Below are 55,190 nucleotides of genomic sequence, written 5' to 3' on the forward strand. Positions count from 1 at the left end.
GACCAGCAAGTTGACGTCGCTGGCAGCTCGGGCGGCGGCCGCCACTGAAGCGGGGTCGGTGATGTCTAGCGGCAGGACCTCCACGCCGGGGAGTGTGATGAGTTCGGGACGGCGGGCGGTGGCGTACACCTTGGCGGCGCCGCGATCGAGCAGTTGCGCGGCGAAGTGGCGGCCGAGGCCGCGGTTGGCCCCGGTGACCAGGGCAATCGCTCCGGAAATGTGCATGGCGGTACGCTAAAAGTTGACATTGATGTCAAAGGCAAAGAATTGTGGCGGTGATCACTTTGCGAATCGGGGAACTGGCCGCTCGTTCAGGTGTGAGCACGCGGTCACTGCGCTATTACGAGCAGCAGCGGCTGCTGCATTCCGAGCGCAGCCGCACGGGTCAGCGTCACTACCCGAAGATGGCCGTTGACCGGGTCAGGCTCATCCAGCTTCTCTTTGCAGCGAACCTGTCCAGCCGGACGATCGCCGAGCTGTTGCCCTGCGCCGGCGCCAAGATCACCCCTGCGGAGGCCGGGGCCCGGTTGGCCGCCGAACGAGAACGGATTGACGCGCAGATCGCCCAACTTGCCACAGCCCGCGCCCAACTTGACGAAGTAATCGCCCTCATCGGAAAGTCAATGGTTGGCTGCGACTACGAAGCCGCCGTCAACGAAGTGGACTGAACCACCGCGAGCGAGGGAACGTGGTCGCAACCGCGCTTTCTTCTCGTGGTGAAGAGCCGGGCCGCGACCCGGGTGGCATGCCGCGTTTCCATTCAAGATCGATATACTCTTCTGCCGCCGACAGGGCGTGCCGACGGACCATGTCGTCAGGGTCAGTGGCCGCTCAAGGGGGCAAGGTCTTCGGCGGCGGCTATCGCGGTGAGCTGCACCGGCGGCGGCCATGGCGGCCGCAGCCCACTTGCTGACCCGGCCGCCGCTGCTCGACGACGCCTTCGCCGAGACGCGCGCGAATTGGGTCTCCACCGCGCGCCCGTCATCGCCGCGAACTCGATCTTCGGGCCGGCGGCACCCGCGGTGTGAGCACACCGAGGCGAAGCGCCTGATCTCCCACGCGATCAAGCCTAGGCCGGACGCTGGCGTCTCGTCCGGCAGATTCTTGGCGTGTGTCGAGTTGGTTGGTGGTCGTTCGTTTGGGAATTGACGGCTCGCGAGCGGGGCGGGCTGCGCAGACCGAGGAGCATTCCATGCGTTCGATCACGGTGACGATGAGTGTCACGCTCGACGGTGTCGTGCAGAGCCCGGGCCGGGCTGACGAGGACACTCGCGGGGGATTCATGCACGGCGGCTGGGGCCAGGGGTACTGGGACGGTGTGATGGCCCGGGAGATGGGTATGGGTATGAGCGCGCCGGGTGACATGCTGCTGGGCCGCCGCACCTGGCAGGATTTCGTCACGGCTTGGGGACGCGCGAGTGATGGCAACCCGTTCAGCACGCACATGAACGCGGCGACCAAGTATGTCGTGTCCAGGAGTCTGGTGGACGTCGATGCGTGGCAGAACTCGGTGTTGTTGCGTGGGGACGCGGTCGAGACGGTGACCGAGCTCAAGGTTGAGTCGGACAGGGATCTGTCGATCATCGGGAGTGCATCGCTGGTGCGCACCTTGCACGCCGCCGGGCTGGTCGACCAGTACACGCTGGTGATCCACCCGATGACCTTGGGCAGCGGCAGTCGGCTGTTCGAAGGCCCGGCGCCGCGGACCGGGTTTCAGCTCACGCGTAGCGTTACGACCACCACCGGCGTGATCATCGCCCGCTACGCCCGCATGTGAGGGCGCCGTACCTGCTTCGGCAGTCGCCCACCGACGCCCGCAAGATCAGGTACGTAAGTAGCCGCCATCCGTGCGGTGCTGGCGGCAAGATCAGGTGCACGCTCTTGCCTTGAGTTGCGCGTGCGCGGTTGCGCAGCGGTCAACTGTTCGGCCAGGTTCGACAACGACTTCGTCGTCCACCGTAACGGCGACATCGGATCATCCTGCTCGTCCGGTTCGACAACGCCAACAGCGTTGGCACCAGCGCCGGATCCATCCTTCACTCCAACGCGGCCGGACGTCGACCTGGTCGTGCGCGACGACGGCCGTGGAGGAGAGCAGCTCAGCGGCGGGGCCGGGTAGCTCCAACCCGTGTGGGCGGCCTGGTGCGGTTGCTCGGCGAGTGCCGTTTCGGTGGAGGCGGTAACGGTGCCGGCGCGGCCGGGGTTATCTCGATCCATGGCCGGGCGGACAGGTCGAGTAGTCCGCAGTCGCCGTAGTCGGTGACCCGCCGGAAAGAGGTGCCGCAGCGGGAGCAGTGTCCGTACTCGACCGTGATGCCGCTGGGGTGGGTGCTGGTCCGCTCACCGCGGACCGGCCCGTCGCACCAACCACGTGTGCTGCGATGTTTCATCGTTGTCGAGGGTAGGTGTCCTCGAACAAGATCGCATCGTAGATGTCGCACCGCCCCCATGGCGTGCAGATGCCGGGTCACGGTTGCCCAGTCCGGCTTGGTCAGCGCCGAGCCCCATGCGGATCACGCCCCGCACCCACCGGTGACCGCTCGTTGGCGACGCCGAGCTGCAACGCGCCGACGATGTCTGGTCCTGGTACTCCTGCTTGGAGTCGGGGGAGGCTGGCGATCGGTACCGACGCACTGGCTTGGGAGCCGGGAAGGTTCGGCAAAGCCTCGGAGAAGGCAGACCGGTCGGTGACCCTGTATGGCTGTCTTGGGTGGCTGTGCTTGAGGGCGTCGCTGTTCGGCGATAGGGGTACTGGCGGTCACAACCGAGGCCTGCGGTTGCTGGTGTGTGTCGATTCAGCTCAGCAGATCGGGGTGGTGTTCCGGGAAACTCGACGGGGTCGACTACTCCATCGACCTATCGGGCAGGAACGCGAGCAAGCTCCGTACCCTGTTGTCCGCCTACCAGGATGCCGGTACTCGTCTTGGCCGGGCGGGGGCGCCCACACCGGGACGGCGGGCAACGGCCGACCGGCGCCGCGCCGGTGGCCGGGAGGAGAACAAAGCCATCCGGAAGTGGGCTGCCACACAGGGTAAAGAACTGTCGGACCGAGGCCGGATTCCCGCGGCCATCGTGGACGAATATTACGCTTCCGCCAGATAGTGGCTCAGCTGGAGTGTGAGGTCTGGTCGCCTAGCGACAGCCGTGCAGCTTGTACGGCGGTGACCACGACTGAGTGCCAGGAGGCTGAGCCGCCGCCACACCGCTCGGCCCGTCAAGTGGCGCCAGGGACCGCACAAGTCCGGTTCCTTACCTTGCGAGGACCGGTGTGGCCTAGATCGGTCGGGTGATCCTCTCGCCGGCGGCGGTCGCGACGATCCGTGACGAAGCTGCACAGGCGGTCGACGGTGGATGCCGGCGGGGTCCCCGCCCGCCGACTCGGCGAAATCGCGACTGCTCGTCGTCTTCGCAGCCGTCGGGGTAGGCGGACACCGCGAACGACGGGTGGGAGCCGCGCCCGGTAGCGGCACCATGATGCCAGCCACCTCACCACCCACGCGAACCACGCAGCATCAGCGTCTTCGCGGTAGAACTGCCAGGCTCCGGACGGATACGATCTTGCCAGCCGGGTAGTCGACATCGCAAAACACGGCCACGCCACCATCAAACAGCCGACTGTCGATGACAGCGCGCGGGCTTGACCTGCCTCCGCCGGCCAGAACAGGACCGCTACCGGCCCTGACCTCAACGTCGCCACGCTGGCCGCAGCCAGCTCGCGCCCATTCGGTCGAAGACGTTGTACCCAGCAGGACTCGCCGGCCCGATCGACCGCAACCGAGCAGCATCCCCGGTGCCAGGACCCTCGCCGAGACCGGCCTCTCCGTCCCAGACCTTACCGATGGCGGCTTCCGGTCATGATGCAGCAGGCCGACAGTCCGGACCCGAAGGCACGCCGTCGTGGACGGCCGCCTACCGCAACCTACTCCTGGCCCCTGGCCCGCCCGGCTCGTTGAGCTTCCGGGACCGCGCGTGGGGGTTGACCGTGTGATGACATCTGGGGCTGCATCGTATCGATCAATCTCGGCCATGCCGTCGCCGACTACATCGCCCAACACCACTTCCAGCCGCGCAGGTGACAACACCCGCACCAGATAGCGCAGAACGTGTCCACGCTCAACCGCCACACCCCACCATCCATCCATCCAAATCCAAGGCCAGTCCCGACGCGGTGCTGATGGGTGATCGGGGGTCGGCGGGCACGGCCGGGTCGGCCTCGAACGGGCAGTGTGCTGCCTCGATGGCCCGCCTTGGTCGGGCGGTCATGGGCTGGCCCGCCGGATGATGCGACCGCCGGTCCACGCGGCGGTCAACATCACTCGCGTGCCACGGCCCATGATCTTTACCGGGCGCGAGCGTAGCGGAAAGCTTCCACGTCCGAGTCGAGATGCTCATGCCTGGGCGCAACATTCGATCATAGTCGATGAGAGTGCGTCGGGAGCTTGGTACAAATCGTGCCGCCGCCTAGCTCAGGCATGGCGCGGCTGATAATACTGGCGAACCCCGGCCCGCGGGTCCCACCCGGCGGTGGCCAGCTCTCCGGCCAGCAGCTGAGTGCCAAGTATGAAGCCCAGGGCAAGCCGGTTGCGGTCGGCGCCGCCCCTGCTGGTGTTCGCGGTGGTACAGCGGGTCTGACACGCTATGTTGACGCGCCGGCGGCCGGCCTGCCCCGGGCACGGGCTCACTTCTGCGTCATGGCCGCCCGGTGCTCCTCGCTCAGCTGGATGATCTGGACATAGTTGCCGTCCGGGTCGATCGCGGTCGCGAAGAGGCTGCCGTCACGGTCTTCGATCTCGGCCAGCCAGGCCCCGCCCAGCTCGTCGACGCGCGTCACAGCCGCTCGCGCGTCCGGCACCTCGAAGTTGAGGATCACCCGGCCGGGTTCGGGGTTCTTGTCGCCCACGTCGGCGCGGCTGTCGATCATCAAATTGAACGCGTCGAACCGAAGCACCCGGTACTGGTCCATCTCGGTGCTCTCCTGCGGCTCCAGCGCGGCGACGTACCAGGACCGCAGCCGATCTGGGTCCGCGCTGGCCAGCAGCATGCTGTTCAGGCTGGTGCCCGTCATGGTTCCTCCTCATCGTATGGGTGTCACTAGTACAGACGAGCCAGCGAGGCGAAAGTCATCGCCTGGAACGAGCAGGTTGTCGGTTCGGCACGGGGCGGTCCCTACGCCGAGCGAGTCCGACGTGGATAGGCACGGCTTCGCGGCTCGTGCGAATGATAGGTGCGAATGATAGGTGCGGGTGGTGGGTCTGCACCGGAGTCGCCGTAGTCACTTTCCGCCGACCGGCGCCGGGGGGGCGGAACCACCGGAATGACGCCAAACCCGGGCCGCGGCTGGCCAAATCGGTGGCTCGCCGCAGAGGCTGACCCGCGTCTCAACCGGTAACCCCACCCGCACGGGTACGCTTCTGCCATGCTCTCGGGAAAGGAGAAGTCGATGGAGCAGCCGACCGCCAACCTCATCGCGCTGAACCCACAACCGCTGCCGCCCGACGCCACGATCAACCTCGTGGCGCTGAACCCACAACCGCTGCCGCCCGATGCGACGATCGAGATCCTGACGCTCAACCCCCAGCCGCTGCCTCCAGAACTGACGATCAATCTCGTCGCACTCAATCCGCAGCCGCTCCCACCGGGAGCGCGCATCAGACTGGTGGCCCTGAACCCACAACCGCTGCCGCCCAAGGCCACGATCAACTTTGTCACTATCAGCCCGCAGCCGATACCAGCGAGCGGCCTTCTCGACTTTATGGCAATCGAGACCCGAACCTACTGAACACGCACCGTCTCTCTCTCGCAATGGCGATGATGGCGGCGCCGCTGGCGTCGCAGGAGTTGTCCGAGATTAAGGCGGATGGGACAAGGTCCGTAGCCAGGCCGATTGCAAAGTCGGTTGATCTATAACGCATCCCAGCACACCGGGAGCACGGACGCCGGCTCCGAAGCCAACCGGGTCGTCAAAGCCATCGCCCGCGCCGCCTACGGGTTCCGCAGCCTGGTCAGCCAGCGCCCAGCGCCTATGAACCCGAACCGTCATGACCAGGAAGGCCCGTGGGGCACCCTCAACCCCGTTGCTGACACGGCGTGGAGCCCATCCGGTAGGGCCGCGGTGGTCCGCGGTCCGGACTACGGTCGGGCGCATGATTCCCGACATCCACATCGTGTTCGACTGCGCCGATCCGGACCGGCTGGCTCGTTTCTGGATGGTGGCGCTACCTGGCTACGACTTCCCGCACGGCCCACCGGACGGCTTCACCACCTGGCAGGAGTGGGCCGACGCGAACCAGATCCCCGAGCAGCAGCGCAACGCCGGCCGCACCCTGGTTGACAAGCAGGGCCACCGTCCCGACATCTTCTTCCTACGCGTTCCAGAGGGGAAACCTGACCCCACCGAGCGGGTCTAGTCGGTTCGCGTAGCGCTTGGCCCCTGCACTTGGGCCTGCCGTGCACGACCTCGCGAACTTCGGCCCGGACATAGTCGTGAAGTCTTGAGCCGGATGCTACGCCTTTCCAGCCATCGTGCCGCAGATTCCCGTACGCAGGCTCGACTCCACCAGGTGCAGGGTGGTCGGGTCCAGGCTCCAGGCCGCCGCGACCTGCATGACGGTCTGTTCGCTGACGTCCTGGCACTTCCGTGCCCGATCTCCTCCAAGAACACGCTCGGTCCCTGCGCATCACGAGTGCAGTCAGGAGCATCATGGCCCCACGGGAGTCGTCCTGCTTATCTAGGGTGACCTGGTGGCTTCGAAACCCGTGACAACCGTCCTGTTCGACTTCGCTTGGACCCTGTTCGCCAGAGACCCTAACCGCTGGGTCGGCAGCGCCGCGGCATTGATCGGCCGGGAGGTGGCCGCCGGTGACGCTCAGCGCATCGCCGCGGATTTCGCTGAGTTGTTGCGGACAACGGCCACGGACCCTGCTCATATTGCCCGCGACTTGGACCCGCAGGTGTGGGACCGGGCGATTCTGGCTGTCCTGCGGCAGATCCGTGGGGTGGACCTGCCGTTTGCGCGAGCCCTGCACCAAACGCACGCCGAAGCACTCGAGCCGTACGCGGACACGTCATCCACTCTCGCCGCCCTGAGCGCCCGCGGTATTCGCCTTGGCGTGGTGAGCAACATTGGCTGGGATATTCGCAAATGCTTTGCCCGGCACGGGCTTGACCGCTACATCGATGCATTCGTACTTTCCTACGAGGTCGGCTTCGTCAAACCCGATGTACAGATCTGGCGCACCGCACTCGATGCCCTGGAGGCACAGCCAGATCGGACGCTGATGGTCGGCGACCATCCCAGCGGCGACGGCGGTTCCGTGGCCGCCGGCATACCGGCCCTGGTGCTACCGATGACGAGTTCGCCGGCCCAGCTTCGCGGATTCGATCACGTGCTGACGTTGGCCGGAATTTGAAACTGGTTCGGTTCTTGGTTTGTCAAGGTTGCCCTATGCACTTCGCAATAGATGTCTGATTCTTCCTATATGACCCCGAACCGAAGACCACAAAGAACCGGGTCCACCTCGATGTGAAGGCCGGCGGCGCGGTGCCCGATGCAGAGCGCCGGGTCCGGATCGAGGCAGTCGGGGACCAGCTCGTAGCTGCTGGCGGGTCGATCTACCGCCGCGTCGACAACGACGAAGGATTCTGGCTGATCATGCAGGACCCGGAAGGCAACGAGTTTTGCGTCAACTGATCGAACCGGTGCCCCTCACACCCGGGCCGACAAGCTCATGGGCTGCGAGAACCCCTTCCCCACCAAGCTCGTGGAGCCTCTATAAGCACCTGGTACGCAGGTCGTGTCTAGGTCGACCTGCCGAAGGAGATCACGTTGCTCGCGTCCTTCGAAGTTTCCCCCCGGGACCGCGACCACGAAACGGCTCTGCGCCGGGGCAGAGGCGGGGTGAGGTCAGTCCCGCCTTCAAGGCGTTCGTCGAGGGGTGGCTGAAGCGGTACCTGTATGACCCCCCGAAGGGCTCCGAGCGCGCGAGCGCGGTTGCCACTGCGCTCGATCTGCCGATCGAGACCGGCGGGACGGTGAGTGCCTTCGGCTACGTCATCGACTACCTCGACAGGGGCGACGAGGAGTTGCTCGACGTCGTGCACCAGACGATCCTCGTGCTCAACGACGGGACCGTCGTTTTCCGGCCGCCGCCGCCGCACGAGGAGGTCGAGCGCCAGCTCGCCTACGCCCGCTCGATCTGGATGGCAACGGAGCGTGGTCTGGTGAGGCGAGCTGAGCCAACGGCCCACGAGTCATACGTCCTCGCGTCGTCTCCGTCCGATGTGGCCAGCGTGGAGCTGGCGAAGGCATGGGACAAGGCGTACGACCGCGATGGTGACCCGTCCGATGCTTGGGACCATGCGATCAAGGCGGTGGAGGCGATCCTGCTGCCGATCGTCGTGCCGAAGCAGGACCAGGCGAAGATCGGCCAAGTCGTCGGTGAGCTTGGTAGCAAAGGGGACAAATGGGATGTCGGCTTGCTGTTCAACCAGACCGACCCTGCGAAGACACCGCCTTTCCGGCCGGTGGAGGCACTAGTCGGGATGCTTCGCCTCGTCTACCCCAACCCTGACCGACACGCCGCAAGGACCGCCGCGAGCCCACGGCGGAGGAGGGCCGGATCGTCGTGCAGGTGGCGACAACGATCGTTCAATGGGCGCGTGAGGACCTGATCGTGAGGAGGTGAATGAATCGTTACTGGATCCGGCAGCGGCAGGGCGGACAGGTTAACGGCGTCACCTTCGAATCGAGGTGTTCGCCTTATTCACGGTGGCTGGTCTGGTCTGCGTCAAGCCCGGACAACGCACACGCTGCTCCACCCGATGACCGTGTCTATCCGCCGCCGTAGTCTCGCCCGGGACGCCTAACTCCGCGGACCGTCGCGCCCACGGCGGTGGCCGGGACGTTGCCGGTGCTGCCCGCTTGGCGTGCCGTACGAGAGCACCGGCCTGTTCGGCTCGTACGTATCGCGTTGCGCCACCTGCGCGAGGTTGACGCCGACCTGCGGCGCTGAGCCGCCGGTAACCCGGGGTTTGCCGGCCGTTCTAGGTTCGATGACGATGGATCGGGTACGGCAGTTCCACGGTGACCGGCTGCGCGGCTGGGAGGTGCCGGCGGACCTGCGCCGGCTCGTGGAGCTCAGTCGAGGCGCCGCCAGTCCGGCCAGGCGGGCCGTTCTGCTGACGTGAGCGCGTCCAGCATCACGTGCTCCATCTGGTCTGGTGTCAGCTCTGCGTGCCCGTCGCCGCCCGGCGGGTAGGCGCTCCAGCTGCGGTCTTCGACGTCGGACATCACCACGGCGACCGGGTTGCGGCGGTCGGTGACCGCCGCGATGACGCCCCACGGCCGGCGGATGTGCACCTGGTGGTCCAGGTCGGGGTCGAGTTGGCGTAGCCACCGCTGTACCGTCTGCGCGTCGGTCAGCGGCACCCGCTCGGTGTGCACCCGAAACAGGCCCGCGCCGGTGAGCCGCTCCGCTACGTCCTGAGGCGGTTTACGCCGGCGCAGCCAGTCCCGCAGCCATCCCATGCCACTTCCTCGATCAGGGGTCGAGCCAGTGATGCCCCGGATCGGGGGGACGGCAAACGCCGGGCTACGCCGCTCTCCGGACAGGCGGCGACGAATGCCGCAGCTCCGGTCGTGGCCGGCGGGCAGTCGGCGGTGGGTCCTGTGTACGTCCTGCGCCGCGTCGGTTAGGCGGACAATGGCGGAATGCCAGCGTCCCGCCACGGGGAATCCGGCGTGCGACGCTGCTGCTGCTCGAGGCCGAGGATGTCCGGCACGGCCTCGTCGCCGGGATCACCGAAAGTCTGGCCGACCGCCCGGAGCTGGCCCGGTCGATCCAGTCCGCGCTGGACGACCGCGGCGTCCGCGCCGAGATCCGCGCCGTGCTCGAATCCGCACCCGTACGCGCGGTGATCTGGCAGGCGACGGAGAACCAGTTCCAGGGCCGGCGTTGGGCGCTCATCCGACACGCCGTGGTTCTGCTCGTGCGGCATCGGCACGCCCCGGCGCCTGGCGTGGGGCTTGAAGCGGCACGGGGTCCTGCGGGAGCTGCGGCGTCAACCCGACCGGAAGGGTCTGGTCGCCTGAGCGGGCCGCGGGCCGCTTGCCATGCTGCGTTCGTCGTCCTCCTGCCGATCCTGCTGCTGCGGCTCGACGGGCACGCGGCTGCGCTCCCGCTAGGCCCAGTGGTGCTAATCGAGCGCTTCGCCCGTCCGCCGCGCGACGCTGCCAGCCACGCCGAAACGCACGGAGCGAGGACGCTCAACTGCCGATGAGCGCGCGTTGCTAGGCAGTGGCCAGGGCGCGGCCCGGTGTCGTCGGACTTCGTCGACGTAGCCCGTCTTGCATACACTCCGTCCGTGACGGAGAAGCTTCCGACCTTCCCGTGGAACGACGGTGAGGGCGAAGAAGGCTGGTTCGAGGGAATCGATCTTTCCTTCGATACGTGGAAGCACGACGAGCACATGCCGTTCGACGACGCGGAGATGGTGTGGCAGGAACTCCTCGACCGGCTGGAGGAGGAAGACGTCAACTTGACCCCTGAGCAACGGCGAACCGTGCGCCCCATCTTCGACAGGCTCTGGGCAAACTATAAGGTCTTGTAGGACGGACGAAGCCCATGGATCTGACCCTCGGCCTTGCCGAGCACCCCGGGCGTCCTTCGAGATCATCGTCAGGCCAATCCGCCTCCATCGCTGACACCGGGAAACGCCCGGATCTGCCGCATCCGGGTGGTTCCTCGTAAGTCGTCAGGCAATGCTGGTGATCGCTCTTGCTCGGCCGGCCCGCCGCTCAACCGCCAGTGCGGCGCCCGGCAGTCGTCGGCGAGGAATCGGTGGGGCTGCCCGGATCAGTCTTGGTATGGCAGTGGAACGGGTGTCGCTTGCCGGCCACATCGCGATGGTCGTGGCGATGGTGGCGGGGCGGGGTTGTCGCGGGTTGGTTGCAGTCGGGCCTGTTCACGGTGGTCGCGTTCTGGTTCGCGCTGCGAGTGGTGGCGGTGCGGGCTGGCAGGCGCACCACGCGGCGCTCGCGGCGGCGATGGCGTGGATGACGGCGGTGCCCGGCCACCATGGGCATGGCACTGGTGGTGCGGCGGCGTTCGTGGCCGGGTACGCCGCGGCAGCGTCGCTGGTGTGGCTGGTGGTCGCGGTGCGGTGGGGCCGGCCGGCGGCGCTGGCGCACGCCGCGATGGCTGCTGCGATGACGGTGATGTCGGCGGATCAGCCTAGCGGGTATGCGCCATTCTCCGGCCCTCAATGGGAGCCGTTGGCCGAGCATTAACTAATCCCCAGTTCAAGGCCTCTGACGTCGGCGCCAGCTTGCTTAAATCCTTTTGTGCGGTATTGCCCCTCCTGCACGTCTGACTCTGAGACCACTTCCTCGCCCACGGGCGCGCAACGTGGCAAGGTGGGCAGCAACGGGGGCATGGAGTCGAGTGTGATCAATGGCCCAAGTCGTCGGCGCGTACGCGCGTGCTGGGCTCGGCCTTTGCAGCCCCAGCTTCACGCAGCGGCCGATACCGTTGACCGTTGTCACCGGCCATTGCTTGCACCGGGAAGCACGGCTGGCGCGGCGTGTTCCTGATAGAGCTGACGAATGTTGAAGGGGTCGACTGGTTGAGTATGCCTTTGTAGCTGTGCCAGAGTGTCCCTTCGATCAGGATTGCGGCGCGTTTGGCGCGGGTCAGGCCGACGTAGAAGCTGGATCGGGCTTGTTCGTAGTCGCTGTCTTTGGTGAGGATCCAGTCGTTGTTTGTTCGGTTCCAGCGTTTGCGCGGGATGAGGCCGTCGATGAGGCCTGGGAGGATGACGTAGTCCATTCCCGCCTTTTGGCGGCGTGGTAGGTCGTGAGGGTGATCTTGCCGGTACGGAGGGCGCCGGCGATGTCGCCGATGGTCAATGTGTGGTGCTCAGCCGCCTGCTTCAAATCTTCGATGGCGTTGCGGTCACGCCGCTGCGGACTCTGCCGGCCGAGCTGGGTTAGACCGAGGGCTTCGTCGAGGCCGTGGAGCCAGCTGGATAGGTCCGCTTCGGGTGGCGTGGCGCGTAGTCCGCGGGCGAGTAGTTGGGCGGTCGGTCGGCGCTGCGGCACGGGAAGTTCGAAGTTGCCGTTGGCGGTGGCCGCGGTCGCGGTCCGCTGGTCGACCACTGGACCCGGGAGAGCCCGCTCAGGGCTCACCTGGTGCCCGACTGCAACCACTACACGATCCTGACCGACCCGGCTGCCGCCGGTCACATCGCCCGGGCGCTGACGTCGTCTCCTTAGCCGGGGAGACAGCTCAGCGCCGACCTGCGGAACTCGTCGACCATGGTGTTTTCCTCGACGGGGCGGGTCAACATCACGGCCTGGCACGGCGGGAGGTCGTCGATCGGGATCGAGGTCAGGTCGGGGCGGAGGAGGCCGCTCTGGTCGCTGCGCGGATGCATGATCACGGCCTTGCCGCACGCGACCACCTCGAACTTGTCCTGCACGGTGTGCACGGCCGGGCCCACCGGGCGCCGGCCGCCGTCCGGACGCTCCGGCCACCAGAAGGCCCGCCACTCCGCAGACGCGCCGGGCATCGGGAACTCCACCAGCGGTTCGTCGGCGAAGTCGGCCAAGGTAACGGACGTGCGCCCGGCCAGCCGGTGCGTGGTGGGAACCACGAGCAGCCGGGGGTCCTCGTACAGCACCGTCACGCGGTAACCCTCCATCGGGAACACGAACGGCTGCCAGGCGATCACCACGTCGACCCGGTGCTCTGCGAGGCACCGGGTGTCCTCCCACGTCAGGTAGCGGGTGTGGATCTCCGCGTCGGGGTGGCGCTCGCGCAGGTCGCGCACCGCCGGGGTGATCGGCAGGCCGGGCATGTAGCCGATGGTGATCGTTCCCGACGTCGCGGCGGCCCGGACGTTCGTGACGGCGTGGCGGGCGGCCCCGAGCAGCTCGTTCGCCTGCACGAGGAAGGCGCGGCCGGCCGGCGTGAGCTGGCTGCCGTGTGCGGTGCGGTCGAACAGCCGCACACCGAGCTGCTCCTCGAGCCGCTGGATCTGACGACTCAGCGACGGTTGCGCGACGCGCAGCTCGGCGGCGGCCCGGCCGATGTGCTGATGAACGGCCACGACCGTGAAGTACCGCACCAGTCGGAGGTCGAGGTCCGCCATGCACACATGATAGGGAGAGTCAGTAGGTCACTACAGCCTTGAACCGGACGTCGCCGTTGGCGACCCTGTCGTACGCCTCGGCCACGCGATCCTTGGGGAAGAGCTCGATCATCGGCTTGACGGCGCCGCGTGCGACGAAGTCGAGCGCCTCGACGAGGTACTCGTAGCCGTTGTGGGCGGAGCCGATGATCTGGTGGCTGTTCGACACCAGTGGCAGCGCGGGCAGCGTCAGCTCGTCGGTGGCGATGCCCATCATGACGACCTTGCCCCACGGACGCAGGCCGTCCATCGCGCTGGCGAGCGCCGCGTGGTTGCTGCCCGTGTACATGATCAGATCAGCGCCGCCGGCGGCCTTGAGCCCCGCGCCGTCGGCGACGACCTTGTCAGCGCCGAGCTGCCGCGCAAGGTCCTCCTTGTCGGGGCTGTGGGTCACCGCGGTGACGTGGTAACCCGCGGCCGTCGCGTACTGGATCGCGAGGTGACCGAGTCCGCCGATGCCGACCACGGCGACCCGACCGGACGGCTTGACCTCCGCCCGGCGCAGGCCGGCCCAGACGGTGAAGCCGGCACACAGGGTCGGCGCCGCGAGCTCGTACGAGACCCCGTCGGGCAGCAGTACGGTCCCATCGACGTCGGCGACGATGTACTCCGCGTGCGCGCCGTCGACGTTGACGCCGGTGAGGATCGGGGCCGCGCAGTTCGCGGCGGTGACGAAGCTGTTCGGGTGCTGCTCACGGCAGAAATCACACCTACCGCACCGCTTCTGCACCATCGGGAGGCCGACGCGGTCGCCGATCGCGCGCTGGGTGACACCGGCGCCCACGGCCACCACCTCGCCGACGCCTTCGTGCCCGAGCACCAGGGGGAACTCGCGGAACGACAACGTGCCGTTCGCCATCCACACGTCCGTGCCGCAGATCGCGCAGGCGTGGACGCGCACCAGCACCTGGTTGGGGCCGGCCTCCGGCCGGTCCACGTTCTGTAGTTCCCACGGGGCGTTCACCTTCGGAACGACGACCGCCTGCATCTGGGTAGCCATGTCCACTCCTCCTCGGCTCGAGAGATCACGGCTTGACGCTACGAACGGCCGGACTCAGGCGTCCAAGACCTGTTCCGCATCCCCTTCATGCCTGTCCTGCATGGTGTTCCCGGTTCCGCGGAGGAGGACACGCACGATGCACATCACTCCCGTACCTGCCGGCGCGACGCCGCGCGTCAGGCCCGCGATGAGGGCCGAGCTTGATCTGACGCACGGATAAGTAGCCGCGATCCGCTCGTCACCGAAGGTGACCGGGGGGAAGTTGCCGGCACCGGGTCCGCTGATGCCTTCGGAGAGGCGCTCTGGGCAGCGGAACCGGCCCATCGATCGGGTGTGAGAGGGTGGTTCATGCCCTTGAGCGCGTATCACGTCAGGACTTCGATCGCCGTGTCCGATATACAGAAGGCGATTGGGTTCTACGAAGGCAAGCTGGGCTTGCAGGTGCTGGAGTCCGGCCCCAGCGCCCACATCGCCGACGGCAGCCGTGTCTATGGTTCCGGTGGCGGGCCAGCGTTGAACGTGTATCAGTCGGACACTGCCGGGAAGACCGCGGCAACGCTGGCGACGTGGTATGTCGACGACATCGACCGGGTCGTCGACGAGCTTGTCTCGTCCGGTGTCGAGTTCGTCCGCTACGACCAGTTCGAACACGACGCCAAGGGGATCACTGCCCGGGCCGGCGGTGGACGTATCGCCTGGTTCCAGGACCCAGACGGCAATACCTTCGCCCTCGAAGCCGACGTCTGAGTCCCAGCCGGGGACGCGATGCAGGGGGCAGCAGGTGCTGCGGGACTGTGACCGCTGGCCACCGGTTCAGGCTGTGGACCGATGCCCGGCCCGTGGGGCATAGGCATCGACTTCCGGCAAGGCCTGATGCGGGCAGGAATCCGGCCGCCGGGACCGATCCGCCAACCGCGCCGAACCCTGCTCGGCATACCGGCTCAGCCAGGTGTGCACGCTCTGCCGAGACACCCCGCGAGTGTCAAGCATCAGCCGCGACCGGACACCCCTTGTGGTCAGCGACGGTGGTCGATAGCCTGCCTGGGTCTGGTCCGGTTCACCGTTCACGGGGGGTTGCGGTGGATTCACTGCCGTCGACGCGCGCTGTATCGTTCCACATTGGACCGACTGGTCGCCGATGGGTGCGCGATGTCGCCATGGTTGCCGTGCTGGTGCTGATTGGTTCGTTGGTGCAGCCAGGAGGCCCGGCGACCGCGGCACCGACTGACGTCGCGGCCCGCGGACCCGCGCGTGTGTCGGCGGACGGCGATGCCCCGCCGTCGGTGGTAGAGGACTTCTCGTACCCGGGCGCCGAGCAGATCCTGGCGCAGCACGGCCTGCGGGTGTCCAAGGGCGACGGGCACATCCTGTTCGTGACGTCGCGGCCGTTCGGCGAGCAGCAATGCGCGACCGGTGAAATACAGGTCGAGAAGTGGTTGGACGAGGCGCCGTTCGGTGTCTACTACTGCTTCCGGACGATCGGATCGCAGGGCTACCTGTCGTTGGAGGTGCCGGGCACGTTCGGGGTGCGGGGTGGCAGTGTGTCGCTGCGCGCCACGGCGGAGCTGCCAGACGGGCAGCGGACGTACGAGGTTGACCCGAACGAGTTCGTGGCGATCAGTCCGGGCACGGGCGACGAGCCGCCGGAAGCGGTGTTGGTGGAGCTGCGGCTGACCGGCACGGCGCCGCCCGCCGCCACCGGCGGGGGGCCGGTCGTGACCGGCGACCGGTACCGGCCGGTGGCCAGGATCGAGGGCGGCGGCTTGGCGTGCACGGGCGTCCTGGTCCACCCGGAGTGGGTCCTCACCGCGAAGCGCTGCTTCGAGACCGGCGGCCAGGGCGCGGCGGCGGGTCCCCCGGCCGCGGCGACGACGGCGGTCGTCGGGCGGTTGGATCTGGCCTCCACGGAGGGGCACGCCACGACCGTCGTCGACCTTGTTCCGCGCCTGGACCGGGACGTACTGCTCGCCAGGCTCGCGACGCCGGCGGCGCAGGTGCCGGTCGCCACGCTCGGGCCCGCGCCGGTGATCGGCGAGACGCTGCGGGGCGCGGGCTTCGGCCGTACGGCGACCGAATGGGCACCGGGCACGCTGCACGCCCCGGCACTTACCGTCCAAGCGGTCGCGGCGACGTCGGTCGACGTCGGTGTGGCCGATCCGGCTCAGCCGGGCACGTGCAAGGGCGACGCCGGCGGACCGGCCTTCCGGGAGTTGACGGGCGGAACGTTCGAGCTGGTCGCCGTCCATAGTGGATCCTGGCAGGGCGGTTGCCTGGCCGAGACTGAGTCCCGCCGGGAGGCGGTCGAGGCCCGCGTCGACGATCTGGCCGGTTGGATCCGGCAGACCACGGCTGCCCAGCCGCAGGGGGTCGACCGGCTCACGATGGGTGAGTTCACCGCCGACGACAACGACGACCTGCTGGGCACCGACCCGGCGACCGGGCGGCTCTGGCTCTTCCCCGGCACGACTGAGAGCCGGCGGTTCGCCGAACGCGTGGAGATCGGCCGCAGCGGTTGGAACGTGATGACCACGCTGACGGCCGGACGCTTCAATCACGACGAGTACGACGATCTGGTCGCTCTGGACGGCAACACGGGGAAGCTGTGGCTGTATCCGGGCTTGGCGTCCGGCACGGGATTGGGCGCCCGGGTGGAGATCGGTCGCAGCGGTTGGGCCGTCATGAGTGAGCTGGCGGCGGGCCGGTTCAATCACGACGCGTACGAGGACCTGGTCGCTCTGGACGGGGACACAGGGAAGCTGTGGCTCTATCCAGGGACCGCCGCGGGTACGGGGCTCAACACGCTCGGCGCCCGGGTGGAAATCGGTCGCAGCGGTTGGGCCGTGATGAGCGAGCTGACCGCGGGCGCCTTCAACCAGGACGCCCGCGACGATCTGATCGCGCTGGACCGCACCACGGGCAAGCTGTGGCGGTACCCGGGAACGGCCTCGGGTACGGGGCTGAACACGCTTGGCGCCCGGGTGGAGATCGGCCTGAGCGGCTGGGCGGTGATGACGGAACTGGCGGCCGGCCGGATCGATGCCGGTGGCACCCACGACCTGCTTGCCTTCGACGGAAACGCCGGTCGGCTGTGGCTCTATCCGGGCGCCGGCGGCACCGGCCTCAACACCCTCGGCGCGCGCCTGCCGATGAACTGACCGGGCAGACGGATGCTGGGTGGGGATCGGCGGCGCAGACACTCACCGTAACGGCTGTCCCCCAGAGGGTAAACACGCTAATCGGATATGCCGTCCAATTTAGACGCTCGGGGCAGCGTCCTGCCGGTGTCGTCCTCTAGCTTCATGGATGCGTTCCCTTCTATGTGACGCACGGGGGCTTCACCATGGGATCGGTCTGCCCTCCCTGCCCACAGTGGACGGTCGCGTCGGTGCTGCGCGGGGGAGATTGAGATGCGGTTCGTGTTCCGGCAGGTATGGATGGCTGGCCTGCTGGCCTGGGTCGTGGCGGTCGTCGGGGCGTTGACGCCGGCCCCGGCGTTCGGCATCGCCGGCGGCACCGCGGCGGCCCAGGGGGCGTATGACTTCGTGGCGGACGTCAAGATCGGCGACGTGCGTGGTTGTTCCGGTGTGCTCATCGACCCGGAGTGGATCGTCACGGCGGCGAGCTGTTTCGGCGAGGCGGGGCAGCCGGTCCCCTCCGGCCCTCCGGCGCAGCCCACCACGGTCACCGTCGGCCGCGCCGACCTGCTGGTCGGCTCCGGTGGGCAGGTGCGCACCGTGATCGACATCGTGCCACGGACCGACCGCGACGTGGCACTGGCCCGGTTGGCCAAGCCGGTGATCGACGTCGCACCGGCGAAGATCGGCACCACGGCGCCGGCGGTGGGCGACGTGCTGCGGGTAGCCGGGTTCGGGCGCACCGCCACCGAGTGGGTGCCCGACAGGTTGAGCACCGCCCCGTTCACCGTGCAGGGCACCACGTCGACCACTGTGGACATTGCCGGCACCGGCGCCGCGCCGCCGGGCGTCTGCCGGGGCGACGCGGGCGGCCCGGCGCTGCGGGAGGTCGCCGGCGGGGTCGAGGTCGTCGCGCTCAGCAGCACGACCTGGCAGGGTGGTTGCTTCAACGAGACCGAGACCCGCAACGGCGCGACGGAGGTCCGGCTCGACGACATCAAGCCGTGGATACAGCAGGCGATCCGGGGCGGCGACTTCGTGCGGCTGGCGACCAGCGCGTCGGTGCTCGACACCCGCATCGGTCTCGGGGCGCCGGCCGGCCTTCGCGCTGGCGGCAGCGTCACGAGCTTCCAGGTGACCGGGGTGGGCGGAGTGCCGGCCACCGGCGTGCGAGCGGTGCTGGTCGACGTGACGGCCGTGCAGCCGGTCAACGCCACCTACCTGACGCTGTTTCCGGAGGGCACGAGCCGCCCCATCCCGCTGTCGATGGTCAACACGGCGCCGGGCCAGGTCATCTCCAACACGGCCGTCGTCCCGCTGCGGGCCGGCGGCAAGCTCTCCGTCTACAACGCCTCTGGCAACACCCATATCACCGTCGACGTGCAGGGCTACTACACGGCGCCGTTCGGCACGACCGGCGGCGGGTTCGTCCCGGTCGCGCACAGCCGGCTCGTCGACACGCGCACCAGTGGCGGCGCGCTCCCCAGCGGGGCGAGCCGCACGTTCACGCTGACCGGCGGCGCCGTGCCGGCCGGTGCCGCCGCCGTTTTCCTCGACGTGATCGTCACCGGCTCGACCGGACACGGCTGGCTCGGGGCGCGTGCACCGACCGACGGCGAAAAGAGCGTCATGGACTACCTGCCCGGCACGTTCGCGCACGGCCTGGCGGTCCGGCTCGACTCGGCCGGGCGGGCCACGTTCACCAACCACGGCGGCTCGTCGATCCATCTGGTGCTCACCGCCGAGGGCTACTACACAGCTAGCCAGACCACGGGTTGGGGGCTGAGGGCCATGGCGGGCACCCGGGTCCTCGACACCCGCCTCAGCCCCGGCGCCCCGGTGGCGGCAAACGCCGTCGTCGACGTCCCGCTCAGCGTGCCGGCCGGCTCGGCGGCAGTACTCAACCTCACCGTCGTCAACAACACCGCGGGCGGCTTCCTGCGCGCCTGGCCGGCGGGGGCCGCGGAGCCCGTGCCGTCGCTCGTCAACTATCCCGATCCGGCCACCAGCGCCCGGTCCGGGTTGGCCGTGGTCCAGGTCGGCACCGGCGGCACGGTGCGGATCAAGAACACGAGCCCGGGCACCGCGCACATCCTTGCCGACCTGCAGGCGTGGTTCGCGCCGCCGATCCAATGACCGTCGATTCCACAAGCTGATACACACCGGGGGAGACCGTGAAGGCAAGCATGCGGTTAAGGGTCAGAGGTGTCCTGTCCGCGGCGGTGGTCGCTGTGGTCGGTGCGGGGTTGTTGGTCGCACCCGGCCGGGCCGAGGCGGCGCTGTCCGCCGACACCAACCGGCGCCTGGCGGTCGAGGCAATGCTGTCCGGCGGTCCCTCGGTGCGGCGGGCGGCCGAGGTCGCGCTACTCGGTTCCGAGCAGGATCTCCAGTCCTTCCTCGACACCGGCCGGGCAGCCGCCCAGCAGGCCGACGAGCGGGCGGCGGCGCAGGTGCTGGCCGGTCTCGACGGTCCCGCGACCCGCGAGGCCGCGCTGCGGGCACTCGACGGCTCCCCCGAAGGGCTCCGCACTTTCGTCAACAGCGGATGGAAGCAGTCCTGGAGCGCTGACGAGCGGCTGCGCGTCTTCCGGGCCTGGGAGTCCGGCGGCCCGCACACAAAGGCGGCAGCCACCGCGGCTTTGGCCGGCACGGCGGAAGACTGGTCGCGGTTCCTGGCCTCCGGCCGCAAGGTCGCCGAGCTGGCAGACGACCGGCTGGCCGCCACGACCATGCTCACGGGCGGTGCCAACAACAGCGGCCCGGTGCTCGACGCCGCGGCACAGCGTGCGCTGGCCGGCACGGCGCAGGAGTTACGCGAGTTCCTGGTCTACGGGCAGTTCGTGGCCCGCGCCCGCGACCAGGAGCTGGCGTCCATCCGGAGCCTGACCGAGCAGGCCAAGCAGGCCGGTGAGATCACCTCCCGCGAGTCGCTGGCAGCGGCGGAGGCGTCGGCCCGCGCGGTGAACGCGTCGCTGGAGGCGAAGAAGGCGGCACAGACCGCGGCCGCGGAGGCCCGCGCGGCCGGCGGCGCCGCGGCGAAGGCGTCGGCGGCGGCCGGTCGGGCCGCGGACGCGGCGGCCGGCGCGGCGCAGGCGGCGCGGGAGGCGGTGGCTGCCTCCAATGCGGCGATGCGCGCGGCGCGGATCGCGGCCGACGGGGCACGGCGGGCGACGGCCGCGGCGTCGCTGACCGCGCAGGCGGCCTCGCGGGCACAGCGCGCGGCGGCGGACGCCCGTACCGACGCGGGCAAGGCGGCCGCGGCGCGGGCGGCGGCGGAGGCGGCCCGAGACGCGGCGCGCAAGGCGCGCGAGCTGCAAGAGGTCCGAGCGGAGCGGGACCGCGCCCTGGCCCAGGCGAAGGCGGCGACCGACGCGGCCCGCAGCGCCAGCGCCAACGCCGACGCGGCCGCCGCGGCGGCCGATGACGCGAGCCGGCAGGCGGGTGTATCGCAGGCGCAGGCACAGCGGGCGCGTAACGCGGCGGCCACCGCGCAACGGGAGGCGGCCGCCGCCGCGCGGGCGGCCAACCGGGCGTACTCGCTGGCGCAGGCCGCCGCGCAGGCGTCGGACGAGGCTTTCCGGTTCGCTGAGCAGGCGGCTACGCACGCCGAGCGGGCGGCCGCGGCGGCGGACACCGCAGCCGAGCAGGCGGGCATCGCGGAGAAGGCGGCGGAGGAGTCGGCCAAGCACGCGGCCGCCGCCGTAGACGCCGCCAACGTCGCCGTGTCGGCGGCCAACCAGGCTGTGACGCTGGAGCAGCTGGCCCGCCAGGAAGACGAGGCGCGGCTCGCCGAGTACACCGAACAGGGCGTCAAGGCGGCACAGGACGCCCTCGCCGCCGAGCAGGCCGCCGACGCGGACGCCGGCGAGTACACCGCGTGGAACCGTAAGCTGCTTTGGGACACCGAGGAGGAACAGCGGGTCGACCCGGCCACGCGGGTCCTCCTTGACCAGGCCACGGCGGCCGGCGCGTCGACCGAGGTGGTGCTCGACCAGGGCCGGCGGGCGGCGTTGGCGCTGCTTTCCACCGGCGGCGACTGGACCAAGGAAGCGGCCCGGGAAGCACTGGCCGGCGGCGAGGTCGAGCTGCGGTCGTGGCTGACTGACGGGCGGCGTTTCGCGGTCGCCCAGGACAACCGGTCCCGACTGTGGCACCTGGTCGACACGCTGCCGGACGGGCCGGAGAAGACGGCGGCGCAGACCGCGCTCGCCGGTGACGACGCCGCGGTGGCCACGTTCCTGCGCACCCGCAACTACACGGGCAAAGCGGCCAACGACCGGCGCGCGATCTACACCATCCTCGGCGCCAACCCCGGCCCCAACCTGAAGGCCGCCGCCGAGCGGGCGCTGGCCGGCACGCCCGCCGACGCGCACCAGTTCCTGCGCAGCGGCCAGCACGTGGCACGCACCGCGGACGAGCGCCTCGAGGCGTTCCGCGTGATCGACAGCGGTGGCCCGGAGGTCAAGGCCGCCGGTCAGGTCGCGCTCGCCGGCCCCGCGTCGTACGTGTCGTACTTCCTGGCCGCCGGGCGCTACCAGGCCGCACAGCGTGACCTGGAGCAGGCCACGCACGTGGAGTCGGTCCGGGCGCTGATTCGCCAGACTCAGCAGTACGCCCAGACCGCCCTCGCCGACGCCGCCGAGGCCAACCGGGTGGCGGCGGTGGCCCGTAACGCCGCCGAAGAGGCGCGGCAGTGGGCCAACCAGGCGGCCGCCTCGGCCAACCAGGCGGCCCAGCACGCGGCGGCCGCGCAGGCGTCGGCAGCCGCCGCCAAGCGCTCGGCGGACGAGGCGGCGCAGTCGGCGGCGGTCGCCCGAAACGCGGCCAACGCGGCCCAGGCCAGCGCGAACTCCGCCGCGCGGTCCGCGGCCACCGCATCCGCGGCCGCACAGCGTGCCAGCGCCGACGCCAAGGCCGCGCAGGAGGCCAAGCGGGCCGCGCGTGAGGCGGCCAACGCGGCGGGCCGGGACGCCGTGGCGGCCAACATGGCGGCCAAGGAGGCGGCCGACATCTACGCCGCCAGGCTCCGCGAGTGGGAGCAGCGGCAGCGCAGCACCGAGCCGGGCAGCGGTCCGGGCGGCACCGGCACCGCCAACGACGCCCACCGCACCTGGGGATGCCTTGTGCAGCCCACGTCGATGACCTCCGAGTGCCTGAAGGTCTACGGCGACTTCGCGCAGACGCTGATCAACCCGGCCCGGTGCTCCTCGCCGGCCAACAGCGCCTCGCCCGGCTGCCAGATGCTCGACGACATCCTGACGTTCGTCGAGGAAAACCCGGACCTCGTCCTCGACATGCTCCAGCTCGTGCTCATGGCGTGCGGCTTGGTCCCCGGCGCCGGCGAGGTGTGCGACGGCATCGACGCCGCGATCTCGTTCGGCCGAGGCGATTGGGTCGGCGGGCTGCTCTCGATCGGCGCGATGGTCCCGTTCCTCGGCTGGGTCGCCACCGCGGCCAAGGGCGGCCGGATGGCCGACAAGCTGCGCGGCGCCGTCAACCTCGCCGAAGACCTGGCCCGGGCCTGCAAGCGTCCCAGCAGCTTCGTGCCGGGCACCCCGGTACTGCTGGCCGGCGGACGCACCGTGCCCATCGAGAAAGTCAGCGCCGGCGACCGGGTCGTCGCCACTCAGCCGGTCGTGGGCGTCACCGCGGCGAAGTCCACGACGGCGACACGCAGCAGCTACGGCGCCAAGACCATCGTCGACATCCGTATCGACGTCGACGGCGGCCGGGGCTCCCGCACCGCGACCCTGTCGGCCACCGACAGCCACCAGTTCTGGGTGCCGCAGCTCCGCTCCTGGGTGCCGGCGGCCACGCTCCTAGCCGGCGTCCGGGTCGGCGGCGCGGGCGGCACGTCCGTGGGGATCGTCGCGGTTACCACCCGCCAGGTCACCACCCGCGTCCACAACTTGACGGTGGCCGACTACCACACGTACTACGTGGTGGCCGGCGGCACCGCGGTCCTGACCCACAACGAAGACCCGCCTTGCGTGGCCATTCCGGGCGCGACCCGCCTGAGCGACGCGGAGCAGGCGACCGCGGGCCGGCTGCTCAACGACCGCTCCTTCACCGGCCGCAAGCTGCACGAGTCGACCGACGACGCGTACGACTACGTCGACGACTACCGTCGCACCTACGATGCGTTCGGGCAGCCCGGTGCCTACGAGCACTGGAATCCGCAGCAGTACTTCGACCAGTTCCGCCGGCACATCGACAAGCAAGGGCTCGACTTCGTCGTGCTGGATGTGACCGGTGCGAACTCGAGCCAACTCGACGAGATCTTCACGTTCTTCGACTCGTTGAGTCGGGCAGAGCAAAACAAGATCAAGCTCGTGGGAGACTGACATGGCTGGCTCGATCGGCGTCTCCGACACCGTCACCTGGTACACGAACGGCTGGGGCTACCGCCAGCTCATCGACGAGGCGATACGCGTCGCCCCGCCGGAGCGTCGCGAGCAGATCGAGTACTACCGGGTCCAGCCGGGGCTGACGCTGTCGCTGCTGCCGGAGGCCGATCGCGTGCCGGTCGCCACCACGCTGCTACGTGCCGCACAAGAGCTGATCAGCAAGCACGAGCACAGCGGCGACGAGTACCAGCGCGGCTACGCGCAAAAGCTTCGCGATCTCGTGGCCAAGTTGACCGACGAGGTCGTGCGTATGCAGGCCGGTGAATAACGTGGGCGGGGGAGCACGGTGACGAAGCGGAAGATCATGCCATGGCTTGGCGCGGCGACGGTGGTGGCCGCCTCCGTGCTCGTCCTGCCCGGCGCCGGTTCGGCGGCCCGGGAGGTGGCCGATACGCAAACCCCGGCCGTGGAAGACTTCACCCACCCGGGCGCCGAGCGGATCCTGGCCGAGCACGGCCTGAAGGTCTTCAAGGGCGACGGGCACATCGTCTTTGTCACCTCGCGCACCTATGACGAGGGACAATGTGCCACCGGCCAGATCCAGGTCGAAAAGGCACTCGAAGCCGAGCCGTACGGCGTCTACTACTGCTTCCGCACGCGGGGCACGGCGGGTTTTCTGACGCTCGAGGTGCCCGCCACGTTCGGCATCCGCGGCGGTGACAAGCCGATCGAGGCGACCGCCGAGCTGCCGGACGGCGAACGCACGTGGGAGGTGCCGCCAAACGCGTTCGTCGCGGTCGAGCCGGGCTCCGGCGGCGAGATTCCTCAGGCCGTACTCGTCGAGCTGCGGTTGGCTGCGGGCTAATCGGCACAGCTGCCGACGGTGCTGTGCTCGATGACATCGATGACCGCTTAGAGGAATCTCCCAGCAGCGACACTGAATCGGACCAAGAGATCTCGCGGCTGCCGAGGGTGGCCCGGTTGGGTCTCAGCATTCGTCGCGCCGGTTGGGACCAGGTCCCGGGGTGGCCGGATGATGTCGAGGGCTTCAAGACGTGGCCCACCCTCAGGACATTAGGTCGACCAGCGCGTCGCCGCGCTGGGTGCGGCGCAGCCTGACCTCGCGGCCGTGGCGCCCGCGTGCGAGCAGAGTGATGAAGGGTTGGCCCGGGTTGGTGCGCGATCTCGCCGAATTCGGTAGGCGCGAGAGGGTCGGGTTGCCGTGTCGTTGTCTTGTGGCGTGAGGTTGGCCCTGTAATCGACTTTAGGGCCGGATCATATCGATCAAGTTCGTTGCATTGTTGGTGTGATGGTTCCCTGTTACGGTCGCTTCAGCGCCGGTCGAGATAGACCGATCTTGGCGATTCGGGGTTCGGTGGTAGTGATCGGCATGCCAGCCTGGGGAGGTCAGTCATGGCAGGTCAGGATCGGTCGCGCCGCTGCGCTCGTGGGGTGGCGGTCGCCGCGATGCTCGCGCTGGTGGTGCCGGTCGCGGTCGCGTCGCCGGTAGGTCCGGTGTCCGCTTCGGGTGCTTCGGTCAACGCGGCCGTGGTGTGGGATGGGTATGCGCAGACGGCGATTTGGGATGTTGCCGGTCAGCAGCCGGCGCAGGTGGCGGGGCGCAGTTTCGCGATGGTCAGTGGTGCGGTCTACGACGCGGTGAACGCGATCGCCGGGACGCCGTATCAGCCGTACCTGGTCGCGCCGCGGGCCTGGGGGTTCGAGTCCACGGACGCCGCGGTCGGTGCCGCCGCGCACCGGGTGCTGCAGGCCCTGTTCCCCGAGCAGCAGCAGCGGCTACAGGCGCAGTACGAGCTGTGGCTGGCCGGGATCGCGGACGGCCGGGCCAAACGGGGCGGGATCGCGGTCGGTGAGCAGGCCGCGGCCGCGATGATCGCGGCACGGCAGGATGATGGGGCGTTCGGGGACCAGATGTGGTCGGTCGGCACCGAGCCGGGCGAGTGGCGGCCCACCCCGCCGGCTTTCGCCAATTCCGGGGCTTGGTTCGCTTACATGAAACCGTTCCTGATCCCCAATCCGGCGATGTTCCGTACGCAGGGGCCGCCCGCGTTGTCCAGCCGCGCCTACGCCCGTGACCTCAACGAGATCCAGCGGGTCGGCTCGGCGACCAGCACGACCCGGACCGCCGACCAGACCGACGCCGCACGATGGTGGCACGACCGAAAGTCCCCCAACTGGGAGATCAAACGGCAGCTGGCCACCAGCCAACGGCTGAGCGTGCTGCAGACCGCACGCATGTTCGCCATGGACGACATCACCGCCACGGACGCCGCCGTCGCTTGCAACAACGACCGGGAACACTTCAGCTTCTGGCGGCCGGTAACCGCTGTCCAACTGGCCGACACCGACGGCAACCCGCGTACTCAGGCGGACCCGAATTGGACGCCACTGCTGGTCACCCCGGCCCAGCCCGACTACCCGTCCGGAAACACCTGCGGCACCAGCGCCCGGATGGCCGCCTACCGGTTGTTCTTCGGCACCGACCGGATCCCGTTCAGCGCCGACAGCGTCGACACCGGCACCACAAGGCACTTTCGCAGCTTCTCCCAAGCCACCGCCGAAGTCATCGAAGCACGCATCTGGGGCGGCATCCACTTCCGCACCGCCGACGTCAACGGCGCCGAACTCGGCCAGGCCGTCGCTGACTATATCGCCCAACACCACTTCCAGCCGCACAGGTGAGTACACCGCACGAGAGATAGCGCAGAACGCGTCCACGCTCAACCGCCACCCCACCATCCATCCAAATCCGAGGCCAGCCCCCGACGCGGCGCTCGATGAAGGTGCTGAGCCGCGGGCCGTCCAGGGCCGGGTCCCGCCAGTTCGGCGGCAGCATCTCCCGCAGCCGCTCGACCGTTGCCAGCAACGGCCGGAACGCGTCCAACGGGGCAGCATGGCCTTGATCTGGGCGCTCCAGGCCTGCGAGATCCCGTCGAACGGCGACCACAGCGACGGCGTGAACGGGTAGTTGAACTTGAAGGCCGCCGTGAACTTCGGTAGGAACCGGACGGCTGCCGGCATCTCGCAGGCATCCGTCTCCATCAGCGGCGCGTCATGGGCACCGGGCGGCGGTCTAGTGGTTCACTCTCGGCCATGTACGGGCATGCGGCTATGGATCGGCGCCGGTCTATTGATCTTGGGCGCCCTGCTGTTTGTAGATCGGTTGGTGCCGTCCGCCAACGTGCCGCATCTGATCGCGATGTGGTGGCCCATCGTGCTGGTTCTGTTTGGAGTTGGCGGCTTGATCCGACTTGCCTCGCACCGACCGGCGTTGCTGGTGCCCCTGGCGATGACCATCCTCGGTGGTGCGCTGGCGCTGCGGACGACGGGTGTCGTTCCGTCATCGATGGACCGGTTCATCTTGCCGCTTCTGGCGTGCATGGCTGGGGCGGGGTTTCTAGGGTTTGCGGCAGCCAACAGACGCAAGGCGGCGGACTCCCCGGTGGCTGGGCGAATGACATCGATCGCCGAATCGCGGAAGATTTCGTGGCCGCACCACGAGAGGTCACTGGCCCAGTTGGTGTCGGTGCTAAGCGGATGTGCGGTCGAGCTACCCAAGCCAGACGGGTTGAAAGAGGCCAGGCTTGAGATCACGGCGTTCGGCAGCGCGGTTGACGTCGTCGTGCCTCAAGGTTGGCGCATCGAGATGAGCAGCCGGAACATCCTCGGCCGGAGCCGTAATCGGCTTTCGACCGTGGAGACCGACCCTTCGAAGCCGATTCTGATAGTGGAGAGTCTGGTGATCGGATCAGGTGTCACGTTGATCCGACCATGATCATTGATGATACAGTCCGACGTCCGTGTCGGTGCGTGAGTACTTGATCTCGGCGCTCGGGATCGTCGCACGCTCCCACAAGGTCGTCAACGTCTCGTTGAGCTCCCGTTCCTCACTGAGGTTCTGCGGCAGATCGATGTGCATGAGCTGTAGCAGCTTGAGTCGATGCACATCGAATGCGGCGCAGACCGCAGTCCCGTAGACCCCAGCGGCTGCCACTGCAGCCCGGTACGCGATTGCTGCAAGCAGGATCATGACGGCAGGCGTGAGCAGCCACCAGCCATGCCTGAGGAGGAGGACGGCCGATGCCAATGCGGAGACCCCCAGACTTAAGCACAGGCGCGCCGCCGTGTCGAGTTGGTTGCGCGCCTCGGCCACCTGTTTGAGCGTCTGTTCCGGCAGCGCCTCGAAGAGCCGGGGCCAGGCCACGTTCGGCGGTGTTGCCGGTGTCACGGGCTTATGCATCTGTTTATCCGGCGGTCGATGGCCCCAACGTTGGATTCCTGCCGGTCGGCGTTGTGGTCGGCTGAGAAGGACTGCTGTGTCGCAGCCAGGTAGGGGAGAGGTCGTGGTTGTCGGACCTGTTCCGCCGAGCAGTTGGGGTGGGCCGGCGCCTGGGCGACCTGCTCGGGATCGACCTGACCGGGATTCGGCTCGACGGACTGCGTTGGTCCGCCGCAGCCGATGGCCTTCCGCCAACTGGCACGACCAGGCCCTGTGGGACTCGACCGAGATGCCTACGCATATACCTGTGTCGAAGCGATGGCAACGATTACAGCGAATTCTCTCCACAGTAGACAAAGCCCGCCGGAGCCTGGAGCAGTGTGCACTGCTCCAGGCTCCGGCGGGCAATCCGGCGGTGTCGGTTCAGCCGAACTGGTCGGTGTGTTCGCAGCCGAGGACCAGCGTCGCGCCTGCGACCGTGTCGGTGGGCTGCTCGATCTCGTCCCAGGCGAGCATTTCTGCGGTACGCGGGTCGAAGATGAGCACGTTCTCGATCTCGCCGTTGTCGAGGCTCACCGCCACACCCTTGCGGCCGGCGCGGTCGGTGGCCTCACCTCGCCAGACGACACCCGGCGTCTTCGCGAGGATGCGCAGCAGTTCGGCCCGCGTGGCGAGGGGAACCGGGTAGTTGCTGGACCAGTCGCGCACCGTGCGGAACGGGTTCTGGTCGTCGATGCGCTTGGCGATCTCGGCCGGGTCGGTCGGCAGCGGCGGTTTCGCTCGGTCTCGCTCGGCCGCTGGCGGGGCGTCGACGTCCTCGACCGTCGTGTGGGTGGCGGTCGGCTCGACCGGATGCCTCTGGAAGTACCGATACGACTCCTCGTTCGGATACACCGTCGGCAGAACGGTGGTGCGGATCCGGGCGGAGCCGTCGGGGGCGCTCCACTCCCGCCTCTCACTGGGGATGATCCGCTGTGCCTTGCCGTTGGGCAGGTCGTCGAAGACGGCGTTCCACCCGATGGTGTGTACAAAGGTGTACTTGCCCGTGGTGGTGTCGCACCGGCCGGGTGCCAGTTGCGCGGCGAGGGCACGCAGCTGGTCGCCCGCGGCGGGTGGCCGCTGGTCGATCTGGAACCCTACGGGCCGGATAACGGGCCCGAGCGTTGGCGTCGGTACAACCGTCCGGGTGGGCGTCGGTCCGGTCGTCTCGCCGGCCGTGACGCTGGACGGATCCGCGCCGGTCAGTCCGCTGGCGACCAGGCCGGTCGCGACGAGACCAGCGGCGGCGACCCCGGCCGCGACCGGGACGAGGATGCGGCGGCGCCGGACGCCGGACGGTGCCACGATGGCGGCGGTCGCCTCGGCGAGGGCGATGATGTCGGCGGCCTGCGCGCGCGGCGGGGGGATCCGCACGCCACGCGCCGGATCCGTCGGGCCGAGGAGCGCCTTGGTGCTGCTGGTGTCAAACATGGTTGTTCCTTCTCTGCTGTCGTTCCAGATGCTTCGATACCGGCACGCGAGCGGCCGGCGTGGTCGGCGCTTCGATGGCGCGGGCCAACCGCCCCCGCGCGCGGTGCAACCGGACGGCCGCGGTGGCTCGGCTGCAACCGAGGACGGCGGCGGCCTCGGCGAGCGAAAGCTCCTCCCAACCGATCAGGCGCAGCAACTCCTGGTCGGCCTCCGAGAGGGTGGCCAGCGCCCGGCGAATATCGGTCAGCCGATCGGCCACGCTGTGCTCGTCGACCGCGATGGACAGTTGCTCCTCGTCTACCCGCACCGGCGTGGCTTGACGAGCACGCCAATGGTTCGCAAGCACGCGGCGCGCCACGCCGTACAACCAAGGCAGCTGACGATCGGGCACCTCGGCACGGCGGCGCCAAGCGATGACAAAAACCTCCTGCGCCAACTCCGCCGCGGCGTCCGGGTCAGCGAGCCGACGCAGCACGTAACGAGCGACCTGCGGATAGTGAGCGGAATATGAGGCGGTGAACCAGCCTTCGCCGCGCTCTCGCAGCACGGGCATAGACTCTCCTGACTATCGTCAACGGGTACACCGTTACTTGTGTCGCCAACTCGCCGACGATTACACCAGTCGTGCTGTGTAACGGACTCCTGTCCTGTCCACGATCCATGTGTTGCAAGATGGGGCGTACCTGCGGCACAGCACCGCAGACCCGGCTCCCGCCCCGAGCACCGACACGGTGGAGATCGTCGCTACCGAGCACGAGGATCACCGCAAGCCCGACGGCACGGGGTTGGATGACGATGGCCGACCTGGAGGGCAACCTGTTCTGCGTCGAGCGCAGCGCCGTCGAGCGGGCGTAGGCGGTCCTCGTCCTATAGCCCTTGGCTGTTGTGTTGATCGGAATCGCGCACGACGGCCGACCCGGACGCCCTCTCATGCCGATGTGCGCGCACTGAACTGCGGAAGACACTGCGACCGTTCACGCAGTTGATGATCGAGTAACCTGCTGTGCATGACGGACCCGACCAATGTCCACCCGGTGCGCACCGTACGTGTCGGTGACCGGAGCGCCGACATTGATGAGATGCTGGCACCACTGGTCGAGGCGTTGTGGCGTAACGGGTTTCAGACGTTCACCAGCTGCCAGGACGCCGGTGAGAGCAACGCGGACTGGGTGGACCTGTTGCCTCACATGGCTGCATACGTGGAGTCCCGCAAGGGATGGGCTTTCATCGACCTTCCGATCCAGGACGGCCTCCGGTTCCTGACCGCTGTCGCGCAGGCCGGCCCACGCGACGCGTTTTACGTAAGGATGACTCACTGGGCTGCCCCGCATGCCTGGGACGTCAGTGTCAAACCGATGGACCTGGCGATGTTCGACGAGACGATAGCGTCGAGTTTCGCGATGCGGTTGATGCAGGTCTGCTTTCCTGTCTCGGACCTGCCTGAGATCCATCGGCGGATCGACCGCTACGAAGCCGGTGAGCTCGTCCCACCCTCAGCGACCGACTGGACGACGGTTGGGCGACGCTAGCCCAATGTCCGCCGGGGGCATCCGGATCTGCCGCGATCCGCGCGGTGCTGGCGACAAGATCACGTGCACGCTCATGCCGCTGGTCGCGCGCGGCTTCGGCGGCGTGCTGATGGCGAGCGAGCCCTTGATCTTGGCGTCCGGATCTGCCGCTGGTCGGGCGGTTGCCTGAATTGGGCCAGGCCGCATAGGCGGTCGTACGGCCGGCGACAGGGGCGGTCCGGTGGTTCGCCTCTGGCTGGGAGGCCCCGCCAGTCGAGGGCCGTTGAGCCAGTGCGTCATGCGGAGTCGCGCAGCACCAATTTTGTGGGCAGGATGATGGACGTAGGTTCCTGCCCTGCGATCAGTCCGATGAGCATCCGGGTCATCTCCTTCCCCAGTGCTTGGATCGGCTGGTGGATCGTGGTCAACGGCGGATCGGTTCGTTCGGCTACGCCGAGATCGTCGAAGCCCACCACCGCTACGTCGGTCGGCACGGTCCGGCCGGTCTCGCCCAGCACGCGCAGGGCGCTGGCCGCCATGTTGTCGCTAGCGGCGAATACGGCGTCGAGGTCGGGGTGGCGGTCGAGCAGTGTTTTCATCGCCACGGCGCCGCTGGCCTCGGTGAAGTCGCCCTCCGCTGTCCCGTACGGGGTGAGACCTGCCATGATCATCGCTTCGATGTAGCCGCGGTGGCGGGCTCGGCCGACGTCGGTGGACATCTGCCCGGTGATGGTGGCGATCCGGGTTCGACCGAGCCCGATGAGGTGCTCGGTGGCGAGCCGCGCCCCGCCGAGGTTGTCGGAGTCGACGTACCACTGCGGCTCGAAGTTCAGCGGCCGGCCGCCGTACACCGCGGGCAGGCCGGTCCGGCGCACGATGTGGGTCAACGGATCGTCGCCTTTCAAGGCCATTAGCATGATGCCGTCGACGCCGCGTGTGTGCAGGAGGTTGGTCAGTCGGGACCGGCCCCGGCGCGAGCTGGCAAGGCACAGCAGCAGGTGGAGGTCGGTCTCCTCGAGCGCTGCGGACACGCCGACGATGACTTGGGCGAAGAACGGGTCGGCGAACAACTGTGGATCGTCATGGGAGACCGCGAGGGCGACGATTCCGGTCTGCTGAGTGGCCAGGGCACGGGCGGTTCGGTTGGGCAGGTAGCCCATCTCCTTGACGGCCCGCTCGACGGCATCGCGTGTGGCGCGGCTGACGTGGGGTGCCTTGTTGATGACCCGGGACGCGGCGGACCGTGACACGCCAGCCCGTTCGGCCACCTCGTCGAGGGTGGGCTGCCGTCGAGGCTTCTGCGCTGCCATCGCGATGCCGAGTCCTTCCTGTCCGACGTCGGGCAGGCGTTACCACCGGCGGCGCCGTTATCGCTGATCGATCGTATCGATCGGTGACGACAGCGTCGATGTGCTTCACCGAGCCGTCACCTTCGACCCGGAACGGAACGTGGGAACTGGAAGCGGTCCCAGGAAACCTCACGGTGGGTCTCCCCTGAGAAGGGGGTAAGGCGACGCATCTCTTGACTTTCGCCCGCTTCTTACTGACCATCGGATAGATATATATAGATGTAGCCGACTGGAAGCGCTTCCAGCTTTACGGGTCGACGCCCGCCAAGGTCCCCCACGTACGAGGAGACACGCCCATGAAACGACTGACCCGTCCTCGGGTGCTTGCTGCCGCGCTGGCCTTGGCGGCTCCCGCGGTCCTGCTCGGCGCGCCGGCTGCCTACGCGGATCCGGTCAGCCAGACCAGCGGGTTCTACGTCAACCCCAACTCCAGCCCCGCCACGTGGGCGGCCGCCAATCCCGGTGACGGACGCGCCGCCGCGATCCGCACCCAGATCGCGCAGAAGCCGATGGCCAGCTGGTTCGGCAACTGGAGCGGCGACATCGGCAGCGCGGTCAGAAACTATGTCGGGGCCGCCGACGCCGTCGACAAGCTGCCGCTGCTGGTCGCCTACAACCTTCCCGGCCGGGATGCCTGCGGCGGCCACTCCGGTGGCGGTGCCGGCAGCGTCGCCGCCTACGACTCGTGGATCGCCTCCTTCGCCTCCGCCATCGGCAGCCGTCCCGCCGTGGTGGTTCTCGAACCGGACTCCCTAGGCGACTTCAACTGCATGAGCCAGGCGCAGATCAACGACCGCGTGGGCATGCTGTCCCGCGCCGTCGGTCAGTTCCGGTCCAAGGCGCCCAATACGTGGGCCTACGTCGACGCCGGCAATCCCGGTTGGGTCGACGCACAGACGATGGCACAGCGCCTCCACATGGCCGGTGTGGCCAACGCGCGCGGCTTCGCGCTCAACGTGTCGAACTACTTCACCACCGGCGAGAACACCAACTACGGCAACCGGGTCGCTGCCGCGCTTCAGCGGTTCGGGTACAGCAAGCCATATGTGATCGACACCAGCCGCAACGGCAACGGCTCAAACGGTGAATGGTGCAACCCGAGCGGCCGCCGGATCGGCACGCCGAGCCAGATGGGCGGCGGCGCGGAGATGCTGCTATGGCTCAAGACGCCGGGCGAATCCGACGGCAATTGCGGCGTCGGCGGCGGATCCAGCGCCGGGCAGTTCCTACCCGAGGTGGCCTACAAGATGATCTACGGGTATTAGCTGCGTTGTGAGGGCTGGCCTTGTTCAGGATCCGGTTCGGCTGGGATCTTGCTGCCCGGGTAGCCACAGTGGCGTTGGTCGGGTCGTGCTGGAAATCGTGTGTAGCAGTGCGTGGAGCACTGCGCGGGTGTGTGGCTCGTCGAGCATCTCGCCGATTCACGCCGCGGCGCCGGCCCGGGGCCAGAAGCGGAAGTCTCTGGCCCCCGACCAACTACCTCGGCACTGAGAACTCTTATAACGATCACTGGGTCGTCCAGTTGGTCAGTCGGCACCAGCAGATCAGGACGCGGGCGAGGCTGACCAAGCCGTCGTGGATGTCGAGGTGTCGTTCCCACCGGGCTACGTGGTCGTGCCCGGCCGCCATCGTCACCGGTAATGGTTGGCCGGCTCTCAGGCGGGTATGGGCAGCGTGCCGAGTGCGCGGCCGGCCTCGCGGGCTGCCAGTAGGGCGCCGGCGTGCATCTGCGAGGCCTGCTCGGTGAATGGGTCCAGGGCGGGGTTGACGCCGACGAGGGTGAACTCCCGCTCGACGACGGACAGGTGGGCGCCCCAGCAGTCGGCGAGGATGCGCCGCAGGTATGGGGTGGAGTGATCCCAGCCCTCCCGCGGGGTGCCGCCGCCGTATGCGCCGCCGCGGACGGTGGCCAGCACCACCGGCTTGCCGGCCAGGAACGGTGTGCCAGACGCTCGCGGGTCGGTGCAGACGACGTCGATGTACGTCTTGAAGTGTTGGGAGACACCGTAGTTGTAGAGCGGCACGGCGAACAGGATCGCGTCCGCGGACAGCAGTTCGTCCACCAGCGTCGCGGCGAGTGTGACGGCGTCCCGCTGTTCGGCGGTGCGTTCCTGCGGTGCGGTCATGCCGGCAGTGACCGCCGCTGCCCAGGCGGTCGCGGGCAGGGTGTCGACGCCGATGTGGCGGTGCTCGACCCGGTCGCCCGGGTGGGCGGCGAGCCACTCTTCCTCGACGATGTCCGCGATCTCGCGGCTCGCGGAGCCGTGGGTACGGATGCTGGCATCCAGCCGGAACAGGGTCACGACCACTCCTAAGGATGAGGTTCAAGCTTGAAGTCGAACCTATCCGATTACACTTCAATCTTGAACCTGGTGCGACATGCCTCACTTCACGGCTGAAGTCACGTCGTAGGCTGGGTAGCGTGCCGGACGAACCGCGGTGGCTGACCGACTGTGAGCGCGACGCTTGGATCGCCCTGGCCAAGCTCGTCTTCAACCTGCCCGGCGCGCTCGACGCGCAGCTGCTACGAGACAGCAGGCTGACCCTGTTCGACTACTTCGTGCTCAGCAACCTTTCGATGACACCGGGCCGAACACAGCGCCTCAGCGACCTGGCCGGCCACATCGGCAGCTCGCTGTCTCGGCTGTCGAACGTCGTCAAACGCCTGGAGCAGCGGGACCTGCTGCGCCGCGAGCCGGACCCGGAAAACCCTCGCTACACCAGGGCCGTACTGACCGACGCCGGGTGGGATGTCGTGGTCGCCGCGGCACCGGGCCACGTCGCGGCGGTGCGGCGCTACGTCATCGACGGACTCACCGAGCAGCAGGTCAACGTGCTCCGCGACATCGCCTGCCACGTCACCCAACAAATCGACAAGGCCGCAGAGGAAGGCACACGACGCGGCTAACCTCGCCCGGCCACCACACCAAGATCGTGTGCGCGGATAAGTAGCCGCGAGTCGCGGTGGACTGGTCCACCTCGCAGGGCCGATGATGCAGCGATGAGAGACGTTCCGATCCGCGACGACATGATTCGGCTGGGCCAGTTCCTCAAGCTGGCCGGCGTCATCGAATCGGGTGGTGAAGCCAAATCCGCCATCGTCGCGGGCGAGGTTGCGGTCAACGGTGAGGCCGAACTGCGTCGGGGGCGGCAGCTCCATCGCGGGGACGTCGTCGAAATCGGTGGCGAACGCCTTCAGGTGATCTGACCGCACAACCACGACATCGAGAACTTCAGCGCACTCTCAAGTAGCCGCGATCCGCTCGCTACGTCCTGTGGCGGAGTCGGGGTTCGCTCGCCGTTGCCCAGCGGGCGATCTGATGGGCAGTGGCGGCGGCCGGGTCCCGGACGCGGAGACCGCGGCCCGAGTCCGGCCAGAAGTGGTGGCGCAAATCATGAGCTTGGACGGGCGGATGAGCTCTGCGCAGGGCGATGGCCAGGCAGTGTTCCGTGCCGGCGATTTAGCAGTGTTCGACACGTCTCAACCATTCACGTGGATCCGCGATGAGGGAATGCATCCGTGCCCCACCACATGATCAGTGTTCCGCCGCCCCAGGTCCAGCCGTTGCTGTCCCGAGTACTCAATCGGACCCGAACGACGTGACGCTCGTCGACCCGCCGGACTCCGTCACTGCGTCGTGGCGAAGACGGGATTGGAGTAGAACCACAGGTCTTCCCAGGGATTGGCCTCGCCGATGACGTCGAGGGCGGGTCCGGCCGGGTCGACACCGGCGCCGAAGTAGCCAGGAGCGCCGCGCTTGCCGTCGGTGCCACGTACCCGGATGTAGAACGGCCCGTCGACGGCGATCTCGTGGACGAGCTCGACGGTGCCGGCCCGCTTGTCGATGTTCCAGGACTTGACGACCTTGGTATCCGGGGCGCGGAAGGTGGAGCGGTCGGCGGCGGGTCCGGTGATCCTGCCGACGATCAGGTCGACCCTGGCGAGTACCGGCATCAGTCCGGCGAAGTTGGCATGGGCGGCCAGGTCGATCCGGATCACCACCTCGGCGGTGCGGCCGGCCCGCGTCTTCAGGGTGCCGCCCATCGGCACTCCGGGCTGGCGCGAGCCGCCTGGGCGAAGGCGCAGGTCCAGACCGGCGATGAGGTCGCCGAGGCATACCCACATCCGGCCGGCCCGCATGGCCTGCATCACCTGACGGTAGCCGTACCCGGTGGCGCCAACCCAGGTCTTGTTGTAGGCACCGGGCGGGAAGGAGCTGTACTCGATGATCGGACGGCCGGAGTCGACCGGGTCGGGAAACCGGCCGGTGTTGTTGAACGTGTGTCCGTCGCTGTCGTACGGGATGCTGTCGTACCCGGTTTGGTTGAGTGGGTCGACCGGATTCTTGACCCAGTCGCCGCAGCCCTGATGACCGTCGGACGTGGTGGTGATCCACCAGGGCTTGCCCTCGGCGAGGAGGCTGTCCCACAGCCCGCCGACGGTGGCCGTCATCCAGTCGAACCCACCCCAGGTGCGGTAGCTTTCGGCCGGATAGCCGGGGAACGACCAGGTGCCGGGAGCGGAGTCGTACAGGCCGCGTCCGCGTGCCATACCCGGCGCGGGCAGGCCGGCCGCCTGGTGGCCGGGGGCGCCTTCCATGCCGATGACGATGCCGGGCGCGGCGTCACGCCAGTTGCGGGTCTCCGAAGGGGAGTTGATGCCCAGCCTGGACGGGTGGTTCGGTAGTACCAGCGCGTCGGCGATCCGGCCGTTGGCCACCGCGTCCTTGAGAAACGTGAGTGCCTGCAGGGCGATGGCCTCGTTCTCCGGGGTGCCGTTGCGGGTGCCGTTGACCCGGGCGTCATAACGGTCGACGAACTCCTGGAGCAGGGACGCCTCGTTGGGGCCCGGGGCCAGTATCAGCGTGGTGTGCTCACCGGCGGGGATGTTCCACTCCAGGCCGGTGAAGACCAGGACGTCGTCGCGATATGTCCTTCTCGCCGCGACGATGTCGGCCACGAGCGGCGGAATGCTGTAGGTGGCGAACGGGACGTTGCCGTGGTCGGTGACGACCAGCCAGTCGAGCCCGTAGGTGGCGGCACGCTCCACCTGGGTGGCGACCGGGTACATGGCGTCGTTGCTGTACTGGGTGTGGATGTGATGGTCACCGGCCAGCCAGACGTAGCCGTCCCGCGGCTCGCGGGCCCGGGGCGCGCCGGCCGCGGCCGTGCCGTGGCCCAGGACGGCGCCGGCGCTGGCGAGGCCCGTTCCCACCAGGAAGCCGCGCCGGCCAGTACTCAGGTCCATCGTTTCCTCCACCCACCCGCACTGAAGATCACCGGCGGGGACAGTACCCATCCGTGGCCGATTCCGAAAAGATCTCAGGTTAACGCCGCGAGACGGGGGCGAGTGCCACATCTGAATACCGCCCGCGGCAGCCGACCGCTCCCAGCTGACCTGTTGCCGCACTTGAGGGACGAACGCACGGCACGAGTCAGCGGCGCCTTGCTCCGGTGATCCCTTTCCAGGAGTGTCCATCTCATCCGCCCGTGCTCCCAGACCCGTATGCCGACTGTGGCCCTGCTGGCACTCACAAGTGGAGGACGTGTCAGTCAAGATCTACCGACGGATGCGGTCTTGGGCCAGCCGTGGGTTTCGACGAGTGGCAAGCCACTGGTATCCGCTATGCGAGCCATTTCGGCACGGTATTCTCGAACACGCCTACGGCTTGGCTTAGAGAGTGTTGGGTTACCGGCTGATCACGTGACGCACTGGTTGGGAACGCAGGTGTGGTTCTCTGGCCAGTTCGAGCTGTTCGTCTTGGCTCTCGTTACGCGTCAGATCTGTACGGTGTTCAGTGCCTCGCGGAGGGCGGCGAGCGCTGCCGGGAGTTCCGTCGGGGTCGGTGTTCCCAATGCGATCCGGATTGCGTGTGGGGCATGGGTGGTGGTGGCGAACGTGTCGGCGGTGCTGATGCGGATCCCGCGGCGGGAAAGTTCGGCGGCGACCCGGTCCATCCGCTGTTCTGGGTCGATGGCTAGCCAGGCGAAGTACGACCTGGGGTGGGCGGTCACCGGGAGGTCACCGAGCTGGCGGCGTAGCACGCTCTGATGCTGTTCGGCAGCGTGTCGGCTGGCCGCCTCGAGCGCGGTGACCGTGCCGTCGCCCAGCCACCGCACCGCGAGGGCGGTGACGAGGCCGGGCAGGCTGGCCATGTTCGCCCGTAGCGCGTGTGCGATCACGGGCCGGGCTGGGACGGGTGTGACGAGGATGCCGAAGCGCAGGCCGGCGGCCACGCTCTTGGACAGGCTGGAGACCCAGAAGGTGCGCTCCGGGGCCAGCGTGACCAGTGGTGGCGGTGCCGGGTGGGCGAGGAATGCGTATGCGGCGTCCTCGATCAGGACCAGGTCGTGGTCGCGGGCGACGGCGACCAGCCGCTGGCGGGATGACGAGTCGAGAACCCAGCCGAGCGGGTTGTGCAGTGTCGGCATCGTATAGATGGCGCGGATTCGCCGTCGCCGGCACAGCTGCGCCAGCCCGGCGAGGTCGGGGCCTTCCCCGCCGGCGGGGATGGGTATCAGCTTGAGCCGGTGGGTCTGGGCGATCAGTTTGAACCCGGGATAGGTGAGCGCATCCACCGCGACCGCGTCCCCGGGGGCCAGCACCGCGCGGGCGACCAGGTCGAGCCCGTGCTGGGCGCCGCCGGTCAGGAAGACCCGGTCCGGGTCGGCGTCGATCCGGTGAGTGGCCAGGAACGCGGCGGTGACCGCCCGGTCTTGAGGCCGGCCGCCGGGTGGCTGCTGCCGCAGCAGCGCGTCCAGGTCGCCGGCCGCGGCGAGCTGTCGCAGCGCCGAGCGCAGCAGTCGCGCCCGAGGCGGCGACAGTGGTTGGGTCAATGACAGGTCCGCCCAGACGGTGTCCGCGCCGGGTCCGTACTCGGCCGGCACCAGCCTCACCGTCTGGTCGCGGACGAAGGTGCCCCGACCGGGTTCACCGACGACCAGACCGATCCGTTTCAGTTCCGCCATCGCCCGGGTGGCGGTCGCCACCGCGATGCCCCACTGCGCGGCGAGCCGCCGATGGGTGGGCAGCCGCTGCCCCGGTGCCAGATGCCCGTCATGGATCTGTGCCGCGAGCGCGTTGGCGACTTCCTGGTAGGACCGCATGTGGCTGACTGTACCGAGGACAATTTCTTGATTGTCCTAACCAGTGGTCCGTAGCGTGCCGTCTCATGATTGTCAGAGGTCGCCAGCTGCCGGTTCTTGAGCTTCTGCGCCGGCAGATCGCCGGCACCGCCACCGGGACCGAGCAGTGCCGATTCCGTTACCCGACAGCGATTTCGCGTACCCTCGGCCTCCGGCTGGTCGAGGTCGACCTCGGAACGGCGACGGTGGAGATCGACGCTGATCCGGCGGTCCATGGCAACCAGCAGGGCACCGTGCACGGGGGCCTGATCGTCGAGCTCGCCGACGCCGCTATCGGCACCGCCCACTCCACCGTCGTCGGCCCTGACGAGACGTTCACCAGCATCGACCTGCGGGCGGTGTTCCTGCGCCCGGTCTGGCAGGACACGCTGCGCGCCACCGCCCGCCCTGCCCACGCCGGCCGCACCATCACCCACTACACGTGCGAGGTTATCCGCAGCGACGGCAAGCCTGTTGCCACGATCACGAGCATCATCACCACCCTGCGCGGCGACCAATCCCACGGCCGGTAAGGCGAGCTCATCACAGCCGGTTTCAGACGGCCTGCGGTCGGATGTTGCGGTAGCGGGTTTGCTGCCCGGCCAGGCGGGCGGCCATGAGTCGGATCATGGCGAGTTTGACGAAGTCTTCGGCGTGGGCGATGGTGCGTTCGTGGTCGCGGCACAGCCGCCGGCAGCGGGTCAGCCAGCCGAGAGTGCGCTCGACCACCCAACGGCGGGGTAGGACGTGGAAGCCTTTGAGGTCATCGTTGCGTCTGACGACTTCCAACCGGATACCGAGTTCGTGGTCGGCCCAGCCGACAAGGCTGGCGTCGACGCTGTTGACGTAGCCGCCGTCGACCCAGATGAGCCACGCAGATCAGTAGCAAGCCACAGGTGTCCACCAGCAGGTGCCGCTTGCGGCCTCGGGTTCGTTTGCCGGCGTCGTAGCCGATCTGCTCACCGCCGCAGGCGGACCGGGCAGTCTGGGAGTCCAAGACCGCCGCGGTTGGTTCCGAATCGCGGCCTTCCGCCCGGCGGACCTGTTCACGCAGAGCGTGGTGGATCTTGTCTCAGACCCCCAATGCGCTCCAGCGGCGAAACCAGCGGTAGGCCGCGTCCCACGGTGCCAGATCGCGCGGGACCAGCCGCCAGGCGCATCCGGCCACCAGCACGTACAGGATCGTGTCGATGATCAGCCGGTGACCGTACTTGCGCGGCCGGCCACCACGAGCCGGGTCCCGCTCAGGCAGGACAGCCGAGATGACCTGCCACATCTGGTCGGTCAACACGCAGGGGTAGGCTATCCCGGCGCCGTCCCCGCCGACATTCACGTTGTCCACAAACACAGGATCTTGACGGGGACGACGCTCTCATTGGCGCACCAACACGCCCACCACTCCGGTCTTCACCGCCCCAGTGCGACGTCACGTGATCACCCAGTAACCCAACACTCTCTTAGACGCTTCCATTGCCGGGCGGCTGCTGGCATCCCCGAAAGTGATGAACCGATCGTGTCGCCGGTGTACGTCTCCCGCACGCGGGCGTCGGTGAGGGAATGCGGCGTCCGCCCAGGCCTCGACCCGCAACTCGACCAACTCACCTTCCGCGAACGCGACGTGCTGCGCCTCGTCGCCGCTGGCACACTGACAAGGAGATCGGTACGCGGCTGGCAAATCTCCGCCCGCACTGTCGAGACCCACATCGCCGCTGTCCTCCGCTAGCTCCAACTCTCCAATCGCCGCGAACTGTGGGCTCCACCTGTTCGCGATTTCGGGATCCATCGTTTTGGATCACGAGTCGGTGTTCGTGAGTTTCGGACCAGGGGTGCCGGTAAGAAACGTGTCACCAGCCGCAGACGACAGTGATCGCACTGGTCAGCGCTACCCGGCGTCCTTCAGGTAATCCCGCTCTCCGGGGTCCGGGGTTGGGTGCGCAAGGATCTCCGGCCATGGCGCGATCGCTGGATCTCGATGAGCTGGTCGAGCACTGGACGCTGCTGGATGACGAGCGGGACCGGGTCCAGCGCCCGGCGGTCGCCGACGGCGGTCACCTGGTGAATACCTGCCCAATTGGCTAGGTTGCCCTCACCTCATCCGATCCTCGCAGGGGAGTGGCAGTCGTGCGGCAACAGCGCAAGACCTTCCGGGCGATCGAGGTCGGCGACGGCGGCGACGGGCGGTGGGCCGCCTACGCCCGGGGCCTGTGGCAGGAGATGGAGGGCCTGCTGACCGAGGAGGGCCGGACTCCGGAGGGCGCGGATCGTGTTCGGGCGCTGTTCCGTGCGCACATGCCGGAACTGGTCCCGGTTCTGGACCGCCTTGCCGGCCAACTCGACCGGCCCGAGGCGGAAGCCTTCCTCACCCACGCGGCACTGCGGCCGTTCTCGCAGGGCTGCACCCAGATCGGCAGGAACGGCACTCTCCTGCGCAACTATGACCTACGGCCCGACCAGTGCGAAGGGACCATCGTCTCCTCCTGCTTCCTGCGCCCCGTGATCGGGATGCAGGACATGCTGTGGGGGCTGCTGGACGGGATGAACGACGCTGGTCTCGCGGTCTCGCTCACCTGGGGCGGACGTTCCGTCTACGGACGCGGCTTCGCCATTCTCATCCTCGTGCGCTACCTACTGGAGAGGTGCGACACCGTTGATGAGGCGGTCGACAGGCTGCGGTCCCTACCGGTCGCCGTCCCCCAGAACCTCACCCTTGTCGATCCCAAGAAGGCGATGACGGTGTTCGTGGGGCCGGATATCTCGCCGACGGTGGCGCCGGACGCCTGCGCCGCCAATCACCAGCACCTGCCGGTGACCGACGAGCAGGAACGGGCCATGCGGACGCAGGAGCGGCTGCGAGCCATCCGCGCCGCGGGCGCGGATGTGGCGGCGATGCTGAAGCCGCCGCTTTATCGATCCGTCGACGAGCAGGGGTCGAGAACGCTCTACACAGCCCGCTACCAGCCCATCGAGGGCCGTGTGACGTACTACTGGCCCGGCGAGTCCTGGCAACAGTCCTTCGGTGACTTCGCGCCCGGATCCCGCACTGTGACCTTGGGCCGGGCCGGCTGAGAGGCTTTCCGCCCGCGACATCTGGGTCGACCTCGGCCTGCTCACTCTGGCCAGAGCCAGATTTGCCCTGGAAGACGGCTGACAGTCCCGCGACGCACGGGCTTGCTGACATTCCACCGATTGTTGAACGGCTCCACCGCCATTGAGCTGGGGTTTGTTCGCTTGTCCGGGCACACCAGGGTTTCCTGCCTCGATCGGATGGATTCAATGTTCGCGAGTTTTGGCGCCACCGGCGACGGTGGGAGCATCGGCGGGGTCTGGACGGAGCCCGCCGATGCCGACGTCGAAGGTTGACCTGTTCGCGGCGATCCGGCGTGACTCCCACGCGGGAATGTCGGGCCGGACGATCGCTCAGAAGTACCAGGTCAGCCGCCGCACGGTCCGCGCCGCGCTGACGTCGGCCTGGCCGCAGCGGTCGTAGCCGATGTGAGTGAGGGTGATCTAGCGAATGCCCGAGGCAAGCCGCGATCAACCGTCGGGCCTCTGGTCAGGATCGTGTCCGGAACGGGGCAAGGGTGGCGTCTGGGCCCTACGGATCCAACAGGAACCAATAGTCGACCGTCGGACCGTGTGCGGCCAGGCCGCCGCCGTAGATCGGCTGGCGTCCACGGCCGGACGACCTAACAGGTTGTCCTCTTCCGGTAGATGGTGCGCTGCTGGTGGCATCTGGTGCGTAGCAGGGTGGGCATGGATGCCAGGTCGGCGCCGTCGCGCAGGAGTCGGACGGTGTACGCGGTCAGTTCGCTGGCCGCTAGTGCGGTGGGGTTCGCGCCGCAGGCCCTTGGAGTTGGTGATGGTGGCCGGTGTCCAGGGCAGTCCGACGGAGAGGCCACCGCAGGCCCGCAGGCAGGTCATGCGTGGTGCGCGGGGACCGTACCGCTGGCGGATCTCAGCAACGGGTGCATGGTCCGTTTATGACCCACCTCTTTTAGTCCGTAGGTTCGGGGTTCGAGTCCCCGGCGGCCACCCTCTGACCTGCGCTTTCTCGCTTCGGCTCTGTCCGGTGTGGAGCGTGGTTACTCGTTGGACAAATTGTTAGGTGGCCGACGGCCGTGGCTGTTCCGGTGGCACGGTGCTCTCGGCGGCCGCCATCCACTGGTCGAGGTCCTCCTGTGTGAACTCCTGCCACGGCGGAATGTCGGGGAGCTGGCGCAGGAGGTCGAAGGCCTCCGCGACCCGTGGGCCACGCAGGACCGGCGTGTGACAGCCGGCGATGACTTCGGCGTCGAGTCGTTGGATGTCGTCTACCACCGCCTGGAACTTGCGGCTGTCCAGCAGCGTCGCCCAGGGCGAGACCAGACGCCCGCCGAAGAACTGACCGTCGCGGAACTCGTCGGCGGACAGCTCCGCGATCTCAGGCATGGGTGTGGGCACGTTCGTTGCGAAGGTGTCCACCGACCACAGGACACTGGTCTTCGTGTCGAACAGGGCGCGTGTCGTCGGATTGTCGAACAGCGGCGGTCGCTTGGCCACCAGCGTCCGGTCGGCCAGGTCGATCGTGTCGCCTTCGTTCATGAAGCGGCACCGGTTGATGGGCGTCTCCCACTCCTCGGCCATGCGTCCGATCGAGAACCAGGTGGTCAGCAGCGTCGCGTTTTGGCATGCGGCGAGGACCGGTAGCAGATTGCCGGCGTGGTCACGGTCGTCGTGCGTGAGGAAGATCCATCGCACGTCCATAGGGTCGACCACGGACCACGCGGCCTCGAGCCACTGTGGCCGCACCGCCGGTGCCCCGGTGTCCACGAGCACCGGCTCGGCCCCGCGAATCACCATCGAATTCATCGGGAAGTGTCCGACCGGTGGGGCCTCCAGCGCCCACGGGATAACGAACGTCTCGTCGGCGATCTGGTACGGCTGCAAGAGGTTGAACGTCTCGGTCGTAGTCATCGCTGCTCTCCCTCGAACCGAGTCGTGGTGCAGCGCCCCCGAATCCAGTGCAGCCCTCAAGCATGCACGCGTCAATACCGCACGCCTGTCTGGGGGCCATCGTCACGAGTCAGGCCTTATGTCGGCTTCTGCCCACTCCGGGTCCATCGCCCAGTCCCGCCAGTAGGCAAGGTGCGTACCTCCAAGGGTGCAAGCCTCCATGGCGTCACGAACGGACGGCGACATCGCTCGTCGGTGTCCGGTAATGCCGATGAGCGCGCACTCGATCATGCCCACAGGGCTCCCTCGACTAGCCGGTGATGGCCGAGTTCGGCCGGGGCGCCGACACGTGGTGGGAGGACGACGAGGCGTGGGAGACGGTCGAGGAGATCGACCCGGTGTCGTGGGGTGAGCTCAACGAGGACGATCCACAATGGCCGGTCGCGGTGCTCATCGAGGACTGCCAGGACTGGGAAGAAGGCGGCGACGTTCCGCTGCCATCGCGCCTTGCAGCGCGGTACCCACGTAACGCGCTAACAGCATCCGCTCGATGATCCCGCCCGGCAGGGCCACGCCCAGCACCTACCACACATCGGCCCTGCTCAACGGCGGAGGCGTGGCTCGAAGGCGGGCCGGTGGCTGACCGACGTGTGCTAGGCAGGGCGCTGTTCGTGCAGGACGGCACCACGCCGACTCCGTTTCCCCCGCCAAGCTGCGGCGTCACCGTCCTCACCACAACGGCGGCGTCCAGGGCTACGCGACGCTGATGTACAGCACACCCGGCGGCGCTAAGATCCTGACTGCCTAAGTGACCTATGTGGACGATATCGCGATGTCGATGGTGGCGGCGTTCCGCAAGGCGGTGCGTAGGCGCGTCGACGAGGCGTTCTGCGACGGGCGGGCCGCGTCGGGCCGCTGAAGTTCAACTGGGCACGCCCAGCTCGCCATCGGGGCGGGCTGGGCGTGTGTTGGGTTTCTATCGGCTCCGGGTGGACATCGGCGCGGCGAGGGCGAGGACCGCGAAGGCGAGGACCGCGGCCACCGTGCGGACGGTGTGGGCGATCTGCCAGCGATCCCGCACGTCGGCCCAGTCGGAGGGCGGGGACTGGGCGTTCCAGCCGAGCTGGTCGGAGTTGATGGGCAGGTTGACGATGAGCGTTAGGCCGAAGATGAAGACCAGGAGGGCCAGGGCGGCGACGGTCAACCATCGGGTGTTTGTCTGGAAGGTCCGGTAGACCAGCACCGCTGTGGCCATCAACGCCGGCAGGAGCGTGGCGACGGCGAGATTGTCGAGAGAGTCGAGCTCGACCAACCGGACCTGGGTGTAGACCGCGCTGTCGAAGCCTCGCAGCGAGAGCTCCAGGACGAGGACTCCGGTGAGAAACCCGGCGAACAGTCCCGCGAACACGAGGCTGGCGAAACGGGCGTACCTGGTCATGATCCTGTCTGCTTCCGGGTGAAGGCGGCGCTGTGGTCTTCCGCCCAGGTGGCGTACGCGCGCGGCAGGCGTCCCAGCAGCCGCCGCACGGTGCCGGTGGTGGGTCCGGCTTCGCGGGCGTAGTCGGCCAGCGAGCCGAGCAGCCGGTCGGGTACCTCGTCGGGCAGGCCGGCGGCGAGCATGCCGCGACGGATCTCGTCCGGTGTGGCCTCGACGAACGACAGTGTCCGGTCGAGCGCGGCACCGAGCGCGGCGACCTTCTCCGGCTGGCTCAGCGACTGCTCGCCGGTGAGCAGGTACGTCTGGCCGGTGTGGTCCGGCTGGGTCAGGGCGATGGCCGCCACCGCGGCGATGTCGCGTTCGTCGATGGTCGAGGTCCTCGCGTCGGGGTATGCCCCTCGCACGGTGCCGGTCGCCTGGATCTGCCCGGCCCAGGCGAGGGTGTTGGCGGCGAAGTCGGCGCAGCGCAGGATCGTCCAGTCCAGGCCGGACTCCTTGGCGAGGTTCTCCACCGCCTGGAACTGCTGCCGGAAGCGCGCGTGCCCGGCCGGGTACGGCACGGTCAGGGAGGACAGCACGACCACCCTCGTCGCGCCTGTTTCGCGCGCGTGGGCCAGCAGGTCGACGGTGGCGGCTCCGGTGGCGCGCGGGCTGAGCAGGATGGCCTCCACGCCGGGCAGGGTGGTGACCTCGCTGGGGTGGACGAGATGTGCCTCCGCCGGGAGGTCGGCCTGCGGGTCGCGGGTGACGGCGGCGACCTTCGCCCCCTGCTCGACAAGTAGCCGGACGGCGTGCCTGCCGACGACGCCGGTGGCGCCCGTAACCAGGATCATGACTAACCCCTCTCTATCTCGTATCGTATGAGACTCAAACTATCTTGACTTTGGATTCCAAACAATATGAGTCACGTAACATCCGGAAGCGGGCGTGCCCGCAGGCAACTCACCACCCAGATCAAGGACGCCCTGCGTGACCTGCACAACCAGCTGTCGACGCTCAACCGCCAGGTCGGCGTCCAACTCGCCATCAAGGACACCGATATGGACTGCCTCGACCTCGTCAACCGGCACGGGCCGCTGAGCCCCAGCAACCTCGCCCGCCAGGCCGGGCTGCATCCGGCCACCGTGACCGGAATCCTCGACCGGCTCGAAAACGCCGGCTGGATCGCTCGTGAACGCGACCCCGCGGACCGGCGCGCGGTCACCGTCCGGGCGCTGCCCGACCGCGGCCGCGAGATGTACAAGCTGTTCGCCGGCATGAACTCGGCGATGGACTCGATCTGCGGCGACTACGACGAGCAGCAGCTCGAGCTGCTCGCCGACTTCCTCCGCAGGACCACGGACGCCGGTCTCACCGCGACCCGCACTCTCACGGCCGGCACCGGCCCCGTAACTACCTGACCGGCGTGGTCAGTCCTCGCGGTCGCCGCGCGTGCGTGCCTGGGTCGTCTCGCGGAGGACGGTCCAAGCGTCGGCCACCGGGCCTACGTGGGTGAGCTTGTCGGGGTTGAGCACCGTGCGGATCGCCTGGATCTGTCCGTCGAGGATGTCGAGCGCCACGGTGTTGACGACCTTGCCGTCGCGGTCGCGGAGGATCGCACCCGGCTGCCCGTTGACCTGGTACGGCTCCACGACGCCGCCGATACGGACGAACGGCCCGATGAGCGCGGTCAGCTGCGTACTCTACCGCCGATCGTGCGCGCTGGTCGCATGGATGTCGCGGCGCGGTCCGGCCGCACGCGGCCTCCCCGACGACCGCCGGGACGACCGGCGACCCTTGAGCGCCCGAAGGGACTACAGCATTTCGACGTGACCGCTCTCCAGCCGGTAGATCCCACCGACGACGTCGATCCGGTGGGCCGCGAGTGCCTCTTTCAGGTAGTCGGCTTGCCGGAGAGTGGCCACCGTGCGATGGATGTGGCTGCGCGTGGCCTCGTCGAGGCTGTAGTCGACCGATCCGGCCGTCGGCATCGCGGGAGCGATCTCGTCGACCAGGTACTGGCGAGCGCCGGCGGGTCGGCGTCCGGTGCGGACGGCCTCGTACGCGGCCGCTACCGCGCGACAGTCGTCGTGGCCGAGCACGACCACCAGCGGCACCTCCAGGTCGGTCACCGCGAACTCGACCGAACCCATCACGGCGCGGTCCAGTACGTGGCCGGCGGAACGGACCACGCAGATCGCGCCGATGCCCTGCCCGAACACCGCTTCCACCGGCACCCGCGCGTCGATGCAGCCGACGACGACCGCGAAGGGCTGCGGGGCGACGCCGCCGTTCAGCGCGCGGGCGGGAGGCGAGGTGCCCAGGGTGAACCGGACATTGCCGGCGCGCAGGCGGGCCAGCGCCTCGACCGGGTCCGGACGACCGAGGTATCGCGACACATGTTGCGACGGGATCGGCGCAGCCGTCGCATCGGAGAACAATCGGCCCGGTTCCACCGGACGAGGATGACACGCCCGCCCCATGGGCGGGGACTGCCGTCGTCGCGGCGGCACCCTGATCGATGAATCAGGTGATGCGATTTCGATGAACGCGTTGGCGCAGGCTTGGCGCCGTAGATTCGCCCAGCTCCTCGAGGAGGACGATCGTGAACCTGTCCCGCGTTGCTGTCCTGGTTGCCACCGCGGCGGTGGTGTTGGCGCCGGTCCAGCCTGCCGCCGCGGCATCGGCCCAGGTGGGTTGGAACGAGTCGGTGGCCGTCGCACCGGCGATCTTCGAAAACCCGTTCGACTTCGCGCACGCGATCTTCGAAGACCCGTTCCACTTCGCGCACGCGGCCTTCGAGGATCCTTTCGGCTTCGCGCCGGCGATCTTCTCCGACAAGTGGGAGGCCGCGCCGGCGATCTTCTCCGACAAGTGGGAGGCCGTGCCGGCGATCTTCGCCGACCCGCTCGGCTTCGTGGTCATCGGCCACGGCGAAGCCTGAGGTCGTCGCCTGCCGGGTGTCTCGACGACGTCGCCGGGGGAGACCTTCGGCGCGTTCACGACGATGGTCGTGGCGGCGTCGTCGCTGGTACGGCCAGACCGGGCTAGCGTGGGCGCTATGGCCCGACACCAGCGACGACGTGCCGCCGACCGGGCGCCGGGCGGGTCGCAGGTGGCCGAGCTCACGCCCGTTTCGGGCCGCCCGGAGGCCCATATCCTGTATGTCGACGGGGTCGCCCAGTCCTATGTAGACGTGGCGGACCCGACCTACCTGCATTTCGACTACGTGCGCTGGATGGCCTCGGTCGTCGACGCGGCGGCGCCCACGCGTGAGCCGGTACGCGCCCTTCACCTGGGCGGTGGCGGCTTCACGCTGCCGCGTTATCTGGCCGCGACCCGCCCGGCCTCGACCCAGGTCGTGGTGGAGCGCGACGCCGCCGTGCTCGACCTGGTCCGGCGCGAGCTCCCGCTACCCCGGGGGGATCTGCGGGTCCTGCTGGCCGATGCCCGGGAGGCGGTCGAGGCCGAGCCGGCGGCCAGCTACGACCTGGTGCTCGCCGACGTCTACCAGGCGGCCCAGATGCCGGCGCATCTGGCCGGTGTCGAGTTCGCGGCGGAGGTGGCGCGGGTGCTGCGGCCCGACGGGCTCTACACCGTCAACCTGACCGACCTGCCGCCCCTTGGCTACTCGCGGGTCCAGGCGGCGACGCTGCGCGCCGTGTTCCCCGACGTCTGCCTGATCGCCGGCCGGGCGATGCTACGCGGCCGGCGGCACGGCAACGTCGTTCTGGCCGCCGCGCGGAAACCTGGCCGGCTGCCGGTGGCCCGGCTGACCACCCGCGCGCTGCGTGACCCGGCCGCCGGCACCGTGCTGCACGGCGCGGCCCTGGACCGCTTCGTCGCCGGCGCCCGGCCGTTGCGCGATCCCCGCCCGACCAACACCGGCGCCGGCGCCGACCCGGTCTAGCGTCCGGCGGGAGCCCGCGACGGGCCGGTGAGGCCACCGCCGCCCGGGGCGCTGCGATGGCCTCACGTTCGGCGGTCGGTCAGCCCACCGTGCAGGCGGATCCGTTGAGAGTGAACGACGGCGGCCGGCCGGTGTTGCCGGTGTGGGTCGCCTGGAAGCCGATCCCGACCGACGCGCTCGGCGCGATCGCCCCGTTGTAGGAGACGTTGCGGGCGGTCACCGACCCGGTGTTCGGCGTGTAGGAGGCGTTCCACCCGCTGGTGATCGTCTGTCCACTGGGGAGCGTGAAGGCCAGGTTCCAGCCGTTGACCGCGGCTGTGCTCGTGTTCGTGATGGTGATCGCCGTGGTGAGGCCGGTGTTCCAGGCGTTGACCGCGTACGTCACCCGGCACGCACCGGGTGGCGCCGTCGTGGGCGGCGCCGAGGTCGGCGGACCGGACGTGGGCGGACCCGACGTCGGCGGGCTGGACGTCGGCGGTGTGGAGCTGTCCAGGCCGAAGAACCGGATCACCTGGGCGGCGTCGATCGGCAGGTTGTGGGTGACGCCCTGCATGCTGATCGCCTCGACCGGCGCCATGCCACCCGTGCCGCCGTACCGGGTCCGCGTGTACCCGGATTGCGGCGTGTCCGTGAACGACGGCGTCTGGCTCAGCCCGTGCACGTTCGTCCACTGCTTGACCTGCTCACCGAAGTTCGGGTAGCGCAGGGTGTCGTCGTTGGTGCCGTGCCAGATCTGCATCCGCGGTCGGGGGCCGGTGTAGCCGGGGTAGGCGTTGCGGACCAGGTCGCCCCACTCCTGCGGCGTCTTGATGAGCTGGCCGCCGGAGCAGGTGCTGTTCCACTCCGAGCCGTTCGTGGTGGCGAAGCAGGCGAACGGCACACCGGCGAACGAGGCGCCGGCTTTGAACACGTCCGGGTAGTCGCCGAGCAGCACGTTGGTCATCATGGCTCCGGAGGAGCTGCCGGTGACGAAGATCCGGTTGGGGTCGGCGTTGTACCGCTGCTGGGTGTAGCTGACCATCGAGGCGATCCCGACCGGGTCGCTGCCGCCGCCGCGGCGCAACGCGGACGGCGAGGAGACGTCCCAGCAGCCGCTGCTACGGGTGACCGAGGGGTAGATGACGATGAAGCCGTAGCGGTCGGCCAGCCCGGCGTATCCGGTCTGGTTGTAGAAGCCCGGCCCGGAGCCGCCGCAGTAGTGCACGGCGACCACGATGGGCGGCCGGGCGGCGAGGCGGTCCGGCACGTAGATGTGCATGCGGATGTTGCTGGGGTTGGTGCCGAAGCCGGTCACCTCGGTCAGCGTCGCCGCCGACGCGGGCGCCGCGAACGTCACCGCCGCCGTGGCGGCGGCCAGCACGGCCGCCGCCAACGCGCAGAACAGTTTCTTCTTCACTCTTCTCCAATCAGGGGCTGGTGCAGGTGATACCGGTGGGAGCGGCGGCGCCGTTGCCGTTGGCGACGTACCCGAACGTGGTCGACGCGGTGGCACCCAGCGCCCCGTTGTACGCCGCGTTCCGCACGCTGACCGGACCGCTGGTGCCCGTGTTCACGCCGTTCCACAAGTTGGTGATGCTCTGTCCACTCGCGAGGGTCATCCGCACCGTCCAACCGTTGATCGCCGCGTTGCCGGCACGCACCGTCACCTCACCCTGGAACCCACCGCCCCACGAGTTGACCGTCCGATATGTAGCGGAGCAAGCACCCGCTGGCGGTGCGCTCGTCGGCGGTGTGGTGGTCGGCGGCGGCGACGTGGGCGTGGTGCCGTCCGTGATGCTGCGTGGCACCGCGCGTAGCGCGTCGAACCAGACCGTTGCCATCTTGGCGTAGCCGCCCGCGTTGGGGTGCACGCCGTCGGCCAGGTCACCGGCGCCCAGCGCGGGGTACATGTCCACGAAGTGCACCCGCTTGCCGGCGTTGACCTTGCTCTGCACGATCCCCGGTATCGCCGCGTTGTAGGTGCGCACCTGCGCGTCGGCACCGTTCAACCGGATGATCGAGGCGACGAAGACCTCGGCGTCCGGCACGGTGTTCGTGATCCGGTCGATCAATGTGGACAGTCGCTGCGGCGCGCCGGCGGACTGGCTGAACATGTCGTTGGTGCCGATGTGCAGCAGGACGGTGCGCGGGGTGGTGGCGCGCAGCCAGTTCACCACGTTGGCGTCGATCTGCGCGATGGTCCAGCCCGAGTGGCCTTGGTGGTCGTGGTCGCCGAGGCTGGGTGGCCCGTTGAACTGGGAGCCGACGAAGTCAATCTTGTATCCGCCGGCGACGAACTTCTGCCACAGCTCGATCCGGTAGCCGCCGGGCACGTTCAGGCCGTCGGTGATCGAGTCGCCGAGCGGCATGACGCGCACGCCGCCGTTCGACTCGGCGCTGGCGGGACTGATGGCCAGCAGCGTTCCGGCGACGGCGATCGCGGCGGCCGACGCCGCGGCGAGCAGGCCGCTTATCCTCCGCATCGGGTCCTCCTTTCGGTCAGCACGTGGAGTTGGTCTGGGTGAGCAGGCCGAGCCGCCACGGCAGGCGGTTGTAGTCGCCGCCGGCGTTGGGATCCATGCCCTGGTACAGGTAGCGGATGTTGCACGGGCTGAGCGGTTGGGTCTGGTCGTTGCCGGCGCGGATCGCCTCGCCGTGGCTGATGTCCCGGGTCCACGCGGCGCCGTCGAAGGTGACGTTGTTGGCCCGCGCGAACGGGTTCGCCTCGGTGTCCGCGAGTGCCCGCCACGGGCCGGTGATGGCCGGTGCCGTCCAGGACCGGAACCAGCGCTTGCCGTCCGAGCCGATCGCCTCGTGGATCATCAGGTACGTGTTGGACCCGGTGATCTTGTAGATGTTCGGCGCTTCGAAGAGCCGGTTCCGGGTGTCCTGCATCGCGATGACGGTGTTCGTCATGCCGCTCGGGAACTGGCCGATGGACGTCTCGGACCGGTACAGGTGACCGTTGTCGTCGTCGGAGAACAGGTAGCACTTCGCGGTGTCGCAGATGACCCACATGTCGACCCAGTAGCCGTTGCCGATGTTGTCCCGGATGATCTGTGGCATGCCGCCCGGGTAGAAACGCTGCGGCGCGGTCCACGACTGCGGGTTGCTGATGTCGCTGGTGGTGGAGTACGCCGCGTTGTCACCGGTCTGGAAGACCAGGTACCAGCGGTTCTGCGGGGCGAAGAAGAACACGTGCGGCGCGGCCTTGTACCCGCCGCCGACCGGGGTCTGGTCCAGGTAGTGGTGCTGTGCCGAGCCGGCCTGCGACCAGTCGGTGAAGTTCATGTACACCATGCTGTAGTTGCCGTTGCTGTTGGCGGTGCTGGCGAAGACGTGGTACCGGCCGTTGTGGTACACGACGGACGGGTCCTTCACCGCGAGGATGTTGTGGGTGGCGTCCGACTTCGGCGCGATCAGTGGCCCGGTCGACCGCCACCGGAAGCTGGTCGGCAGGCTGCCCGACGGCGGTGTCGTCGTCGGTGGCGCGCTCGTGGGCGGAGCGCTGGTCGGCGGGTTGCTGGTGGGCGGCCCGGTGGTCGGGTTCACGCCGCCGGTGCACACCGTGCCGTTCAACGTGAAGCTGGTCGGGGCCGGGTTGCTGCCGCTCCAGGAGCCGTTGAACCCGAACGCGACGTTGGCGTTGGTGGCGATCGCCGCGTTGTAGCTGGCGTTGCGGGCGGTGACCTGACCGCCGGACTGCGTCACCGTCGCGTTCCACGCCTGGGTGATCTGCTGCCCGGCTGAGTACGACCAGGTCAGCGTCCACCCGTTGATCGGGTCGCCGAGGTTGGTGATGGTGACGTTGGCGCCGAACCCGCTCTGCCACTGCGAGCTGACCGAGTAGTTCACCTGACAACCGGCGGCGGCGGAGGCCTGACCGGACAAGGCGACAGCCGTCCCGGCTATGGCCAGGCCGGCGACCGCGACGGTTGCCAGACGAGCGCGTAGCGGTATGCGATTGCGCATCTCGAACCCTTTCGGTGGGGGATGGGGGTGAGGAAGTGAGCGTTAACATCGCGGTGAGACGATGCCGGTGCTGGCCGATCAGGGGGCGGCCCGCCTCGTGGTCAGGCGGCACCGAGGCGCCGGGGCGTCGCGGGGCGACGTCCAGCGATGCGGTCGTGGACTGCCACTCCGTCCGACCGCGTCCGGCTCGAAACAGTTAGCAGTATCGATGGAAACAGTTCGGTTGGCAACCCGGCCCCGGTGATGACCAAGCTCGGTTTTGACCGATGCGCCGTGATCGTCATCGATTTGATCGGGGCCGCCTCATACACTGCCGCCGTGACGGAACGGATTGTGGAAGGCCAGCGGCGCGGCCGTCGGCGCGGAGAGTTGACCATCGCGACGATCGCGCGCCTGGCCGGCGTGTCGAAGCCGACCGTGTCCAAGGTGCTCAACGGAAGGACCGGTGTCGCGGTGGAGACCCGGCAGCGGGTCGAGGCGCTCCTGGCCGAGCACGGTTACCGGCGGCCCGACGCGGTGCCTCCCACGGCCACCGTCGAAGTGGTGTTCCACGGGCTGGAGAGCAATCAGGCGATCAAGATCATGCGTGGGGTGGAGCAGGTGGCCCGCCAGCACGAGCTCGCCCTCGGCTTCACCGAGGTGAACGACGAGGGCACCTCACAGGGCCGGCCCTGGACCGAGTGGGTCCTGGCGCGGCGCCCGATAGGCGTGATCGCCGTGTACCCGAACACCACCCCGTCGCAGCGCGCGCAACTGGCCGCCAGCGCGATCCCGATGGTGACCCTCGACCCGACGGGAGAGCCGGTGCACCCGACCCCCTCGGTCGGCGCGACCAACTGGAGCGGCGCGATCGCCGCCACCCGGCACCTGCTCGACCTCGGCCACCGCCGCATCGCCGTGATCAGCGGACCGGCCGAGTACCTCGGCGCGCGGGCCAGGCTGGAGGGCTGCCGAGCGGCGCTGGACGCCGCCGGCAGCCCGCTGGATCCCCGGCTGGTGCGCACCGGGCCCTTCGACTTCGGGGCCGGTCGCGACTTCGGCCGCGAGCTGCTGCGCCTGCCGGACCCGCCGACCGCCGTGCTGTGCGGCAACGATCTCCAGGCCCTCGGCGTGTACACGGCCGCCGCCGAGCTCGGCCTGCGCATCCCGCACGAGCTGAGCGTGGTCGGCTTCGACGACATCGACACCACCAACTGGTGCTGGCCACCGATGACGACCGTGCGGCAGCCGTTCACCGAAATGGGCGCCGTGGCCGCCCGGATGGTCCTCGCCCTCGCCGCAGGCGAGGCCCTGAGCCAGCCGCGGACCGAGCTGGCCACCACACTGGTCGTCCGCGACAGCACCGCGCCGCCGGCCCGGCCCTGACCGCGTCGACCGGCCGATCGACCCGCGAACCGGCGGCCGTGGTGTCAGCCCTTGCGGCCCGTGGTCGCGATGCCCTGGATGAAGTGGCGCTGGCCGAGGAAGAACACGATGATCATCGGTATCGTCGCGATGACGCTGCCCGCGAGCACCACGTGCCAGTCCTGCTCGCCGCCGTAGCCGAACCGGTCGAGCACGACCTTGAGGCCGCGCGGCAGGGTGAACAGGCTCTCGTCGCGCAGGTAGATCAGCGGCT

The 55,190-nt window shown here is 68.6% G+C and carries 57 protein-coding genes and 3 pseudogenes (1 of these 60 running past the window's edge); 32 read left to right on the top strand and 28 right to left on the bottom strand.

All coding sequences use genetic code 11. The features are described from left to right. Positions 1-225, bottom strand: a 225-nt coding sequence (locus ACTMTJ_RS41655; protein ID WP_441224288.1) for an SDR family NAD(P)-dependent oxidoreductase, incomplete at its 3' end; no start/stop codon positions are given. A 59-nt stretch (positions 226-284) separates the two neighbouring features. Between ACTMTJ_RS41655 and ACTMTJ_RS41660 the strand changes: the two genes are divergently transcribed. After that, positions 285-668, top strand: coding sequence for a MerR family transcriptional regulator (locus tag ACTMTJ_RS41660; protein WP_441224358.1), 384 nt, complete (start codon positions 285-287; stop codon positions 666-668). 524 nt (positions 669-1,192) lie between these two features. Beyond that, a complete protein-coding gene (locus tag ACTMTJ_RS41665) occupies positions 1,193-1,777 on the top strand; it encodes a dihydrofolate reductase family protein (protein WP_441224289.1) in 585 nt (194 codons plus the stop codon). 137 nt (positions 1,778-1,914) lie between these two features. On the opposite strand, the pseudogene ACTMTJ_RS41670 reads toward ACTMTJ_RS41665, so the two are convergent. Next, positions 1,915-2,030: pseudogene (locus ACTMTJ_RS41670) on the bottom strand (ISAzo13-like element transposase-related protein); the annotation flags it as partial. 757 nt (positions 2,031-2,787) lie between these two features. On the opposite strand from ACTMTJ_RS41670, the gene ACTMTJ_RS41675 reads away from it, so the two are divergent. Continuing rightward, positions 2,788-3,102, top strand: a complete 315-nt coding sequence (locus ACTMTJ_RS41675; RefSeq protein WP_441224290.1) for a histone-like nucleoid-structuring protein Lsr2 — start codon at positions 2,788-2,790, stop codon at positions 3,100-3,102. A gap of 1,576 nt (positions 3,103-4,678) precedes the next feature. Here ACTMTJ_RS41675 and ACTMTJ_RS41680 read toward each other — a convergent pair. Continuing rightward, positions 4,679-5,065, bottom strand: a complete 387-nt coding sequence (locus ACTMTJ_RS41680; protein ID WP_441224291.1) for a VOC family protein — start codon at positions 5,063-5,065, stop codon at positions 4,679-4,681. Between the two features lie 375 nt (positions 5,066-5,440). Between ACTMTJ_RS41680 and ACTMTJ_RS41685 the strand changes: the two genes are divergently transcribed. The 5 genes and pseudogenes from ACTMTJ_RS41685 (at position 5,441) to ACTMTJ_RS41705 (ending at position 8,671) form a co-directional block, all read left to right on the top strand. Next, complete coding sequence (locus ACTMTJ_RS41685; protein WP_441224292.1) at positions 5,441-5,779, top strand: hypothetical protein; 339 nt, start codon at positions 5,441-5,443, stop codon at positions 5,777-5,779. 364 nt (positions 5,780-6,143) lie between these two features. Then, positions 6,144-6,407, top strand: a complete 264-nt coding sequence (locus ACTMTJ_RS41690; RefSeq protein ID WP_441224293.1) for a VOC family protein — start codon at positions 6,144-6,146, stop codon at positions 6,405-6,407. 334 nt (positions 6,408-6,741) lie between these two features. Next, positions 6,742-7,410, top strand: a complete 669-nt coding sequence (locus tag ACTMTJ_RS41695; RefSeq protein ID WP_441224294.1) for an HAD family hydrolase — start codon at positions 6,742-6,744, stop codon at positions 7,408-7,410. Positions 7,411-7,496: 86 nt separating this feature from the next. Continuing rightward, a pseudogene (locus ACTMTJ_RS41700) lies at positions 7,497-7,691 on the top strand (VOC family protein); the annotation flags it as partial. Between the two features lie 341 nt (positions 7,692-8,032). Further along, positions 8,033-8,671, top strand: coding sequence for a hypothetical protein (locus ACTMTJ_RS41705; protein WP_441224295.1), 639 nt, complete (start codon positions 8,033-8,035; stop codon positions 8,669-8,671). A gap of 466 nt (positions 8,672-9,137) precedes the next feature. On the opposite strand, the gene ACTMTJ_RS41710 is transcribed toward ACTMTJ_RS41705, so the two are convergent. Then, the gene (locus ACTMTJ_RS41710; protein ID WP_441224296.1) at positions 9,138-9,527 is read right to left on the bottom strand and encodes a hypothetical protein; all 390 of its coding nucleotides are present in this window, start codon (positions 9,525-9,527) and stop codon (positions 9,138-9,140) included. Positions 9,528-9,691: 164 nt separating this feature from the next. After that, positions 9,692-9,997: a hypothetical protein gene (locus tag ACTMTJ_RS41715; RefSeq protein WP_441224297.1), complete on the bottom strand. Its 306-nt coding sequence runs from the start codon at positions 9,995-9,997 to the stop codon at positions 9,692-9,694. 366 nt (positions 9,998-10,363) lie between these two features. Between ACTMTJ_RS41715 and ACTMTJ_RS41720 the strand changes: the two genes are divergently transcribed. Further along, positions 10,364-10,609, top strand: a complete 246-nt coding sequence (locus ACTMTJ_RS41720) for a hypothetical protein (RefSeq protein ID WP_441224298.1) — start codon at positions 10,364-10,366, stop codon at positions 10,607-10,609. A 256-nt stretch (positions 10,610-10,865) separates the two neighbouring features. Next, a complete protein-coding gene (locus ACTMTJ_RS41725; RefSeq protein WP_441224299.1) occupies positions 10,866-11,288 on the top strand; it encodes a hypothetical protein in 423 nt (140 codons plus the stop codon). Between the two features lie 160 nt (positions 11,289-11,448). On the opposite strand, the gene ACTMTJ_RS41730 is transcribed toward ACTMTJ_RS41725, so the two are convergent. The 3 genes from ACTMTJ_RS41730 to ACTMTJ_RS41740 form a co-directional block, all read right to left on the bottom strand. Then, on the bottom strand, positions 11,449-11,826 hold the full coding sequence (locus ACTMTJ_RS41730; protein WP_441224300.1) for a hypothetical protein: 378 nt from the start codon (positions 11,824-11,826) through the stop codon (positions 11,449-11,451). A 442-nt stretch (positions 11,827-12,268) separates the two neighbouring features. Next, positions 12,269-13,150: a LysR family transcriptional regulator gene (locus ACTMTJ_RS41735; protein WP_441224301.1), complete on the bottom strand. Its 882-nt coding sequence runs from the start codon at positions 13,148-13,150 to the stop codon at positions 12,269-12,271. A gap of 19 nt (positions 13,151-13,169) precedes the next feature. Continuing rightward, the gene (locus tag ACTMTJ_RS41740) at positions 13,170-14,189 is read right to left on the bottom strand and encodes an alcohol dehydrogenase catalytic domain-containing protein (RefSeq protein ID WP_441224302.1); all 1,020 of its coding nucleotides are present in this window, start codon (positions 14,187-14,189) and stop codon (positions 13,170-13,172) included. 348 nt (positions 14,190-14,537) lie between these two features. On the opposite strand from ACTMTJ_RS41740, the gene ACTMTJ_RS41745 reads away from it, so the two are divergent. From ACTMTJ_RS41745 to ACTMTJ_RS41780, 8 genes are all read left to right on the top strand, one after another. Then, a complete protein-coding gene (locus ACTMTJ_RS41745; protein WP_441224303.1) occupies positions 14,538-14,936 on the top strand; it encodes a VOC family protein in 399 nt (132 codons plus the stop codon). Between the two features lie 536 nt (positions 14,937-15,472). Beyond that, positions 15,473-17,344: a S1 family peptidase gene (locus ACTMTJ_RS41750; protein ID WP_441224304.1), complete on the top strand. Its 1,872-nt coding sequence runs from the start codon at positions 15,473-15,475 to the stop codon at positions 17,342-17,344. 252 nt (positions 17,345-17,596) lie between these two features. After that, on the top strand, positions 17,597-19,459 hold the full coding sequence (locus ACTMTJ_RS41755) for a S1 family peptidase (RefSeq protein WP_441224305.1): 1,863 nt from the start codon (positions 17,597-17,599) through the stop codon (positions 19,457-19,459). A 50-nt stretch (positions 19,460-19,509) separates the two neighbouring features. Beyond that, positions 19,510-23,667 (top strand): polymorphic toxin-type HINT domain-containing protein, encoded by a 4,158-nt coding sequence (locus tag ACTMTJ_RS41760; protein ID WP_441224306.1) that lies wholly within the window; start codon positions 19,510-19,512, stop codon positions 23,665-23,667. 1 nt (position 23,668) lies between these two features. Continuing rightward, positions 23,669-23,998 carry a hypothetical protein gene (locus ACTMTJ_RS41765; protein ID WP_441224307.1) on the top strand — a complete coding sequence of 110 codons (330 nt, stop codon included), beginning with the start codon at positions 23,669-23,671 and terminating at the stop codon, positions 23,996-23,998. Positions 23,999-24,016: 18 nt separating this feature from the next. Next, positions 24,017-24,535: a hypothetical protein gene (locus ACTMTJ_RS41770; RefSeq protein ID WP_441224308.1), complete on the top strand. Its 519-nt coding sequence runs from the start codon at positions 24,017-24,019 to the stop codon at positions 24,533-24,535. Positions 24,536-25,083: 548 nt separating this feature from the next. Continuing rightward, positions 25,084-26,373: a vanadium-dependent haloperoxidase gene (locus ACTMTJ_RS41775; RefSeq protein ID WP_441224309.1), complete on the top strand. Its 1,290-nt coding sequence runs from the start codon at positions 25,084-25,086 to the stop codon at positions 26,371-26,373. A gap of 421 nt (positions 26,374-26,794) precedes the next feature. After that, positions 26,795-27,466 (top strand): LiaF transmembrane domain-containing protein, encoded by a 672-nt coding sequence (locus ACTMTJ_RS41780; RefSeq protein ID WP_441224310.1) that lies wholly within the window; start codon positions 26,795-26,797, stop codon positions 27,464-27,466. Here the strand turns inward: ACTMTJ_RS41780 and ACTMTJ_RS41785 are convergent, their stop codons facing one another. The 3 genes from ACTMTJ_RS41785 to ACTMTJ_RS41795 all read right to left on the bottom strand — a co-directional run bounded on the left by ACTMTJ_RS41785 (position 27,467) and on the right by ACTMTJ_RS41795 (position 29,933). Beyond that, a complete protein-coding gene (locus ACTMTJ_RS41785) occupies positions 27,467-27,931 on the bottom strand; it encodes a hypothetical protein (protein WP_441224311.1) in 465 nt (154 codons plus the stop codon). Between the two features lie 402 nt (positions 27,932-28,333). Beyond that, on the bottom strand, positions 28,334-29,380 hold the full coding sequence (locus ACTMTJ_RS41790; RefSeq protein ID WP_441224312.1) for a CU044_5270 family protein: 1,047 nt from the start codon (positions 29,378-29,380) through the stop codon (positions 28,334-28,336). Continuing rightward, the gene (locus ACTMTJ_RS41795) at positions 29,373-29,933 is read right to left on the bottom strand and encodes an RNA polymerase sigma factor (protein WP_441224313.1); all 561 of its coding nucleotides are present in this window, start codon (positions 29,931-29,933) and stop codon (positions 29,373-29,375) included. The genes ACTMTJ_RS41790 and ACTMTJ_RS41795 overlap by 8 nt, the downstream gene beginning before the upstream one ends. Before the next feature lie 454 nt (positions 29,934-30,387). On the opposite strand from ACTMTJ_RS41795, the gene ACTMTJ_RS41800 reads away from it, so the two are divergent. Then, on the top strand, positions 30,388-30,909 hold the full coding sequence (locus ACTMTJ_RS41800; RefSeq protein ID WP_441224314.1) for a hypothetical protein: 522 nt from the start codon (positions 30,388-30,390) through the stop codon (positions 30,907-30,909). A gap of 275 nt (positions 30,910-31,184) precedes the next feature. Here the strand turns inward: ACTMTJ_RS41800 and ACTMTJ_RS41805 are convergent, their stop codons facing one another. Continuing rightward, positions 31,185-32,198, bottom strand: a complete 1,014-nt coding sequence (locus ACTMTJ_RS41805) for a LacI family DNA-binding transcriptional regulator (protein ID WP_441224315.1) — start codon at positions 32,196-32,198, stop codon at positions 31,185-31,187. A gap of 335 nt (positions 32,199-32,533) precedes the next feature. On the opposite strand from ACTMTJ_RS41805, the gene ACTMTJ_RS41810 reads away from it, so the two are divergent. After that, positions 32,534-33,502, top strand: a complete 969-nt coding sequence (locus tag ACTMTJ_RS41810; protein ID WP_441224316.1) for a glycoside hydrolase family 6 protein — start codon at positions 32,534-32,536, stop codon at positions 33,500-33,502. Positions 33,503-33,743: 241 nt separating this feature from the next. Here the strand turns inward: ACTMTJ_RS41810 and ACTMTJ_RS41815 are convergent, their stop codons facing one another. Together ACTMTJ_RS41815 and ACTMTJ_RS41820 are read right to left on the bottom strand one after the other, a co-directional pair. Continuing rightward, positions 33,744-33,872: a hypothetical protein gene (locus ACTMTJ_RS41815; RefSeq protein WP_441224317.1), complete on the bottom strand. Its 129-nt coding sequence runs from the start codon at positions 33,870-33,872 to the stop codon at positions 33,744-33,746. Between the two features lie 20 nt (positions 33,873-33,892). Then, positions 33,893-34,540, bottom strand: coding sequence for an FMN-dependent NADH-azoreductase (locus ACTMTJ_RS41820; protein WP_441224318.1), 648 nt, complete (start codon positions 34,538-34,540; stop codon positions 33,893-33,895). A 119-nt stretch (positions 34,541-34,659) separates the two neighbouring features. Here ACTMTJ_RS41820 and ACTMTJ_RS41825 point away from each other — a divergent pair, with 119 nt between their 5' ends. Both ACTMTJ_RS41825 and ACTMTJ_RS41830 read left to right on the top strand, forming a co-directional pair. Further along, positions 34,660-35,145 carry a MarR family winged helix-turn-helix transcriptional regulator gene (locus ACTMTJ_RS41825; protein ID WP_441224319.1) on the top strand — a complete coding sequence of 162 codons (486 nt, stop codon included), beginning with the start codon at positions 34,660-34,662 and terminating at the stop codon, positions 35,143-35,145. A gap of 93 nt (positions 35,146-35,238) precedes the next feature. Further along, positions 35,239-35,445, top strand: a complete 207-nt coding sequence (locus ACTMTJ_RS41830; RefSeq protein ID WP_441224320.1) for an RNA-binding S4 domain-containing protein — start codon at positions 35,239-35,241, stop codon at positions 35,443-35,445. Positions 35,446-35,865: 420 nt separating this feature from the next. On the opposite strand, the gene ACTMTJ_RS41835 is transcribed toward ACTMTJ_RS41830, so the two are convergent. Both ACTMTJ_RS41835 and ACTMTJ_RS41840 read right to left on the bottom strand, forming a co-directional pair. Next, on the bottom strand, positions 35,866-37,485 hold the full coding sequence (locus ACTMTJ_RS41835; protein WP_441224321.1) for a PHP domain-containing protein: 1,620 nt from the start codon (positions 37,483-37,485) through the stop codon (positions 35,866-35,868). A gap of 530 nt (positions 37,486-38,015) precedes the next feature. Further along, on the bottom strand, positions 38,016-39,344 hold the full coding sequence (locus ACTMTJ_RS41840; protein WP_441224322.1) for a PLP-dependent aminotransferase family protein: 1,329 nt from the start codon (positions 39,342-39,344) through the stop codon (positions 38,016-38,018). Positions 39,345-39,409: 65 nt separating this feature from the next. Here ACTMTJ_RS41840 and ACTMTJ_RS41845 point away from each other — a divergent pair, with 65 nt between their 5' ends. Continuing rightward, on the top strand, positions 39,410-39,895 hold the full coding sequence (locus ACTMTJ_RS41845) for a PaaI family thioesterase (protein ID WP_441224323.1): 486 nt from the start codon (positions 39,410-39,412) through the stop codon (positions 39,893-39,895). Positions 39,896-39,917: 22 nt separating this feature from the next. Here the strand turns inward: ACTMTJ_RS41845 and ACTMTJ_RS41850 are convergent, their stop codons facing one another. Both ACTMTJ_RS41850 and ACTMTJ_RS41855 read right to left on the bottom strand, forming a co-directional pair. Continuing rightward, entirely contained in the window at positions 39,918-40,229 is a 312-nt protein-coding gene (locus ACTMTJ_RS41850) for a transposase (RefSeq protein ID WP_441224359.1), read from the bottom strand. A gap of 205 nt (positions 40,230-40,434) precedes the next feature. Next, on the bottom strand, positions 40,435-40,653 hold the full coding sequence (locus ACTMTJ_RS41855) for a transposase (protein ID WP_441224324.1): 219 nt from the start codon (positions 40,651-40,653) through the stop codon (positions 40,435-40,437). Between the two features lie 231 nt (positions 40,654-40,884). Here ACTMTJ_RS41855 and ACTMTJ_RS41860 point away from each other — a divergent pair, with 231 nt between their 5' ends. The 4 genes from ACTMTJ_RS41860 to ACTMTJ_RS41875 all read left to right on the top strand — a co-directional run bounded on the left by ACTMTJ_RS41860 (position 40,885) and on the right by ACTMTJ_RS41875 (position 42,849). After that, entirely contained in the window at positions 40,885-41,085 is a 201-nt protein-coding gene (locus ACTMTJ_RS41860; protein WP_441224325.1) for a LuxR C-terminal-related transcriptional regulator, read from the top strand. A 227-nt stretch (positions 41,086-41,312) separates the two neighbouring features. Then, a complete protein-coding gene (locus tag ACTMTJ_RS41865) occupies positions 41,313-41,441 on the top strand; it encodes a hypothetical protein (protein ID WP_441224326.1) in 129 nt (42 codons plus the stop codon). Positions 41,442-41,483: 42 nt separating this feature from the next. Further along, on the top strand, positions 41,484-42,428 hold the full coding sequence (locus ACTMTJ_RS41870) for a C45 family autoproteolytic acyltransferase/hydolase (protein WP_441224327.1): 945 nt from the start codon (positions 41,484-41,486) through the stop codon (positions 42,426-42,428). A gap of 274 nt (positions 42,429-42,702) precedes the next feature. Then, complete coding sequence (locus tag ACTMTJ_RS41875) at positions 42,703-42,849, top strand: hypothetical protein (RefSeq protein ID WP_441224328.1); 147 nt, start codon at positions 42,703-42,705, stop codon at positions 42,847-42,849. A gap of 217 nt (positions 42,850-43,066) precedes the next feature. Here the strand turns inward: ACTMTJ_RS41875 and ACTMTJ_RS41880 are convergent. After that, a pseudogene (locus tag ACTMTJ_RS41880) lies at positions 43,067-43,295 on the bottom strand (ADP-ribosylglycohydrolase family protein); the annotation flags it as partial. A gap of 168 nt (positions 43,296-43,463) precedes the next feature. Next, positions 43,464-44,315, bottom strand: a complete 852-nt coding sequence (locus ACTMTJ_RS41885; RefSeq protein ID WP_441224329.1) for an MBL fold metallo-hydrolase — start codon at positions 44,313-44,315, stop codon at positions 43,464-43,466. 299 nt (positions 44,316-44,614) lie between these two features. Here ACTMTJ_RS41885 and ACTMTJ_RS41890 point away from each other — a divergent pair, with 299 nt between their 5' ends. After that, the gene (locus ACTMTJ_RS41890) at positions 44,615-44,848 is read left to right on the top strand and encodes a hypothetical protein (RefSeq protein WP_441224330.1); all 234 of its coding nucleotides are present in this window, start codon (positions 44,615-44,617) and stop codon (positions 44,846-44,848) included. 422 nt (positions 44,849-45,270) lie between these two features. On the opposite strand, the gene ACTMTJ_RS41895 is transcribed toward ACTMTJ_RS41890, so the two are convergent. Both ACTMTJ_RS41895 and ACTMTJ_RS41900 read right to left on the bottom strand, forming a co-directional pair. Next, positions 45,271-45,732: an anthrone oxygenase family protein gene (locus tag ACTMTJ_RS41895; protein WP_441224331.1), complete on the bottom strand. Its 462-nt coding sequence runs from the start codon at positions 45,730-45,732 to the stop codon at positions 45,271-45,273. Further along, positions 45,729-46,565 (bottom strand): NAD(P)H-binding protein, encoded by an 837-nt coding sequence (locus tag ACTMTJ_RS41900; RefSeq protein WP_441224332.1) that lies wholly within the window; start codon positions 46,563-46,565, stop codon positions 45,729-45,731. Before ACTMTJ_RS41900 ends, ACTMTJ_RS41895 begins: the two co-directional genes overlap by 4 nt. Positions 46,566-46,631: 66 nt before the next feature. Here ACTMTJ_RS41900 and ACTMTJ_RS41905 point away from each other — a divergent pair, with 66 nt between their 5' ends. Then, entirely contained in the window at positions 46,632-47,132 is a 501-nt protein-coding gene (locus ACTMTJ_RS41905) for a MarR family winged helix-turn-helix transcriptional regulator (RefSeq protein WP_441224333.1), read from the top strand. A 9-nt stretch (positions 47,133-47,141) separates the two neighbouring features. Here the strand turns inward: ACTMTJ_RS41905 and ACTMTJ_RS41910 are convergent, their stop codons facing one another. Further along, a complete protein-coding gene (locus ACTMTJ_RS41910) occupies positions 47,142-47,363 on the bottom strand; it encodes a hypothetical protein (protein ID WP_441224334.1) in 222 nt (73 codons plus the stop codon). A gap of 162 nt (positions 47,364-47,525) precedes the next feature. Further along, complete coding sequence (locus ACTMTJ_RS41915; protein ID WP_441224335.1) at positions 47,526-48,110, bottom strand: carbonic anhydrase; 585 nt, start codon at positions 48,108-48,110, stop codon at positions 47,526-47,528. Between the two features lie 206 nt (positions 48,111-48,316). On the opposite strand from ACTMTJ_RS41915, the gene ACTMTJ_RS41920 reads away from it, so the two are divergent. Both ACTMTJ_RS41920 and ACTMTJ_RS41925 read left to right on the top strand, forming a co-directional pair. Further along, positions 48,317-48,655 carry a hypothetical protein gene (locus tag ACTMTJ_RS41920; protein ID WP_441224336.1) on the top strand — a complete coding sequence of 113 codons (339 nt, stop codon included), beginning with the start codon at positions 48,317-48,319 and terminating at the stop codon, positions 48,653-48,655. Positions 48,656-48,772: 117 nt separating this feature from the next. Beyond that, positions 48,773-49,621: a spermidine synthase gene (locus tag ACTMTJ_RS41925; protein WP_441224337.1), complete on the top strand. Its 849-nt coding sequence runs from the start codon at positions 48,773-48,775 to the stop codon at positions 49,619-49,621. A 79-nt stretch (positions 49,622-49,700) separates the two neighbouring features. Here ACTMTJ_RS41925 and ACTMTJ_RS41930 read toward each other — a convergent pair whose 3' ends face one another. The 3 genes from ACTMTJ_RS41930 to ACTMTJ_RS41940 are packed head-to-tail and all read right to left on the bottom strand — an operon-like array spanning position 49,701 to position 53,572. Continuing rightward, positions 49,701-51,017, bottom strand: coding sequence for an extracellular catalytic domain type 1 short-chain-length polyhydroxyalkanoate depolymerase (locus ACTMTJ_RS41930; RefSeq protein WP_441224338.1), 1,317 nt, complete (start codon positions 51,015-51,017; stop codon positions 49,701-49,703). 10 nt (positions 51,018-51,027) lie between these two features. Then, entirely contained in the window at positions 51,028-52,083 is a 1,056-nt protein-coding gene (locus tag ACTMTJ_RS41935; protein WP_441224339.1) for a cellulose binding domain-containing protein, read from the bottom strand. Positions 52,084-52,099: 16 nt separating this feature from the next. After that, the gene (locus tag ACTMTJ_RS41940; protein ID WP_441224340.1) at positions 52,100-53,572 is read right to left on the bottom strand and encodes a non-reducing end alpha-L-arabinofuranosidase family hydrolase; all 1,473 of its coding nucleotides are present in this window, start codon (positions 53,570-53,572) and stop codon (positions 52,100-52,102) included. 318 nt (positions 53,573-53,890) lie between these two features. Here ACTMTJ_RS41940 and ACTMTJ_RS41945 point away from each other — a divergent pair, with 318 nt between their 5' ends. Beyond that, a complete protein-coding gene (locus ACTMTJ_RS41945; RefSeq protein ID WP_441224341.1) occupies positions 53,891-54,937 on the top strand; it encodes a LacI family DNA-binding transcriptional regulator in 1,047 nt (348 codons plus the stop codon). A 44-nt stretch (positions 54,938-54,981) separates the two neighbouring features. Here ACTMTJ_RS41945 and ACTMTJ_RS41950 read toward each other — a convergent pair whose 3' ends face one another. Then, on the bottom strand, positions 54,982-55,190 hold the 3' portion of the coding sequence (locus ACTMTJ_RS41950; protein WP_441224342.1) for a carbohydrate ABC transporter permease. It continues 631 nt past the right edge of the window; only the last 209 of its 840 coding nucleotides appear in the window; the start codon falls outside the window, past its right edge — the gene reads right to left on this strand; it ends in the stop codon at positions 54,982-54,984.

Origin of the sequence: Phytohabitans sp. LJ34 (assembly GCF_052068095.1) — a bacterium.
Lineage (GTDB): Bacteria > Actinomycetota > Actinomycetes > Mycobacteriales > Micromonosporaceae > Phytohabitans.

Excerpts from the sequence above, each read along its gene's own strand:
- ACTMTJ_RS41665 (WP_441224289.1), top strand. The coding sequence starts at position 1,193 with ATGCGTTCGATCACGGTGACGATGAGTGTCACGCTCGACGGTGTCGTG.
- ACTMTJ_RS41680 (WP_441224291.1), bottom strand. The coding sequence starts at position 5,065 with ATGACGGGCACCAGCCTGAACAGCATGCTGCTGGCCAGCGCGGACCCA.
- ACTMTJ_RS41685 (WP_441224292.1), top strand. The coding sequence starts at position 5,441 with ATGGAGCAGCCGACCGCCAACCTCATCGCGCTGAACCCACAACCGCTG.
- ACTMTJ_RS41690 (WP_441224293.1), top strand. The coding sequence starts at position 6,144 with ATGATTCCCGACATCCACATCGTGTTCGACTGCGCCGATCCGGACCGG.
- ACTMTJ_RS41710 (WP_441224296.1), bottom strand. The coding sequence starts at position 9,527 with ATGGGATGGCTGCGGGACTGGCTGCGCCGGCGTAAACCGCCTCAGGAC.
- ACTMTJ_RS41715 (WP_441224297.1), bottom strand. The coding sequence starts at position 9,997 with ATGCCGCACGAGCAGAACCACGGCGTGTCGGATGAGCGCCCAACGCCG.
- ACTMTJ_RS41725 (WP_441224299.1), top strand. The coding sequence starts at position 10,866 with ATGGCAGTGGAACGGGTGTCGCTTGCCGGCCACATCGCGATGGTCGTG.
- ACTMTJ_RS41730 (WP_441224300.1), bottom strand. The coding sequence starts at position 11,826 with ATGGACTACGTCATCCTCCCAGGCCTCATCGACGGCCTCATCCCGCGC.
- ACTMTJ_RS41735 (WP_441224301.1), bottom strand. The coding sequence starts at position 13,150 with ATGGCGGACCTCGACCTCCGACTGGTGCGGTACTTCACGGTCGTGGCC.
- ACTMTJ_RS41740 (WP_441224302.1), bottom strand. The coding sequence starts at position 14,189 with ATGGCTACCCAGATGCAGGCGGTCGTCGTTCCGAAGGTGAACGCCCCG.
- ACTMTJ_RS41745 (WP_441224303.1), top strand. The coding sequence starts at position 14,538 with ATGCCCTTGAGCGCGTATCACGTCAGGACTTCGATCGCCGTGTCCGAT.
- ACTMTJ_RS41755 (WP_441224305.1), top strand. The coding sequence starts at position 17,597 with ATGCGGTTCGTGTTCCGGCAGGTATGGATGGCTGGCCTGCTGGCCTGG.
- ACTMTJ_RS41760 (WP_441224306.1), top strand. The coding sequence starts at position 19,510 with ATGCGGTTAAGGGTCAGAGGTGTCCTGTCCGCGGCGGTGGTCGCTGTG.
- ACTMTJ_RS41765 (WP_441224307.1), top strand. The coding sequence starts at position 23,669 with ATGGCTGGCTCGATCGGCGTCTCCGACACCGTCACCTGGTACACGAAC.
- ACTMTJ_RS41775 (WP_441224309.1), top strand. The coding sequence starts at position 25,084 with ATGGCAGGTCAGGATCGGTCGCGCCGCTGCGCTCGTGGGGTGGCGGTC.
- ACTMTJ_RS41780 (WP_441224310.1), top strand. The coding sequence starts at position 26,795 with ATGCGGCTATGGATCGGCGCCGGTCTATTGATCTTGGGCGCCCTGCTG.
- ACTMTJ_RS41785 (WP_441224311.1), bottom strand. The coding sequence starts at position 27,931 with ATGCATAAGCCCGTGACACCGGCAACACCGCCGAACGTGGCCTGGCCC.
- ACTMTJ_RS41790 (WP_441224312.1), bottom strand. The coding sequence starts at position 29,380 with ATGTTTGACACCAGCAGCACCAAGGCGCTCCTCGGCCCGACGGATCCG.
- ACTMTJ_RS41795 (WP_441224313.1), bottom strand. The coding sequence starts at position 29,933 with ATGCCCGTGCTGCGAGAGCGCGGCGAAGGCTGGTTCACCGCCTCATAT.
- ACTMTJ_RS41800 (WP_441224314.1), top strand. The coding sequence starts at position 30,388 with ATGACGGACCCGACCAATGTCCACCCGGTGCGCACCGTACGTGTCGGT.
- ACTMTJ_RS41805 (WP_441224315.1), bottom strand. The coding sequence starts at position 32,198 with ATGGCAGCGCAGAAGCCTCGACGGCAGCCCACCCTCGACGAGGTGGCC.
- ACTMTJ_RS41810 (WP_441224316.1), top strand. The coding sequence starts at position 32,534 with ATGAAACGACTGACCCGTCCTCGGGTGCTTGCTGCCGCGCTGGCCTTG.
- ACTMTJ_RS41830 (WP_441224320.1), top strand. The coding sequence starts at position 35,239 with ATGAGAGACGTTCCGATCCGCGACGACATGATTCGGCTGGGCCAGTTC.
- ACTMTJ_RS41835 (WP_441224321.1), bottom strand. The coding sequence starts at position 37,485 with ATGGACCTGAGTACTGGCCGGCGCGGCTTCCTGGTGGGAACGGGCCTC.
- ACTMTJ_RS41840 (WP_441224322.1), bottom strand. The coding sequence starts at position 39,344 with ATGCGGTCCTACCAGGAAGTCGCCAACGCGCTCGCGGCACAGATCCAT.
- ACTMTJ_RS41845 (WP_441224323.1), top strand. The coding sequence starts at position 39,410 with ATGATTGTCAGAGGTCGCCAGCTGCCGGTTCTTGAGCTTCTGCGCCGG.
- ACTMTJ_RS41865 (WP_441224326.1), top strand. The coding sequence starts at position 41,313 with ATGGCGCGATCGCTGGATCTCGATGAGCTGGTCGAGCACTGGACGCTG.
- ACTMTJ_RS41875 (WP_441224328.1), top strand. The coding sequence starts at position 42,703 with ATGCCGACGTCGAAGGTTGACCTGTTCGCGGCGATCCGGCGTGACTCC.
- ACTMTJ_RS41885 (WP_441224329.1), bottom strand. The coding sequence starts at position 44,315 with ATGACTACGACCGAGACGTTCAACCTCTTGCAGCCGTACCAGATCGCC.
- ACTMTJ_RS41890 (WP_441224330.1), top strand. The coding sequence starts at position 44,615 with ATGGCCGAGTTCGGCCGGGGCGCCGACACGTGGTGGGAGGACGACGAG.
- ACTMTJ_RS41895 (WP_441224331.1), bottom strand. The coding sequence starts at position 45,732 with ATGACCAGGTACGCCCGTTTCGCCAGCCTCGTGTTCGCGGGACTGTTC.
- ACTMTJ_RS41900 (WP_441224332.1), bottom strand. The coding sequence starts at position 46,565 with ATGATCCTGGTTACGGGCGCCACCGGCGTCGTCGGCAGGCACGCCGTC.
- ACTMTJ_RS41905 (WP_441224333.1), top strand. The coding sequence starts at position 46,632 with ATGAGTCACGTAACATCCGGAAGCGGGCGTGCCCGCAGGCAACTCACC.
- ACTMTJ_RS41925 (WP_441224337.1), top strand. The coding sequence starts at position 48,773 with ATGGCCCGACACCAGCGACGACGTGCCGCCGACCGGGCGCCGGGCGGG.
- ACTMTJ_RS41935 (WP_441224339.1), bottom strand. The coding sequence starts at position 52,083 with ATGCGGAGGATAAGCGGCCTGCTCGCCGCGGCGTCGGCCGCCGCGATC.
- ACTMTJ_RS41940 (WP_441224340.1), bottom strand. The coding sequence starts at position 53,572 with ATGCGCAATCGCATACCGCTACGCGCTCGTCTGGCAACCGTCGCGGTC.